The organism is Bacillus cereus group sp. BfR-BA-01523 (assembly GCF_022662615.1).
Taxonomy (GTDB): Bacteria; Bacillota; Bacilli; order Bacillales; family Bacillaceae_G; genus Bacillus_A; species Bacillus_A mycoides.
In genome coordinates this window covers 288,358-346,028 of the sequence record NZ_JAKUDX010000002.1, presented here as the reverse complement: position 1 = coordinate 346,028, position 57,671 = coordinate 288,358, and the positions used below count along the sequence as shown (strand labels likewise).

Below are 57,671 nucleotides of genomic sequence, written 5' to 3'. Positions count from 1 at the left end.
CTACTAAGCTAATAACAACCGGTCCTGGACCGAATAAAACTTCTTTAATTGTACTATGGAATAATACACCAAGAATTCCGGCAGGGATCATCCCGATAATAATATGTAATAAATTTAACGATGGCCCATCTGTTACTTTCCCTATTCCAACCAATGACCATAAACGTTTCCAAAATATAACAACAACTGCTAAAATCGATCCCAACTGAATAACAACTTCGAAAACTTTCGCTCTATCGTCTTCAAATCCAATTAAGTGTCCTGTTAAAATCATATGTCCTGTTGATGATACTGGTAGAAACTCTGTTAAACCTTCAACAGCACCCATGATTAATCCAATTAACCAATCAGCCACAATTAGTGCCTCCTTAATAACGCATATGTAATTTTTTCACACCTTATCATAATACCTTATCCCTTTTCAAAGTGCATCCTTTTTTTATTGATTTCATTTGTTGTATACGCTTATTTCTTTTCTATTTTTTGATTAAATTGTATGATAATAAGAGTTTGTTTTTTACGTTGAAAGGGGATTTTATGAAAGAAACTAATTCATTCTCACAAAAGTTAAAGCAATTTTTATTACTCTTTTTCCCGATTTTTGTAACGCAAATGTCATTATTTGCGATGAGCTTTTTTGATACGACAATGTCAGGACATGCGAGTCCTATTGATTTAGCGGGTGTTGCTATCGGAACAAGTATATGGCTTCCCGTTAGTACCGGCTTAACAGGAATTTTAATGGCTACTACTCCTATTGTTGCACAGCTCGTTGGATCAAAGAAAAAGGAGGACGTTCCCCACATTGTCATACAAGCAGTATATTTAGCAATTTGTGCTAGTTTCGTTGTTATCCTTATCGGATTCTTCGCTGTTTCACCTATTTTAAATGGCATGCAATTAGAAGAACCCGTGGAACGTATTGCAGCACAATTTTTAATTATTATCGCGATTGGAATTATCCCTTTATTTACTTACACCGTTTTACGTGGATTTATTGATGCATTAGGGAAAACTCGAACAACGATGATTATTACATTACTATCATTACCAATTAATGTAGTATTAAATTACTTATTAATTTTTGGTCACTTTGGCTTTCCAAAACTCGGTGGTGTTGGTGCGGCAATCGCTTCTGCAGCAACCTATTGGTGTATTTTAATTATTACGGTTATTATTATTCGTACGAAAGAGCCTTTCGCTTCTTTCAATATCTTTAAACAGTTATACCGCCCTTCCTTTACAATCTGGAAGGAATTCCTGAAACTTGGCGTCCCTATCGGATTTGCTATCTTTTTTGAGACGAGTATTTTCGCTGCGGTAACACTTATGATGAGTAATTTTAGTACGACAACAATAGCAGCACATCAAGCAGCTATGAACTTTGCTTCCTTGTTATATATGACTCCTTTAAGTTTAGCAATGGCAATGACGATAGCCGTTGGATTTGAAGTTGGAGCAAAACGATACAATAATGCGAAACAATATGGATTTATCGGAATTGGGTTAGCCCTTGCTTTCGCTCTTTTATATTCAATCCTTCTTTATTTCTTTGATGATGAAATTGCTTCTATTTATACGACAAATGCAAATGTCCATCATTTAGCTAAAGAATTTCTTATATTCGCGATTTTATTTCAAATTTCAGATGCGATTGCAACTCCAGTACAAGGAGCACTTCGTGGTTATAAAGACGTAAATGTTGCCTTAATTATGACATTAATAGCTTATTGGGTAATAGGTCTACCTCTTGGCTACATGTTAGCAACTTATACTGACTGGGCAGCAAAAGGTTATTGGATCGGTCTTATTATCGGTCTAGCATTTGGAGCAATCTTCCTGCTTATCCGTCTCTTTCAAGTACAAAGAAAATATACAACACAAAGCAGCCGCTAATGATATAGCGGCTGTTTTCTTCATGCATATTTTTTCTTGTAACGTGTAACATAATGAAAAAGAAAGGTGGATACATATGGACGAAAAACAAAAGAAACAATCATTCGATGAAGAATTCGCCCCTGAAATTTCACCTGGATATCGGCAAGATGTACATAAGCCAACTAAATATAAAAATACTTCTTTTTTAATGGGCATTACCATTTTCGCAGCTGTATTACTCGTGCTCATCATTTTCGTCTATTTTTAAGGAAGGGTGGTCTATTATATGAAGAAACAAGATTCAAATCGTTCAAAAAGAACTGTGAAAACGGAAAAAGGATATGCAGGAGATTCTGTTCATACACTGAAACAAGTTGAGCAAGGAAATTTATACATTGCTCAAAAAGAACTTGGTCAACAAAATGAAAATCTTTAAAGTCCCTCTGCTTCTAGAGGGTTTTTTATTGTACATATTGTTTTTGTTCTAACACCATGAATAAATTATTAACCTTTACAATTTTCATGTCATAATTTAATTTCATTTCACTTCTCTTGCCATTTTCAATACCAGTAACGTACGCTACAGCATGATAGCGAAAACTCTCATCTGTCTCTTCACGTATCTCTTCGTTTGTAAATTTATACTCTAAATCCCGAAAACGGTTTGGGTAATAATTTTCTATTAACTGTTCATACCCTCTATTTACAAATATTTCTTCACCTTTTCGTTTCACATCTTCTTTATTATTAAACTCAAACACTGCTAGTTGCGCTGTCACAAAGTGTTCTCCTATCATTTTCATTTCTTTATCAGTTAAAGTTTCTATACTTTTGTTCTTTAATTCCTTATTTAACTCGTAGCGATCTATCGGTTTAAAGGTGGCAAAAACCTCCTCTTTATATGGCCAAAACAATCCAAAAGCGATACATAGAGAAATGATTAATATTCTTTTCTTCGTAATGCACCCCACGCTCCTCCATTAATGATAGTTATATTTTAACATATAGAAAGAAAATTCTGATATCATAAAGTAGAATAACCTACCTTTAACTTAGAAACGAGGAACAATTATGGACTCTTACAAACAATATATAAAAGAAGCTCTACCAGACCTTTCTATACATTCATATATACAAAATGAAGAAGGGTGGGATAATATAACGGTTATTATAAATGACGAACTACTATTTCGTTTCCCACGAAAACTTGAATATGCAAACCGAATTCCGTTAGAAAAAGAACTGTGCACAATTCTTTCTCATTTATTACAAGAAATCGAGATTCCTAAGTATCATTTATTGTATAAGAATAATTGTAATACCGTTCCATTTTACAGCTATTATCCTCTCATTCATGGTGAACCGTTAACAACCGAAATAGTTACCAAGCTAGAGAAAAAAGAATTGAAAGCAATCATTACACAATTAGCCACTTTCCTTGCGGCTTTACATAGTATTCCTTTAAAACGTACTGAAACGCTAGGGTTCCCTATCAAAAAAACACTTACCTACTGGAAAGAACTACAAACAAAATTAAATCAATATCTTACTAACAGTCTTACTTCATTACAGAAATCAGCCTTAAATCGTTTATTCGAAAATTTCTTTGCCAATATAGCTAAATCTACCTTTCAAAATACAATCATTCATGCTGACTTTACACATCATCACATTTTATTTAATACGCAGAACAAAACCATTTCAGGTGTTATCGATTTTGGAGATGCTCAAATTGGCGATCCCGCTTTTGATTTTGCTGGGCTATATTATGATTTCGGTCGTGAGTTTACTACATCTGTATATGAACAATACAGTGCACTTATTTCTCAACGCGATCCATTACTCATTCACCGCATCACTACCTTTTATCAATACAGCCCTTTACTACATAACCTTATTTATAACATTGAAACAAACAACGAAATAATATTAAAGAAGAATGAAGAACAGCTTAAAGCAATACTACAGGGACGAGATTAAATTCGCTCCCTATACTCTCTCTCCTCATACATCATTAACTTTTTATCCATTTCAACAATAACTTTATACAATTGAAATGCCTGTAAAATTTGCAGTTGAATTCCAAAAGGAGCATTCTGTTCTTTTAACCATTGAAATACTGCCATTTCATCTTTCATTGATTATTCCTCCCTTTATTAATCTGCTACAAATATACGGTAAATGATGAAAAGCTTTTCATGTCAATAACAAAAAAGGATGCAAAATTGCATCCTTTAATGTACTATATTTTTCTTCTGCTTCGCTTCTTTCTTTACTTCTTCCCTTTGGCATTCACTACGAAACGCACAACTCATACACTCAGAACGAAAATGACGCTCTGTATAGTGCTCAGGTTGCTGCAACATTTCTTTCATTCTAAATAAATCATCCATTCCAGTTATAATATCTTCCTGCTTTGGAATGTACTCATACTTAGTTCCTTCTATTAAATTAATAACTTCAATTTTCCCTGGAAGAATACCGAAAGCTTTATAACTGAATACTGTCATTAGCTTCTGACAAAGAGCAAGCATTTCCTCATCCGCATCGACAACATACTTTTTAATTACAAACGATTCAGCACTCCACTCACCAACTTCAAATGTCAATGACATGTGGACACCTAACTCTTCCATATATGTTTGAAACTTCTCATATAAAAATAACGGCGGTGCCTGACTATCATCCCTTTCAACAAACTGTAATAAGTGATCAGTTAGCTTCGCTAAAACAATATAGTACTCCGCCTTTGAAGCAAACATATTAATCCTTACTTTTTTCCAATACTTTTCTATTAATATTAAAAGTACAATTTTCGTTTGTTGGCCCGCAGGTAGCGTATAATATTCATTAATAATTTGATTCACAATCATTTGCGCTATTTGTTGCCATTCAAATGAAGAAGGTTCTCTTCTTTTTATATGACGGAAATAAAATTTATGCGGACAACGCATAAAATCATACAAATGGTAATCTGTCATCGTTTTGATTGAGATTTTCTCATGCAATTGCTCTTCATCTCCCTTCTGCCATTAAGAAAGGTGTTTTACGAATTCAGCTCCAAACTGTAAACATTTTTCTACATCTTCATCTTCTGGCGTTAATTCTACTTTCAATCCTTCTAACACAACTGCTGCCCCGCGCTCCTGCAGCTTTTCTATTAAAATATCAACCGCTACCCCGTATTTCGGATAAGCCGAATCACAAGAACCGAATGCAGCTGCTTTTTTACCAGTTAAGTTAATAGAATCCATTGCATCATAAAAATCTAAAAAATCATCAGGAAGATCACCATCTCCCCAAGTATAAGCACCTAAAATAATCCCGTCATATTGCTCTAATATAGAAGCTTCTGGTGTATCCATAATATCAATTACTTCAATCTCATTTTCTGTTTCACGAATCGCACCCGCAATATGGTCAGCCATTTCCTCTGTATTTCCACTCATACTTGCAAAAATCATTACTAACTTACTCAACTGAACCTCTCCTTTTACCTTGTATCTCTTTTTCTGTTTGAAGTGTACTCTTCTCATCTACATATTCAGAACGAATTACATTTCGTTGCCATTCAATATGCTTATCAACATCTTTATTTTTTAATCCCCTTCGTAAAAGGTGAAATGTTTTTCTCATTAAGGTTCCTCATCTGTTTCATTGATAATAATTATCAATTTCAATTATACCATTAGATTAATTGAAATTGATTATCAAAGTCAATAACTATTTTTTTAAAAATAGTTAAAATGTACAAGCTTGTCCGTTAGCTATTCATATACTATAAATGAGCATAGTTCTTTCTCAGCCCTCTCTGACGGAAGAAATAAAAGCAACTGCAATAGAGTGCAGTTGCCTTTTTTTATGTTTTATCAGTTTCTAGTAGTCTTATAGTTGTCTCTAAAAATAGTTCCACTCCATTAATTAAAGCCGATTCATCCACATCAAATTTCGGATGATGATGTGGATAACACGTATCAATATTTTTATTCCCTGTTCCTAATTTAATGAAACAACCAGGTGCTTTTCTTAAATACGCTGAAAAATCTTCTCCTCCCATAGAAGGTTCAAGATGCACAATACGCTGATTTCCGAACAATTTTATCGCACTTTTTTCTACTATTTTCGTAATGTACTCATTATTAACAACTGGATCATATCCGTAACGATACGTATATGTATAATCCCCTCCATGCGCTTCAGTAATTCCTTTCACAATTTGCTCAATTTTCTCTTTTGCTTCCTCTCTTAATGTTTGATTAAAAGATCGAACAGTTCCCATTAAAGATGCTTTGTTTGGGATGATATTATCGGCCATCCCCCCATGAAATTGTGTAACTGACACTACTCTGTGCATAAAAGCACTTGTATTTCTTGATACGATATGTTGTAAATTTGTAATAATTTGTGCTCCGATAGCAATAGGATCTATCGTTTCTTCTGGTCGTGCCGCATGACCACCCTTTCCTAAAATTTCAATTGTAAATACGTCTGGTGCTGCCATCATAGGGCCATATACAATTCCTACCTTCCCACTTTCTAATCCAGACATAACATGCAAACCTATTACATAATCGACGCCGTCCATAACACCGGCCTCCACCATTTCTTGTCCGCCACCGGGATACACTTCCTCTGCGTGTTGAAAGAACAGACGGATTTCGCCTGCAAAATCTTCCTTCATATTTGATAGCGCTTCTGCTGTACTTAACAAAATAGCTGCATGAGCATCATGCCCACATGCATGCATCATCCCTTTATTCACAGACGCATAAGATTTCCTTGTCTCCTCTTGAATTGGTAAAGCATCTATATCCGCTCGAATCGCAACTACTTTCCCTTGTTCCGTTCCTCTTTTAATTGCTAGTACACTGTACTTCGTTGGTCTCGTTACTTCAAAAGAAGAAAATGAGCATAATGTATCATATATAAATTGCGAAGTTTCTTTTTCATGAAACGATAATTCCGGATACTTATGGAAATGCCGTCTCCATTTCATAATATTTTCTTCTGAAATAAGACTCTTCCACACTCTATTCATGATAATTTCCTCCTTTTAAAAGGCTCTATACCTTGAAAATGTACTAAGTACCCAGTGATTATTAACCCACTCCAATTCAGGAATAACAAAACAAATATTATATTTTCCCGCCTTCTCACAATCCACTTCCTATTTACATGTCAAACCCATTACAAATTCATGCTGAATGTAATATAATTGCTAAGTTAGGGATTTTCTTTTTTAGTATTTAGTGCTAATATCAGAAAAGAGCCTTTTGACTTATTTTTACCTAAAATGTGGGATTTTGTTTTTTTCACAATAATGTAGGACATGATACCTACAAAGAGCTATTATTTCATTAAGCGAGGGAAAGACATGGAAAGATTAAAAGAGATATGGTCTCAACCACTCACACAATGGGTTGCAAAGACGGTTTATTACCTTGCAATTTTATTTGCATTGCTTTGGTTGTATGGATTCCATGATACAAACACAAGTACATTTATTTACAACGAATTTTAGGGTGGGAACGTTATGAAGTTATTAGAACAAATTGAAAAGTGGGCTGTAGAAACGCCTGATCAAACCGCTTTTGTTTGGCGAGATGCGAAAATTACGTACAAACAATTAAAGGAAGATTCTGATGCGTTAGCACATTGGATTTCTTCTGAGTATCCAGATGATCGTTCACCAATTATGGTTTATGGCCATATGCAACCTGAAATGATTATTAACTTTTTAGGTTGTGTAAAAGCTGGACATGCTTACATTCCTGTAGATTTATCTATTCCAGCTGATCGTGTACAACGTATTGCTGAAAGTTCTGGTGCGAAATTACTGTTATCAGGGGCAGAAGTAACGGTAACGGACTTACCAGTTCGCATTACAAGTGAAGATAACTTAAAAGATATTTTCTTTACTCATAAAGGGAATACTCCAAATCCTGAACATGCGGTAAAAGGTGATGAGAACTTCTACATTATTTACACATCAGGAAGTACAGGTAATCCGAAAGGGGTTCAGATTACTTATAACTGTCTTGTTAGCTTTACAAAATGGGCTGTAGAAGATTTCAACTTACAAACAGGGCAAGTATTCTTAAACCAAGCACCTTTCTCATTCGATTTATCTGTAATGGATATTTACCCATCATTAGTAACAGGTGGTACACTTTGGGCAATCGATAAAGATATGATTGCACGTCCAAAAGACTTGTTTGCTTCTTTAGAGCAATCGGATATACAAGTATGGACTTCGACACCATCTTTCGCAGAAATGTGTTTAATGGAAGCCTCTTTCTCTGAAAGTATGCTACCAAACATGAAAACATTCTTATTCTGTGGTGAAGTGTTACCAAATGAAGTAGCTAGAAAATTAATTGAGCGTTTCCCGAAAGCAGCAATTATGAATACGTACGGTCCAACAGAAGCTACTGTTGCTGTAACAGGCATTCACGTTACAGAAGAAGTGCTTGATCAATACAAATCACTTCCAGTTGGCTACTGTAAATCAGACTGTCGCCTTCTTATTATGAAAGAAGATGGTACAATTGCACCTGACGGTGAAAAAGGTGAAATCGTAATTGTCGGTCCAAGCGTAAGCGTTGGCTATTTAGGAAGCCCTGAATTAACAGAAAAAGTATTTACCATGATTGATGGTGAGCGCGCCTATAAAACAGGTGATGCTGGCTATGTAGAAAATGGTCTTCTATTCTATAATGGTCGTCTTGATTTCCAAATTAAGCTTCATGGTTATCGAATGGAATTAGAAGAAATCGAACATCATCTTCGCGCGTGTTCTTACGTAGAAGGTGCAGTTGTTGTTCCAATTAAAAAAGGTGAAAAATATGATTACTTATTAGCGGTTGTTGTTCCTGGAGAGCATTCGTTTGAAAAAGAATTCAAATTAACATCTGCAATCAAAAAAGAACTCAATGAGCGATTACCAAATTACATGATTCCACGTAAATTCATGTATCAATCTTCTATTCCAATGACACCAAATGGAAAGGTAGATCGCAAAAAATTATTGAGTGAGGTTACAGCATGACCGCATATGGATCATTTTATTTTTTCGCTATAGTAGGCATTTTATTAATACCTACTATCATAGCTGGATTAAAAGGTAAAATGTTGCGTAAATATAATGCCGCTTTAACATTAGTAATGCTCGTTATTATCTTCTCTGATAAACCGAAGCAAGCAATCATGTTAGCCGCATTTATTATTTGGCAATATGCCCTTATTAAAGGCTATTTAATTTTAAGAAAACAAAATAATAGTACATTCACGTTTTGTATAGCTGTTATTTTATCGATTTTACCGCTTATTTTGGCAAAAATCGCACCGTTTGTACCTGAATTGCATTTTATTGTTTTCGCAGGTATGTCTTACGTAACATTTAGAGCTGTACAGATGGTCTTTGAAGTTCGTGATAATTTAATTAAAGAACTTTCCTTCTTTAATTTCTGGGAATTCGTTTTATTCTTCCCTGCGATTTCAAGTGGACCTATCGATCGTTACCGTAGATTCCAAAAAGATATTCAAAAGCCGCCTAGTGCTGAGGAATATCAAAAGTTACTATATACAGGGATTAACCGTATTTTCCAAGGTTTTCTGTATAAATTTATAATCGCGCACTTGATAACAACATATCTTGTAAAGGCAGTATTCGCCAATCAAGATACACTTTTATCTAATGTGATTTTTATGTACGCTACTAGCATGCAGTTATTCTTTGACTTTGCAGGTTATAGTGCGTTCGTAATTGGTATCAGTTACATGATGGGAATTAAAACTCCAGAAAACTTTAATAAGCCATTCCTTAGTCGTAACATTAAAGACTTCTGGAACCGCTGGCACATGAGTTTATCATTCTGGTTCCGTGATTTTATTTACATGCGTTTCGTCTTTTTTGCAACGAAGAAAAAGTTAATTAAGAACCGTTACACAATTTCGTATATCGGTGCATTTTTAAACTTTTTCATTATGGGAATTTGGCACATCCAAGGAAGCGCTGTTGCGCAGTATGTTATTTATGGTCTATATCATGCCGCACTGTTTATTTTATTCGATATTTTCGAACGAAAAAACAAGAAGCATAAGTTTTGGCCAAACAATAAATTTACACACGTCCTTGCGATTGTAATTACGTTCCACGTTGTATGTTTCGGTTTCCTGATCTTCTCTGGACACCTTAACAGATACTTTTAATGCACCCTTCTTATACTATTAAGAAGTTGCACATATAATATATTTCGGATATAAAGGAGATTTTAAAAATGGCAGAATTCAAAGAGCAAGTATTAGATATTTTAGAAGAAGTATGTGAAAACGATATTGTGAAAGAAAACTTAGATGTTCAATTATTTGAAGAAGGTATTCTTGATTCTTTCGCTGTAGTATCTTTATTAGTAGAATTCCAAGAGCGTTTAGAGATTGAAGTTTCTATTTCTGATTTTGACCGCGATGAGTGGGCTACACCAAATATGGTTATTAAAAAGTTGGAAGAAATCCGATGAACAAAGTAAAATTTGGTCCGATGCTTTTAGCATTGGCCCTTTTTGCTGTATTCTTACTTATTCCAACGCGCTTCCTACTTCCACTTTTAAGTGATGAGAAAGTAGAACAAGCTGCGACTTCTTTAAAAGAAGAAAAGATTCAAAGTATGATTTTACAGCAAAAGATGTTAGCAGACCCGAAATATCTTCCGATGTACGGTTCATCGGAATTCGCACGTATGGATGCTTTCCATCCATCGAATTATTTCAAAGTAAAGCCTGAAGGATTCACACCATTCCTACTTGGGCGCGGTGGAACACAAGACCTTGTACATGTATTAAACTTCGCATCTACAATGGATCAATTGAAAGATAAGAAAATGATATTCGTTCTTTCTCCGCAATGGTTTGTACCACAAGGTATTGATGAGACACACTTTGCACCTAACTTTTCAAAACAACAAGGTTACCACTTCATTTTCAACGATGATTTAAAACCTGAAATGAAAAAACAAATTGCAAAACGCTTATTAAACTTTGAGATTGTTAAAAAAGAAACTTTATTAAAAATTTCGCTTGAAGGTATCGCCTACGATGATACAAAGTATAAAGTAAAAGCACTTGCTGCTAAACCTTTCGCTTATATTTATCGTAACATTCTAGATCGTAAAGATTTATTTACAGTTATGTTTAATATTAAGCCGCATAAAGAACAGCTTGATCCATCATTGAAACAAATGAACTGGGAAGAAGCTCGTAAGCATGCTGATCAAACAGGTGCAGTAGAATCAAGCTCTAACGAATATGGTATCGAAGATGATTACTTCAATAGCAAAATTAAGAAGAAATTAAAACAACGTGAAGGTTACTTAAAAAATGATGCTTATGACCAATCACCAGAATATGAAGATTTACAAATTGTACTTGATTTATTAAAACAATCTGGCGCAAAACCGCTCTTCATTTCTGTTCCTGTAAAAGGTCCTTGGTATGATTACGCTGGCTTCCCGAAAGAAAAACGCGAATTATACTACAATAAAGTTCGTGAGCAAATTAAGCAAGCTGGCTATCCAATTGCTGATTTCTCAAATCATGAATATGATAAGTACTTCTTAAAAGATCATATGCACTTAGGTTGGAAAGGCTGGGTTTACATCGACGAAGCTATCCAACAATTTTATAAAGCAAACTAACGAAAAGACCGCTTGAATTATTCAAGTGGTCTTTTTTTATATACATCTTGTAATTGTTCAATTACGTTCTCTACTTCTTTCATGACACGTTTCACTACGTGCTGAGCTGATTCCGTTCGTGCTAATGATGATGCTTGTCCCGCCCAAAGCGACATATACTCTTCCTTATTTTGCTTCGCTGCTTCTTGACGTATTTTTGAAGTTAATACGTTTTGCACTGGATACATCGGTAAATTTTCTTCTCTTCCTTCATGTTTCTCTATAAATTCATTACGAATACCCCGTGCATATTTCCCGGAAAACGCACGGGTTACCGTTGTACTCGTATCTGTACTATGTAAAATCGCCTCTTTATACACGTCATGCGTAATACTTTCTTCACTCGTTAAAAAGGCTGATCCCATTTGAACAGCCTCTGCCCCTAACGCAAATGCCGCAACAAGCCCTTGCCCATTCATTACACCACCTGCTGCAACAATCGGGATATGAGGTACTTCCGCTACTAATTGCGGGATTAATGCAAATGTACCAATCATCGCATCTTGTTCTTTCCCAATAAACGTTCCTCTATGCCCTCCTGCCTCGCTACCTTGCCCGACAATAATATCTACCCCTAACTTAGCAAGTGCTTTCGCTTCCGCTACATGGGTAGCTGTTCCGATAACTTTTATCCCTTCCTTTTTCAAATCATCTATTTCTTCTTTTTCTAACGTTTGAAATGCAAAACTAACGACTGGTACCTTTTCCTCTAATAATACTTGTAATTGTTCTTTATAGCTTTTTGGAAGTTTTAAAGTCTTTTCTTCCTCTATACCTAATTCTCTATTCACTCCACTAAGCAATACTTTCGCCTCGTTTACCCTCTCTTCTTCTATCTGTATCTCTTTCGTTAAAAGTAAATTAACACCGAAAGGCTTATTTGTTAGTTCCCTTATTTTATAAATCGCTTCACGGATTTGTTCTGGGCTCATATACCCTGCTCCAAGCGTACCTAATCCTCCGCTATTACTCACAGCTGCAACAAGTTCTGACGTTGTAATCGCTCCTGCCATACCTGCTTGAATGATCGGATACTTAATTTGTAATATATCTATTACTCGACTTGTAAACATCATTTTCCCTCCTACTTTCCCTATACCTTCTTTATATGACATGCTTTCCCCTTCTTTTACAAGGATTGAACTTTCGCTCAAGCGAATATATTGAAAGAGAAGGAGGCTGAGAACAATGATTTATCCAAATGCTTTGCAAAAAGGTGATACAGTAATGGTTATTGCACCGTCTGGCCCACCAACACTTGAGAATATATTAAAAGGTGTGAAAGTATTACAAGAGATGGGATTATCCGTAATAATTGGAAAGAGTGTTTATGAAAAATATGGATATTTAGCTGGAAGTGATCAAGTTCGTCTTGATGATATACATGAAGCATTTACAAATACTGAGGTCAAAGCAGTCTTTTGTGCACGAGGTGGTTACGGCAGCGCTCGTCTCCTCCCTTACATTCAATATGAAATCATTCAACGGAATCCAAAGATTTTTTGGGGATATAGCGATATTACGGCTTTACATACTGCCTTTTCACGTTATGCGGAGCTGGTTACTTTTCATGGTCCAATGATTGAAGAATTAGGAAAAGGTATAGATTCTCTCTCCTTATCTTCTTTCAATCAACTATTCCATCCGTATTCATCTATCTTATATGCATCAGAATGTATCGTACCTACCTCTCCATGTACAGTCACAGGCACATTAGTTGGAGGGAATTTAACTGTGTTAACAAGTATAATTGGCTCGCCCTATGAGATAAATACGTCAAATAAACTTTTATTGCTTGAAGATATTGGTGAAGAACCGTACCGCATTGACCGGATGTTAAATCAACTACTTTTATCTGGACAGTTTAATGAATGCAGCGGCGTTATTTTTACAAGTTGTCACGACTGCAACCCTTCTAAGCCATCTCAATCATTGCAAACAATATTATATGAATATTTCACGCCATATAATATACCTGTGTTATTCGGTTTATCGATTGGACATATAAGTCCAAATATCGGTATTCCCCTCGGAGCTACAGCAACAATAAATACAACTAACAAAACTGTTTCTATTTCTTCTGGTATAGCCACTCCATGTTCAAATTAAAAAGGAAAAGCTGCTAAGCTTTTCCTTTTACTTATAATAATTAAAGATTCGTCCTGATGCTATCTCTGCAATTTCTTCTGGAATAAATGTTTTACTCATATCTGTTCCAACATTTAATACAGCTGTCGCATCTTTCTCGATGCTACCCAATAATTCTTTTCCACGTATCGTAATAAGGGGTGTACCTTCTGGCAACACATCTTTTACAAATTTCAATTGTGTAAAGAACGGAACGATCCATCTACCCTCTCCTTGGAAATGACGCAAACGAAGTGTTCCTTCCGTTGCCCCGTCTTCTGCTTCAAGTGAACCAGCAACATAAAACTCCGTTGTTAAGAGCAATTCATAAAATTCCTTTTGCTTTTGTTTATCATCTCCTGCTAAAACGAGTACTTCTTCTATTTTCTTTACTGGAATTTGCTCCATATGATGCCACCCCTATTTTCAAAATGATTATACTTAGATTATACGAAATATTCTTATTTTTTTCTACATAATTCCACAATTATTTTCTTAAAATAATTTTAAAACACCTTCAGTCGTAACGATTTTGGCAAATTCATCATGTAAGTTTACAAGTGTCATATTGTGAATGTCCTCTGCACTATACTCTGTCCCGTCCAGACCTTTACGATTGAATGTAGCCGTCGCATCGCTCACTAAATACGTTGTAAGCCCTAAATTACCTGCCATCCGTGTTGTAGTCTCCACACAATGATTTGTTGTTAATCCTACAATCACTACCGTATTACAATTTTGTTCTCTTAATTGTTCTTCCAAATTTGTCCCAATGAACGCGCTATTAACGGATTTCTGGATAATTATTTCATCTGGCATCGGTTGCACTTCTTCTTTAAAGTTTACCGTTTCCGCATGTTGATAAAACATCGATTGAACATTTTCTTTATTTACATGTTGAATATGAAAAACTGGTAGTTTTCTTTTTCTCCATTCTTCTAACAAACTTTTCATATTTTCTTCCGCCAAAAGGTTATTCCTCACGCCCCAGTATGGTAAGTTGAATGCTTCCTGTACATCAATGATTATAAGTGCTGCTTGATTAAGCATAATATCCTCCTAATTAATTGGGCTGTAATTGAAACAGAAAACCAAGTTGCTGCGAAGCAGTAATAAAACAAATATAGGCACAAAGCTCTACAATTTCTTTTTCAGTCCAATATTGTTTTAATATATGAAACATATTATCATCTATCGCCTTTTGGTCATGAACAAATGCATGCGCAAAAGTAACGGCTACGCTAATTTCTTCTATTTTTTGTATATCATCCGGCTTTCCCTTTGCCATACAGTACGGACATTCATTCCCAAACGCTAATGTTCTTCTTACTTGCTCCTTTAACTCTACGGAAAGGGCCCCTGTACTATACAGTGTATTCTCTAACGTACTCCACGAATTTAATATATCTGGATTATGACCTAATAATTTTTGAAAATTTGTATCTCCTACATTTGATAATGTAATTCTCTCCATCATTTCCCCTCCTATTTCCTTCTTTTTTATTGTAAAATAAATAAAGTTCACTTTACATTTCATATGAATCTTAATTTTAAATTTTGCTTTACAAAAATTATCATTTTACTGGAGGTATATTTACAAATGCAATTAGACCGTGTTGATCGAAAAATTTTAAATGAATTATATAATGATAGCCGCCTTTCGATGCGTGAATTAGCAAAACGAGTAAACTTATCGGCTCCGTCTACTACAGAACGTGTACGTAAACTTGAAAGTGAGGGGATTATTCAAAAATACACAATCGATATCAATTATAAAAAAGCAGGACTTGTTTTAGATTGTATTTTAGAAATCACTTTAAAAAATGGTGATACAACACGTATGCAACAGTTTATTCAGTCTTATCCATCTGCAAGTTTTTGTTACCGAGTAACAGGAAGCTTATGCTACATTGTAAAAATCTCTGTTCCTTCACTCGTTGAACTTGAAGAATTTATCAATGATGTTTCTTCATATGCAACGACAGTTTCTCATATCGTATTATCAGAAGTAGCTCTTACTCCGGACATTGAACATATATTCCCAGAAGATTAATTCATCTTTATTCACAAAAAGAGTAAAAACCCCTTACATTAAGAATAAAAATGATATATCATGTATTAAAATACATAAAGTTCGAGAAAGGGGCTTTACATTGAAAATCTGGTTTTATGAAAAAACGGCACAATTAGATGACTTGCTTGGTATTTGGGACAATGTTCCGACCATCCCTCGAATTGGTGAAAAAGTTGAACTTCTAAAAACCGTTCGGATCGTTACAGATATTAAATATGTAAAGAACGGTAATAATTTTCGTGTAGAGATTATTACAAATTAAAAAGTAGCTCTTTAGGAGCTACTTTTTAATTATCTATTATGCGCTTTCTTTATAACAATTTTATCTTCTTCTACAGAAACTGTTACATAATCATTTTCTTCTAACCGAAGCTTATTTACAGCTTCATCAGGTAGTTCTACAGCCATCAATCTATCTGTTACTATCACTTGGCTATATATTTCATTTTCTTCTGATGTATTCACTACTTTTTCTTCATTTATGAAACGAATCGGTGGCACACCAACTTCTTTTACTGTACGCCATTGGTTCCAAGTAAAAGGAATGAACCATAATAAACCGATAATCACAAGACCAATGCCGATCCATAAATTACTTTGTGCTTGTAATTCCGTAATCGAGATTGCGTCACTTCCATCTCCACCTACAAATTGCATACTCGTTGCAATCAAATTATTTAGAGCATGCACAGCAATATTCGTCCATATATTCTTTGTCTTTATGTATAGAAGGCACATAATAACACCGAACATGAAAGCACCGATAACATCAAAATGGCCTAGTCCAAAAATAAGAGAGGATACAATAACCGCTCGTTTAATCCCCCATTTGTACGCCATTCGCTGCAAGAAAAAACCTCTAAAAATAACCTCTTCCATTATTGGGGCTAATACACATGCTGAAATGAAAGTAAATATCGTCATGTATATGTTACTCGTATTAATTACATTTCCATCTTCTAACATGGTAACTAAGAAATTAGGTAAAGTATGTGCTAAAATATAAAATTGAATTTGGGATATACCGACTGCAAAAATCATTCCCATGATCGTTGCTAATACAATTAACCCCCAATGTAAACGTCCAGGCTTATCAAAAAAGCTTTTAAAAACAACATTATTTTTACTTGTTTTTAAATATAGCCACAATAGTGGAAATGCAAAAAATATTGATATTTGTGACAGTAACTCTATCGTATTGTCAGAAGCACCTGATAACCTTAATGGAATCATCGTCAGGAACATCCCTATAATCATCCATCCAAAAAAACTACGTAGCCTTATACGTGAAAATGCATGTTGCATATGGAACACCTCCAGAGATGATATAAAGTGAAACTTTATTCAGTATTTTATGGGTAGCCCTTCTCCACAAATGGCCGGATAACTAAATTATAATATGAATATAGTTGAAAACCTTCCTATTTTTCTCACTTTATTCCGAATAATATACGTATTAAATTATATAATAACGATCCTATTTGATATACCATATCAATGTTCTTCAACTTAGTTACAATTATGTTCCTAAGTAAATATGTATCTGCCACACTTAAAAGCTACATAAATCAAAAAAGCTGGTTAATAAAAATCCCCGTTAACACGGGGATTTTTTCGATTATAATACGTCACGTTTTTGGAATAATACACTTGATGCTACAAGTAATACAGCAAAGTATGCAACTACAAGTAATAATGAAGTTGTAAACGTAAATTCTGTAAATGGTGGTTCTACTCCGCCACTTACTAATTTATTGCCGTCGTACACACTTAAATTTAAATGCGAGAATACAACAAACTTTGCAACACCTTTAGCAAACATCATAAGCACCATTGTAATTGCACTTTGTAAGAAGAATAAGAACAACGAAATAATTAATGGTAATACAGAATTTCTAAATACATTAGCTAAGCAAAATGAAAGAGTTGCAAAGAAGAACGGTGAAAGTACTTGATATAAAATGGACTTCATTACGATTCCTAACGTTACTCCTGTTTTACTACCATCCATTACAATCCCGCCAATAATCATTGAGATTAACGTGCTAGCAAATATGATAAATAATATAGTAAGTAACACTGTAATATATTTAGAGAACAAAACTGTAATTCGTTTTCTCGGACGGATTAATAACTGCTTAATTGTACCTTTTTGGAACTCATCAGTAATTGTACGAGACGCAATCGTAATTCCAAAAATTGTTGCAAATAAGGTAATTAAACCAATCTCTGAACTTACAAAATCTAAATATGATCCTTTAAACTCATTTCCTCCTCCCCATTTCAGCATCGCTAAAACTCCCAAAATCTCCAATGCTGCAATTACACCTATTAAAATGTACATACCTTTTTTCGCATGTAACTTTAAAAATTCATTTTGAATTAATTTAAACATTACGCTTTCACTCCCCCTGTAATCGCTAAGAACTCATCCTCTAACGTTTTATTTTGAACAGTAACACCGTATACGAGTACATCAGCATTCACTAACTGTTTTACAATTTGCGGAATCTCTTCTTTCATTACAGATGCCACAGCTACATTTCCTTGTACTTTACCTTTAATAATTTCGTTCGCTTTTTGAACTTGATCTACTTCAAATGCAACTACAACTGTTTCATCATGCTTCGCTTGTTCATGTAAGTTATACTCTTGTACAAACTCACCTTGCTTTATAATAACTACACGATCACACATTAATTCAATTTCACTTAATAAATGACTTGATACAATGACTGCAATATTTTCTTCTTTCGCTAATCGTTGTAAATAATCACGAATTTGGCGAATACCAGCTGGATCTAATCCATTTGTCGGTTCATCTAAAATTAAGATTTTCGGCTGATGAAGTAACGCCTGCGCAATTCCTAAACGCTGTTTCATACCAAGTGAGTATGTTTTCACCTTTTTATGAATCGCATGCTCTAATTCAACAAGCTTTACAATTTCAGCGATGCGCTCTTTACTAATTGGGGTAATCGCCATGTTCGCAAAATGCTTTAAATTTTGCATTCCAGTCATATAATCATATAGCTCGGGATTTTCTACAATCGCTCCAATTTGCTCTAGCGCCTTTTCACGCTCTGTGCGAATACTATGACCACAAATTGTAATATCGCCTTCTGTCATAGAAATAAGACCTGTCATCATACGAATTGTCGTCGTCTTACCGCTACCGTTCGGTCCAAGGAATCCGTATACCTCTCCTTCACGAACCTCAAATGATAAGCCCCGAATAATTTCTGTTCTACCGATTTTTTTTCGGACATTTTCTAATTTCACTACTACATTTCCCAATGATGATTCCTCCTTTAAACTTCTAGTTTTTTGTCGATGATGCGACCTGTAACTACTAATAATATAATTGTTAATAAACAGTTAAAACATAGATTTAAAACTGTAATATCTGTACCAGAATAAAATGATGTATTTAAAAAGCCGTTTTGATCTATAAATCCAATATTATTTATGGCAAACACATACTTTTCTATTTGCTGAAAGATATACGTTATTCCCCCATTAAATGCGATAAAAACAACGAATAAGATTACGCAAACAATCTTACTCATCGATGATTTCACATTGAATAGCTTCGTAATTACTATAATTAAATAAATAGAAACTAGCATATTAACAAAATCTAGTCCCCATAAGAAAATAGATAACATATGATGTAATATTCCATAATCATATAAACTGTGGATTGCTTGCTGAACACCTAAATCTGTTTTTCCATTATAAATATTTAAAGAAAAATAGTATAGAAAAATGATTCCTATTCCTAGCAAAATCATAAAGAGTAGTACACAAAATAAAACATTTGCACATATATACTTTTGTGCTGAAATAGAAGTACAACGTAGCATAGAGTTTTTTAGCATTTTTCGAAAAGACGATATACCTGTTAGAAGAATTGCGAATCCATTTATACCTAGTACGATAAAAAATATAATAATGATTATATCTTGCCTACCTGAAATTCTAGCTCCTGAAACTCCTTTCATATTAAATAAAAGAATTAATGAAACTGTAATAAATCCGAAGTAAATAATGGCTATTTTTCTCTTATTACAATTATACAGATAAAGAAAAAGCTGATTCATTTCTCATAGGCCTCCTTAAACAGCTCATGTACTGCTTTCCCCTTTTGAAATCGTAGTTCTTCCACATTTTCATGCAATATTATTTCTCCATCTTTCAAAAAGATTACTTCATCAAATATATTTTCGATTTCTCTTATTAAATGAGTTGATATAAGCAGCGTACAATCTTCACGATAAAATTTAAGGATTAGCTCAAGTACATGCTCCCTAGAAACGAGATCAATCCCGCCAAGCGGTTCATCCAGTACGTATAACTTCGCTTTTCGAGAAAATGTTAAAATAATTTGCAGCTTCTCAATCATCCCTTTTGACAATGCTTTAATTTTTTCTTCTAACGGTATTTTGAATTCTACAATCGTATCTACTGCTTTTTGAATATCGAAGTCTTTATAAAAATCTCTATAGAAAAATAAAGCATCTTTTACAGTCATCCAATCATCAAATACTGGCTTATCGGACATAAATGAAACGATTTTTTTCGTCTCTAATCCTACCTTTTTACCATCTATTGTAATACTACCTTCAGAAGGGTGCTGCAAGCCTACAATCATTTTCAATAACGTCGTTTTCCCGCTCCCGTTATCTCCAACAAGCCCAACGATTTTCCCTTCTGTAATCTCTATGTTTAATTCCCGGATTACTGCTTTCAATCCGTATCGCTTCCATAGATTTTCTATTTTTAATAGCTCTGTCATTCGTTCTCCTCCCTTTTCTTATTTAATGAAGAACTAAGAATTGAAAGAATTTCTTCTTCTGAAAAACCTAAATTGTCCATTCCATTTATAAAAGAATGAAGCAATTCTTTCGCCATATCTTTTCGCAGCTCCATAATTTTCTCCCCTTCATTCGTTACATATCGCCCCATTCCTCTACGTGTTACAACAACTCCATCCCGTTCTAGTTCTTGAAATGTGCGTTGAATCGTATTTGGATTTACTTGTAATTCACTCGCTAATTCACGTACGGAGGGAATTTTATCGCCAGGCAATAAATGACCCGTTACAATTTCTTTCTTTGTGTATTCCATTACCTGAATGTAAATTGGTGTATTTGGAGAAAACTCGATTTTCATTTCTCCACTCCTGTCTTAGTGTGTTAGTTAAATAGTACACTAAGACAAATTATATGTAAATACTCAACAACAAAAAATGTAATAAAAAGGCAGTGTAACTTTTCGTTACACTGCCTTCCTGTAATAAAATACAGGTAAATCTATTCTAATTATAGTTTCAATCGTTTGAATTCACATATAACCTTATGCGAAATTTATTTTACTTTTACTTGAGCTAGCACAGATTTAAACGTATTAATAACTGTATCTACTTCTTCATAACTAATTGTAAGGGATGGTTCAATACGAATTGTTTTTGAGTTAATTAATGTTCCCGCAACAAGAATACCTTGATCAAACATCGCCTTTGACACTTCATAACCAATCTCGTCTTTATGGAATTCAATCCCAATCATTAAACCTTGACCACGAATTTCAAAGATTTTATCTTCGTGTCCTTCTGCTGCTTGTTTCAATCCATTTAAGAAATACTCCCCAACTTCCATAGCTCGTTCCGGTAATTTCTCTTCCAATAATACATGGATTGTTGCAATTGCAGCAGCACATGCAAGTGGATTTCCTCCAAATGTTGTTGTGTGCATAAATGGATTTTCAAACCAACTTTTGAATACTGTTTCTTTCGCAACAATAGCTCCCGCTGGCATTACACCTCCACCAAACGCCTTCGCAAGACAAATAATATCCGGCACGACATCATATAATTCTGCAGCAAACATTTTTCCTGTACGTCCCATTCCAGTTTGTACTTCATCAAAGATAAGGAGTGATCCAAACTCATCACAAAGCTCTCGTACTTGTTTCAAATAATTTTCTGGAGGTAAAATAATACCGCCCTCTCCTTGAATTGGTTCTAAAATAACTGCTGCAACATCTTCTCCCACTAATGCACATGTCTCAAATGTTTTTCTCATCATATCAATATCGCCAAACGGAACATGACGGAAACCCGGAATTAATGGTAAAAATGGCTTACGGAACATTCCTTTTGCCGTCCCAGATAAAGCACCAAGGCTCTTACCATGGAAAGCACGCGTTGTAGCAATGAAAGTTGTTCGTTCACTATACATTTTTGCTAGTTTTAATGCTGCCTCTACGCTTTCTGTTCCACTATTTGTGAAGAAGGCATATTTCAAATCACCAGGTGTAATATCCGCTAAAATCTTTGCAAGCATTGCTCGAAGTGGATCTAGTAAATCCTGACTGTGCAATGCTTGACGCTTTAATTGATCCGTTACAGCTTTTACCACTTTCGGATTACGGTGACCAACATTATAAATTCCAAATCCACCTAAACAGTCAATATACTTTTTACCATTAATATCCATGAAGCAAGATCCTTCATCTGACCATTCTACTGCTGCAAATTGTCCATCTTTTGTTACTGTTTTTCTATAAGCAAGAAAACCAGGGTTTACATGCTCTCTAAATCCATCTACTGTTTCTTTTTGAATCCAGTTTGCCTCTTCTTCAGTAACCTTTTCTTTTTCAATTAACTGTAGTACTTTCGTAATATACTCATTTACATTTGATTCTTTCTCATTCAATTTATTTTTCACGTTCGTTTCCATCTAATTCACCTCTACATTTTTTTTATTTGCAAACCAACCAATAGGTTCTACTTCTAGATTTATATTAATCTGCTTAATCTCTTGAAATTCTTCTAAACCAAACGTTCCTAGACTACGACCTATACCACTTTGCTTATATCCGCCCCAAGGTGCCTCATTGTATGTTGGATGATAACTATTAATCCACGTAATTCCTGCGCGAAGTTTGCGAATCACACGCATTGCTTTTGCACCATCGACTGTAAATACTCCTCCAGCCAAACCATAGTCTGTACCGTTTGCCAACTCAATTGCTTCCTGTTCGTCTTTAAACTTTTGAATTACTACAACAGGACCGAAGATTTCTTCCTGGACAATGCGCATATCAGGTTTTACATTGACAAAGACTGTTGGTTCAATAAAGAAACCATCACCTTTTCCATCCTCCATTATTCGTCTACCTCCGCAAGCAACGTTTGCACCTTCGTCTTTCCCAATTTCAATATAGCGTAATACTTTTTCCATATGTTCTTGACTTACAAGTGGCCCCATTTCTGATTCTGGATTATCACCAGGTCCAACGTTAATTTGCTGTGCTCGCTCTACAAAACTATTAACAAATTTATCATAAATATTTTCTTCGACAAGGATTCTTGATCCCGCTGAACATACTTGTCCGCTACCTGCATAAATACCGAATAGAGCATAATCAATAGCGGTCTCAAAATCTGCATCTGCAAAAATAATATTTGGAGATTTCCCTCCAAGTTCTAACGAAATCTTTTTCATATTATCTGCCGCTGTTCTCATAATGTGCTTACCTGTTTTTGTTCCACCTGTAAAGGAAATCATGTCCACTTTATTACTCGCTGCAATTTCATTTCCTACTATTGGACCGGCCCCCATTACCATATTGGCAACACCTTTTGGTAGCCCTACTTTTTCAAGGATTTCGAATAGCTTTGTTGCAGTGATTGGTGTCACTTCAGAAGGTTTAAACACAATTGTATTTCCAGCTGCTAAAGCAGGTGCAATTTTCCATACACTCATCAATAGCGGATAATTCCATGGAACAATTAATCCACAAACACCGACTGGCTCTCTTACAACCATCGCTTGCATCGGATCGGCTACATGATATGTTTGACCATCTGGCTTTGTAATCAATCCGGCATAATAGCGAAAACAAGCCGCTGCATCTCCAATATCTCCTTCTGCCTCACGGTACGTTTTTCCATTATCCATTGTTTCAAGGTATACTAATTCTTCCATATTTTTATCAATTTCATCTGCTATTTTAAATAAATATGATGCCCTTTCAGCAGTCGATGTCTCTGACCAAATTCCGCTATCAAAAGCCGTTCTTGCCACTTCTATCGCGTATTTTGCATCCTCAATCGTCCCCTCAGGTGCATATGCTATACCCTTGCCATTCGCAGGGTTAATAATCGTTCTTTTTTCTTGATCACTAGAGTCTCTCCATTCACCGTTTACATACATTTTTAAATCTAGCACTATATTGAATCCTCCTTTATCGATCGTTTATATATTTATAAGCAATTTCCATGCCAATATTTAAAATTCAAAAGAATCATACATAAAGTGAAACTTTAATTAGCCCTCACCAATCGAGCGTTTACGGACAGCAGGGCTTCCACCTAACTTCTTTGCTCCACCTGAATTTTGAGGTGGGAGTTTTACTGCCCACAAATATCGGGATAAACTGACTATTTTCTTAAAAACAACAAACATTTTATGCATTTCCGCATACACTATTCCATTTTGCATAAAGTGACACTTTAATCATTTCCGCTACCGCCTTCACCACTCGGGACTTGAATCCCAGAGAATATGTACATGCTGAGCGCACACAAAAAGGAGAAGTCTATGTGACCTTCTCCTTTTTTAGGAATATGAGATGATATCAGCCGCTATCTCTTTTTCACTAACAATCTTTTGATATTTACGACTCACTGAAGATTGGCTGATTCCAAGAGCTTTTGCAGCCTTAGTCGTTGTTTTATACTGCTTCATTGCAAGCAAAATCAATTGTTCTTCTACAGAATGTAGTGCTTCTTGTAATGGTAATACTCTTGTAATAACTGGTTTTGATTTATTAAAGTCATAACCGGGTGTTAAAAACTTACTAACAAACTCCGCTTCAATTACTGGATCGTCTGCTGATACTACTAAACGTTCAATCATATTTTGTAATTCACGGACATTTCCTGGCCATGAATAGAACTCTAGTAAATTAAGTGCATCTGGAGTTAAATGATAATTTTTATTATATTTTTCATTTAACTGTTGTAAGAAATGAAAGGCAAGTACCGGAACATCTTCCATTCGCTCTCGTAAAGAAGGAACTCGCAGTGGAATTACATTGAGGCGATAAAATAAATCTTCACGGAATGTTCCAGATTCGACCATCTTTTCAAGGCTCTTATTTGTAGCAGCAATAATTTGTACATTTATTTTCATAGGTGTTGTACTTCCAATAGGAATTACTTCTTGTTCCTGCAGGACTCTAAGCAATTTTACTTGCAAATGTAAAGGCATTTCTCCAATTTCATCTAAAAATAAAATACCTTGATCAGCTCGCTTAAAATATCCTTCTTTTCCATTTTTATCGGCTCCTGTAAAAGCACCTTTCGTATAACCAAATAGTTCACTTTCTAGCAAAGTTTCTGGAATTGCACCACAATTTAATTTTAAAAATGGCTTTGAAGATCGGTTTCCAAGTTGATGAATTGCCTGAGCAATTACTTCTTTTCCGACGCCAGATTCTCCAGAAATAAGAACATTGGAAGAAAAATCTGCTATTTTTTTAGCTTGGTTAATAATTTGCTCCATTTTCGGACTACAGTAAATAAGCTTCTTAAGAAAACGATCTTTATTTTTAAAGTCATCTAACTCCTTCTTATATTGCTCTGATATCTTCTTTATTTCATGTAATTCCGTCTTCAATCTCGTTGCTTCGGTAATATCCCTGGAGGCAATAATAATACGATGAAGCTCTCCGTTTTCATTAAATACAGGGTTTCCAACTGCTAATATTTTTCTTCCGCTTTTTGTTTCTTGTACAACTGATACCTTTTTTTGTTTTTCCAACACTAATCGCGTAACCGATGGACTAAATAACCCTTTCTTTTCTAGGTCTAAAAGATTTTTTCCTAACAAGTCCTTCAAATTACTCCCCCAAAAATCATTGATAACAGTTTCACTATAACGAATTAATTCCCCTTTATGATTAACAACTAATATTTCATCATAAATGCTAGACAAAATTGCATGTAAATCTTTATTTAAATCCTTTATATATTCAATTTCCATCGCCATGTCCTCGACCATCGGCAAATCTTGCACAATAATAACCATTCCTTCAATACTTTGATCAAAGTTTGGAATCGGACTATAGTCAACTAATACACCCATCTCATTTGTGATTTGTAATTGATTCAAGATCGTTTTTCCCTTTGTAAATACGTTATTAATGTGTTCTCCATTAAAAATCAGTTCTGCTGGTACATTCATAACTTTTTCAGGAGTCGATTTAATCATCTTCAAACCAGATTCATTACAATTTACAATTTTCTTTTCTCGATCTACTACAAAAATCCCCATTGGAATAGACGTTAAAATAATTTTCAATATATCAACACTCTGATTTTCTTGTTTAAATAGTTCTGCAAAAACATCCTCTCTTCTTATATATCCTGTTAGCTCATCCACTTCATTTTTTACTATGGCAATCGGCGCTCCAATAATTTGAAAAAGAGCTGTTAAAGAAATATCTTTACTAAGATGACATATTGTATCTAGTGAAACAGCATTTGAAAGTAATAGCTTAGAAGTTAATTCCTTACTATTTGATAGCAGATCCTTCACATGAACGTATGCAAATAATCTCTCTCCTCTTTTTAAAAATAGAAACGATTCTTTTATATTTTTAACATCTATATTCCATTCCTTTTCAGATTGATCGATAGGTAGAGAAACTATGGGTCTAATTTTTGTATGAGCGATGGAAAACATTCTGCTATTCCTCCTTTGAACTATTTAATTTGTATTGTATCATTAAATACAGATTTTTTTAATTAATCTGAAAATAAAACATTTCTTTCTTTATTTAATAAAAAAAGGAAGATGAGTGCCTCCATCTTCCTCATAGTTCTATCATTAATCACTACCACTAACGAAAAGATCTTCTTGAATATAAGCTAATACCATACCTGGAATTACTTTATCTCCCGCTTCTACTTCTAAAGATTGAACTTCTCCACTACATCCCATCTTAATTACTTCCAGTTTACCATTCATATCTTTAATAGCGAATAATGGCTCCCATTCATAAATTCGAGAATCCTTATCGATAGACACTTTTTCAATTATTCCATAACACGGACTCGTAATAATATCATAATACATAATCAATCATCCCTTTCTTTTATTCTATTAATATTGTTCTTCTAACCTTTGTGACTGAAAACACCCCGCTTTTATATTTTTACTAATTGTACAAAGCAATAATTGTGCCAAATGAAAATACTATATTGATCATCATTTATCAGCCATACTCCCTAGACTTGCCTCTCTTCCTTATGAACCGTTGAATGAATTATGCAATACTGCATGGTTGCCCAATCTTCAAAGAAAAAAACATCGGATCCATTCCCGATGTCTTTTTCTTTTTTATCCCGCTATTTGTGGGCAGTAAAACTCCCACCTCAAAATTCGGCTGGAGCAAAGAAGTTAGGTGGGAGCCGCGCTGCCCGTAAACGCCCGATTGGTGAGGGCTAATAATCGGAGGGGGATGAACACCCCCCACTGATTATAGTTTCACTTTATATTTCTTGTGCTTCTTCAAAATGCATTTGCGGAGGAGCTGAACGGAACATATTTGTAACATATAGAAGGTACCCAATTCCAATAGCAGCCCAGCAAAGTCCCAAAATAAGTGAATGGATATTGAGATTAAACCATAGTACGGCTACAGTAGCAGCACCCAAAATAGGCATAACTAAGTAATTTAAGAAATCTTTTATCGTCTTATATCTTTTTTGCTTGATTATATAGTAAGAAATTACAGACAAATTAACAAATGTAAATGCAATAAGCGCTCCAAAGTTAATAAGAGATGCTGCTGTTTCTAAATCAATGAATATAGCGAAGAGCGAAATAATTCCTACAAAAATAATATTATATACTGGGGTTCTCCAGCGAGGATGGATGTATCCGAATATTTTCTTCGGAATTACATTATCTCGCCCCATTACGTATAATAACCTGGATACACTTGTATGAGAAGCTAAACCGGACGCAAGTGTCCCCATAAGGGTTCCTACTAAAAAGAAAGCTTGAAATAATTTCCCGCCAACATATAGCGCAATTTCTGGGGATGCTGATTCTTGATTTTTAAATACAGATGTATCTGGAAACATAGATTGTGTAAAATACGTTGTAGTAATGAATAAAACTCCGCCGATTAAAGCAGTAAGAAAAATAGCTCGAGGAATTGTTTTTTTGGCGTTTGGTGTCTCTTCTGAAAATGTAGTTACTGCATCAAAACCTAAAAATGAGAAACAAAGAATTGTTGCACCTGAAACTAACGGTGATATTTGTATATCTGATTGAAAAAACGGCTGAATGGAAAAAACTTCTCCTGTTCCCTCTCCCGCTAATAAGCCTTTTATAACTAGAAAAACAAATACGGCCATTACTAACACTTGAAATATTACTAAGAACGTATTGAAATTAGCAGTAACATTTACGCTAATCATATTTATTAATGTAACCAGGAGAACAAAGCCAATGACCCATACCCAACTAGGAACACTTGGGAAAAATGCTGACATATAAATTCTCGTTAATAGTGCGTTCACCATTGGTAGAAACAAATAATCCAATAACGCGGACCATCCAACAAGAAACCCAAGCCTTGCACTAATTGTCTTCTGTGTATACGTATAAGCAGATCCTGCGGTAGGAAAAGCCTTTACCATTTTGCCGTAGCTTGCAGCGGTAAACAACATCCCCGCTAATGCAATAAGATAAGCTCCTGGAACATGACCACCCGTTTTTTCAGAAACGATTCCAAATGTATCAAACCCAACCATCGGTGTCATATACCCGACCCCTAGCATAACAATTGACCAAAGCCCTAATGAACGTTTTAAACCAACTACTTTCCCCACCTATCATTCCTCCTACGTTCTCTATCTAATTTCCATTTAAAAATCGACAATCAAAAGGAAGCGTTTTCAAATAACTATATATCACACCGAGTATTACCTCCCTTTTTGTTACTTTTTAAATATTCATGCAATTTTCAAGCCAAAATTTCTAGCATTTGAAAATTCAATACTAGAAAGAACGTATAGGTGGAGTTGGTCCTCATTTCTTCTCATTTTTTATTCATTTTGACATAAGTTATTCAATCTCTCATACGACTAAATATGAAAAATACAACTTTAATCCTTGTTTTTTCATTCCCACTTCCTCAAAAATTGGGCTTTTACAAGATTAAAATATTTCCATGAAATAATAACATTATGTAAACTATTCATAGCAAAAAAGCTGTCTTTTCTATAAAGACAGCTTTTTCTATAACACTATATTAAAAATTGAATACGAAGTCATCGTCTGCTAACTTTTCAACATTCGTTGCTTTTACGTAACCATTTCCTTTTACAGAGAAGAAGTCATGGTTTTTCGTATCTGTACGTAAACCATTTAAAACGATTGGGTTAATTTCTTCTTCCTCAAACTTCGGCTCAAGTCCTAAGTTCATAAGTCCTTTATTCGCATTGTAACGAACGAAACGATTTACATCCTCTACAAGACCGATAGAAGTGTAAATTTCTTCTGTATATGCCAATTCAATTTCATACAGTTCCATTAATAACTCTTGCGTTTCCGTTTGTACTTCTTGTTGCTCTTCTGCAGAAAGTTCTGTGAAGATTTGTTGTGCTAAAATACCAACGAATACGCCGTGAATTGACTCGTCACGAATTATTAAGTTAATAATCTCACCACTTGCCGTCAATTTACCTTGACCCGCTAAGTAAAGTGGATAGAAGAATCCACTATAGAATAAGTAACTTTCTAAGAACACACTTGCTACCATTGCCATGTATAACTCTTTTTTCGTTACTTCAGGCTTTAATAAGCGACGATAGTAACTAGTAACAATACCAGCTTTTTTCTCAAGTAATGGATGGTTATCTACCCATTCAAAAATATCATCAATTTCTTCTTCAGTAGCTAACGTTGTGAAAATATGGCTGTAACTCTTCGCATGTACTTCTTCCATAGCCCCCATGAAAGCTAATACACTTTTCGCTTGTAAATTTTCAAGATGAACAAGTACAAGAGGCATCCCTTCGCCACCTTGTTTCGTATCTAAAAGTGTTAAACCACCTAATACACGCTTATAAGCAATTTGCTCTTCTTTTGATAATTGTGCCCAAGTATTTTTGTCAGAAGACACTGCGATTTCTTCTTCTGTCCAAAACTGAGCGATGTTTTGCTTCCAAAACATTAAACTAAAATCATCTTCTTTTTTGTTCCAGTTTACCGCACGCATTAAATCGCCCCTTCTCTAAATAAACATAAAAAATTGATAACTAAGCATGAGCAGGGTTTAGAAAAACCCTGCTCATAATGTCTCACTTTTTATATTAAACGGTACAAGCCACGCACTCTTCCACGCTTAATTTACGTGTTCTCGTATAATAAAGACTCTTCAAGCCTTTTTTATGTGCATAAATGTAGTAACGTGCTAACTCACGTGTTGAAATATCACTATTAACATAAAGAATTGTACTAATTCCTTGGTCAATATGTTCTTGAACTTCTGCGATTAAATCAATTAATTTAAACTGATTCATATCATAAGAAGATTTATAGTACCAGAACGTATCTTTTGATAAATACGGCATTGGATAATATGTTGTCGCATTCGCATACGTTCTTGATTCAATTTGACTTACGATTGGCATTACGCTTGAAGTTGCATTTTGAACGTAACTGATCGATTGTGTCGGAGCGATTGCAAGACGATATGAGTTGTATAAACCATTCTTCTGTACTTGCTCTTTTAAACTTGTCCAATCTTCTTTTGTTGGAATATGAATTCCTTCAAATAATTGCTGAATTTTTTCAGTTACTGGGCTGTAATCTGTCGTTTCATACTTTTCAAAGTATGTGCCGTTTGCATAATCAGACTTATCGAAGTCTTTAAATGTTTCGCCTTTTTCTTTAGCGATCTCCATACTTTTCTCAATCGAGTAGTAATTTAACATCATAAAGAATGTACGAGCGAATTCTTTCGCTTCAGCACTTTCATAAGCGATTTTATTTTTTGCTAAATATCCATGTAAGTTCATTGCTCCAAGTCCAACTGAATGAAGCTCATCATTTGCTTTTTTCACAGTTGGGGCATTCGGAATGATCGTCATATCAGAAACAGCTGTTAAAGCTTCCATTCCCGCATGAACTGCTTCACGAATTTCTTTATTTTCCATTACGTTTACGATATTTAACGATCCTAAGTTACAGTTAATATCACGGCGGATAATGTCTTCTGTACCGTAATCATTTATTTCAGAAGTTTCTTGTAGCTGGAAGATTTCTGTACATAAGTTCGACATCTTCACAGTTCCAATATCCTTCAGTGGATGCTGGTTATTTGCATTTGATTTAAACATTAAGTATGGGTAACCAGACTCAAGCTGAATCATAGCAATTTTAATCAGCATATCACGCGCACTAATATCTAATGGCTTTTTCTTCACTTTCGGATTGCTCATTAATTCATCGTACATTTCGTCGATATCTATATCATCTAAATGTTTTCCGTACTCTTTAAATACTGTATAAGGCGCGAAAACATGGAAAGGTTCGTTTTTCTCAGCAAGCTCAAAGAACTTACTTGGAACGATAATTCCGATTGATAGAGACTGAATACGGCTCTTCTCATCGGCATTTATTTTTTTGGTATCAAGGAATTCAATAATATCCCAATGGAAAATGTTTAAGTATACTGCACCTGCACCTTTTCGTTGCATATTGTTACTCCATATCGTCAAAACGTATGGGGGATAGTCATTTCTGCTATCCTCTCTATATCGCTATAGAGTTCAGACCATATCTTCTTCTCGCCAAATTCTTCATTTAACCATTTATCATATGTTTGATGCACATGAATATGGCATAAACTATAATAAATGTATACACCCTTTGAATTTGGTTGTTTTGAGAAGCCAGGTTCGAGCTACTTAGTCACCTACATAGCCACTTGGTCGTTGAACCTTCTCCTTATCTAATAAATTTAGGAGCTCGGCTGCTGATTTCCTGCAATCTTGGATTTTCAGGGTTCGCTACGTAATTTCTTCGTAGTATCCTACCTTGATATACTCAGGCGTTCCAGCAATTGACCTGGTTTTATAGTTGAGCCATAAAGTTAACCCAACTGATTCGCATACGAAAACGAATCTTCAAGTAATTTCATAACAGGTACTACACCACTTGCGGCGTTATCAATACCTTTAATTTGCTCACCACGTGCACGTAGCTTAGATAAGTTTAAAGCTACTCCACCACCGATTTTCGATAATTGCATTGCAGTATTAATGTTAAAGCCGATTGAATTTAAGCTATCATCCATTTCTAACAAGAAACAAGACACCATTTCTCCTCTTCTGCTTCGTCCCGCATTTAAAAAGGTTGGTGTCGCTGGTTGGTAGTTTTGTTTTACAATCATGCTTGCGAAGTGTTTTGCCTTCGCAACATCACCGCGTCCTAAGTATAATGACACAATTGCTACACGATCTTCATAGCTTTCTAAGTATTGTTTTTGATCATTCGTTTTTAACGCATAATCTTTATAGAACTTAGATGCTGCCATATAAGATTGGAACTCGAAGTTTTCACCATAAGCGATGTTATAAACTCCTTCTACTTCCTCCAAGCTATACTCGTCCAGAACGTTGTAATAGTAATCATGTTCTTTCATATACTCCATTCGCTCTGCCACGCTATTAAAATGAACGGTATTCTCTCTAGCTTCTTCCATAAAGACTTCTAATGCCTCTTTATCTTTATGAAGCTGATAAAAACCGTCCTGCATTTGCGTGATTTCATTATTCAGTTCAATGTGTCGCAATCTCCCGCACCCTTTCTTTAAAATATTCTACATCATTATTTGTTCCAGATAACTCAAATTTTGATACAATAGGCACTTCATATTTAGTAGAGATTTTGTCAGCACTTGCACCAAACATGTCTCCCCAATTACGATTGCCACTTGCAGATACGCCTTTTAATTTTTCATTATTGCGTTCTAAAAAGTCTAAAACACGTTCCGGTACATTTCCAAAACCTGTTGTATACGTAATAAGAATAAAGTCTTCATCTAATACTAGAGCTTCATCAATTTGAACGGCCGGCATATTTAATTTGTGAATGAAACGCTTCACGTTTCCTGTCATAGAATCATATGCAACTAACATTTCCGACCCTCCCTCTCCAATCTATATTCTCTGTATGTCGTTTCTTGATTTCTCTATATATTGTATTACGTTTCAAAATAAGACACAAGATATATGTATAAATTCTTTCTTTTTTTAAATTTTACTTTTCGACATGACCGTCGATTTTTTTCAATACAAAGACTATGAAACAACATTCTAAAACTCATGTCAATAAAGTGCTTTTCAAAAAAGTTGTCAACGAATTTAACCTTATTTTTAAAAAAGTTACCAATATTTTTTGTCATAAAACAGTAAATGCTGGAGTAATATATTTCTCCAGCATCACGCAAAAAAGAACAGATATTAAACGATAATCTGTTCTAACAAACGATTACATTTATCAATTTTACTTTATTAAATATTATACATATTCTTTCGTTCCTCGTTACATACTAAAAGATAACTATTATAGAAAAAGATTATTATTATGGAACTTCAATTTATTTATGAAAAAAATTATTCAGGGTGCTCAATACGCAAAATATCTCTTACAAATATATGATGTGGATTCTCATCTTTATCGAGCATTGTACATACAGGTGCTTCTTCATCAAAGTATACGATCATTCCTTCTACGTACTGATATGTATGTTGAACTTGTACCGTTACTTTAATTTCTACTGCTTGTTCATACGCACTTTTTATTTTCTGAAGCATTTTTGCTGAACATTTTCGTTTCTCTGGATACATAACCATTCCCATAAACCTATTCCCAGCTCTATCTTTCCACATATAATCCCAATGTGGCAATATGCCTTGTTTAAAATCCCCCATAATTCTCCTCTCCTTTATCTTCTATTTATGAACGTGGTGTTTCTGAATATGTATAAATTACCTGTCCACCGCGCTGTGCGTTCCCGATAATATGTTTAAAATCTTCTCGATTCACAACAACTTCTCTGAACGTATAAAATACATCTTTCGTCGCAACATACTCCTTTATGTCATCATTTTTCAGCTGATCCAAAATTGTATTTGCTAATTGTTTATCCATGTATTTCACCTCTCTGCAATATTTTATTCTATCGCATCTTCTATAGGTCGACAACGGTAAAATTATCCCGTTACTATTATGTAATTCACTTTCATTATTTTTATATCTATATCACTTTATTATATTCGCACTAAATATCATATACTAACATAGCTACTTCTCTATATCAAACTTTTTGATGCCCTGTATAACAAATTTCCAAATCACTGTTTGATATTTTATTTTATGCTACAATATACATTTAGAACTAGGAGGGATACTATGATTCGGAAAGCAAAAAAGACAGATGCGGTAGAAGTAGCACCTTTATTGTATAACGCTCTGCACGAAATTGCTGAAAAAATCACAGGTAGCACAGTTGAAGCAAAAGTAATACTAGGACTTGAAACATGGTTCGTAAAAGAAAATAATCGATTGAGCTATGAAAACTGTTTAGTGGCTGAACAAGGTGGAAAGGTAGTTGGGGTTATTGTCGTTTATCACGGTAGTGACGCTGAACAACTTGATGCACCAATCATACACTACTTAAGAGAACTACATGAAGACGAATCCATTACGTTAGAAAAAGAAGCTGAACTTGATGAGTATTATATTGACACGTTGTCAGTTTCAAGTATGTACAGTGGACGTGGTATTGGCTCTAAATTAATCGATGCAGCTGAACTTCATGCAACTGAAAAAGGGCATGAAAAAATCGCCTTACTTGTTAATTTAGAAAACAAACGCGCTTTTTCACTATATGAAAAACTTGGTTACAAAGAAGATAAAACCGTTATGCTCGTCGGTGAACCGTATGCCCATCTAATAAAACCATTACGGTCATTGGTTTCTATATCTTAAAAGGACAATTCTTTTTTACTTGTTATGTAGAGAAAGAGGCTGCCAAAGGGACAGCCTCTTTTAAATTAATTTTGTATTTAATACATTTCCATCCATCGCCTCATGAAATGTATACGTTGTACATCCCCATGGCTTCCTATGAAAAATAGGCGAACCAGACCATCCCATTGCCCTCAGTTCAGTCCCAATCATTGCATTAAAATAACTATGACCTACAAGGGCAATATGTCCATGTACGAGCGCATAGCGGTGCAACATATTAGCGGCTTGCCTTGCTCTTTCTCGTACTTCCTTATAAGACTCAACCTCTTTACTATAACCAACTATCCATCGTGTACGTCCAATAAACATCCATACATTCGGTTTACATTTCAACCATTTTGGAGCATAAAAACTCGTTGGAACTTCAGCTTCCCTAAAAAGAGGATTTTGCACAAAAGATAGGGAATCCAATAACTCAGCCGCTGACTGTACAGCGCGCCTTTGATCACTCGTTACAACCAGTTTCGCTGATTCAATCGCCTCAATTGTTTCAATTGGTATAGGAGTTTCTTTTACTGTAGTCCCTAAATCATATTGCTTCATCCATTCACGAAATGAAATAATTGTCATTGGCTCTATAGTACTGTCCAAACGACCATGACGAATAAAAGAAATTCGCATTCTTTCCACTCCCCATTCATCACTTACGAACTATATTACGTACTATTTCTTCTTGCCATCATACCATGCATAAAAAGAAAGTTATATATCCCCACCACTATCATGTGTTATCGAAGTGTGCACACCATCCAGTCCATCAAAATATGTAGTTGTTTCATGATGACGCACTTTCTTTAACTGTATATATGAAAATAAAAATAATAAAATCGCTATAAAGCTCCCCACAATTTCAAACATCATTTTCCAGCCCCTAATTTCTCCCACTTTAGTAGCTCATTGTATCTTTTATTATACTCCCGTATAAAGATGTATGCATTTTCATCATTCTTCTCCTAAACAATATTTTTTACATATTTTCTTACAAAAAGTGAATATTTTTCGAATTTTTACTTTGGAAACATTTACAAAGTAGTAAATATAGTTCAAAATAAGAAGAAATAAAAAAGCCCAAATTATTCTTTTTTTGGGAAAACTGGAACAAGGAGAGTTGCTTATGCAGATCGCAGAAACTGGAGATATCATTGAATTTAAAGGTGGAATGCAAGGCCGTGTTCAAAAGGTAAATCAAAACTCCGTTATTGTTGATATAACAATTATGGAGAATTTTAGAGAACTAGATATGGAACCTCTTACAGTTGTAAGCCATAAAAACTATACTGTCATTAATCAACATGCATAATATAATAGAAAGAAAGGATCTGTATATCATACAGATCCTTTCTTTCTATATTAACGATTATCGATCTTTTCTGGATATAAATCGTGATTCATCATGCGGTAGTCTGCCATTTTCTCATACTTAGTTCCTGGGCGGCCGTAGTTACAGTAAGGATCGATTGAAATACCACCACGTGGTGTAAATTTCCCCCATACCTCAATATAGCGTGGATCCATTAATTTAATTAAATCATTCATAATAACGTTCATGCAATCTTCGTGGAAGTCACCATGATTTCGGAAGCTAAATAAATATAGCTTTAAAGATTTACTCTCTACCATTCTTTGTTCTGGAATGTAGCTAATATAAATTGTTGCAAAATCTGGTTGTCCTGTTTTCGGACATAAACTTGTAAATTCAGGACAATTGAATTTTACAAAGTAATCACGGTTTGGATGGTTATTATCAAATACCTCTAAAATTTCCGGGCTATATTCAAATAAATATTTTGTATTTTGATTTCCTAATAATGTTACATCTTTTAAATCTTCATCTAATCTTCCTGCCATTTTAAACATCCCTTCTCATTATACCCCTCGTTTATTTCCCCATACTAACGCATGAAGCTGAGGCAGTACTTTCGCATCATTCATTTCTTTACAATTCACAGCTTTTTCAATAAGCCACTCATATTTTTCTAATAGTTTTTTTATAAGCACCGCATCATCCACTGTTTTCGTATCATCATTCCCTACTTGTAAGAAAAATGGTACATTCGGATAACGCTCGTGCATCTTAACTGCATATTCAAAATCTTGATCATCGAATACTACTACTTTTAAACTAAAATCTTTCCCTGCTAGTTTATGAATAACAGAATCTAACATCTGAAAATCTGTTTTCATAGTTGAACTTGGTGGTTTTGGAGAAATCGTTACCTCATCAATTTGAAGCAACCAATCTTTCCATTTACTCCCTTGCGTTTCTACCGCTGTTCGCATTCCATTCTCCTTTAATATAGAAAGAAGAAATTGCATATTTTTCAGCAAAACAGGATTTCCACCCGAAATCGTAACATGAGAAAAATTTTCTCCACCAATTTCTACAAGCGCATTCCAAATGTCTTCCGGTGTCATTTGTTTAATTTGATCTTTGGCCGATCCATCCCATGTAAAAGCAGAATCACACCAATCACAGCTATAATCACAGCCCGCTGTACGGATAAACATTGTCTTTTGTCCTACAACCATCCCTTCTCCTTGAATGGTTGGACCAAATATTTCTAAGACGGGGATTTTACTCATCGAGCATCCACTCCCGTCTTACTTCCGCATAACTAGTCGGCGTCTCAAAAAGACGAACAAATTCAACACGAGCTCCCTTATATTCGTTCGCACGATTATCTTTCGTTAATGCTTCTGCCATCTTTTCATAAATCCAAACGACCATATTTTCAGCAGTCGTATTCATTTCTGGCAATGTTTCGTTTAAATAACGATGATCTAAATAAATTTCTATTTCATTTTTCCAAATCTCTTTTATATCTCCAAAGTCAATTGCAAGGCCTATTTCATTTACATATCCGCTAATTCCAAATACGACTTTATATGTGTGTCCATGTAAATTTTTACATTTCCCTTCATAGCAGTGTAAATGGTGCGCTGCGTCAAATGTAAATTCCTTGCTGACCATTACTCTTTTATTATGATATTTGAGTTGTTCACGCTGAATATCCTTGTCCATTTTTTGCAAATTTTCTACGATGCGAAATCCAAAAAAGTTATCCATTAGTTGCTCGCTCCTTCGCGTTCTTGTAGATACGTATCTAATCCCGCTTTACGAAGTTGACATGCTGGACATTCACCGCAACCATCACCAATGATTCCGTTATAACATGTTAATGTTTTTTCTCTAACAAACTCAAATGCTCCAAGTTCATCAGATAATTTCCATGTCTCTGCTTTATCAATCCACATAAGTGGTGTATGAATAACAAACGGATAATCCATAGATAAATTTAATGTAACGTTTAATGATTTCACAAACACGTCACGACAATCTGGATAACCACTGAAATCAGTTTCACATACACCCGTTACAATATGACGTGCTCCAACTTGTTTTGCTAATACAGCCGCAAATGATAAAAATAGTAAATTTCGTCCATCTACAAATGTTGATGGCAATTCACCTTCTTCATGTGTAATCTCCATATCCGTTCTCGTTAACGCATTTGGAGCAAGTTGATTTAATAGGCTCATATCTAGTATCGTATGTTTAATTCCTAGCTCTTTCGCAATTTCCACTGCACAATCAATTTCTAATTTATGACGTTGATTGTAGTTAAATGTTACAGCTTCCACTTCTTCAAACTGCTGTATCGCCCAAAATAAACATGTTGTACTATCTTGTCCACCACTAAAAACAACAACTGCTTTTTCTTTTTTCATTTCACTCATTCTCCTTCTCTACTACGAATAAGAAGAAAGAACGTTCTTGAACTGTCACAATAAAAAAACAAAACAATACCTAATGATATTGTTGTTTCCATAGTTTTTTATAGAGGGAGTTCGCGAACCTCTCCCATGCAGTGCACGGAATTTCTTCTTTCATTGACAAAGATTATTGTAACATATTGTATACTACCAGAAAAAATTTCTGATTTTTTCCGCTATTTCGCATTTCATTTATTTCATTTTATAGTATGATTAATTTAATGTTAGAAGAGAGGAGGCATCCCACTGGAACTCTTTATTATTTACCTCTTTTTAAATATATTATCTATTCTCGTTACAATGCTCGTATATCATTTATTTTGGAATCAGAAAGGGAAACGATCTCCTAAATTAAATTCAGCCATATTTATTGTATTGTGTTGCCTCGCTACCATACTATGTATCACTTTCGCAGCAAAAACAAATAATGGTTTTCAGTTCGACATGCGACATATCGTATTAATTGTCGGCACGTTAACGGGAGGGCCTATTGCTGGTGGTTCTATTTTAGCTGTATTAAACATTTATCGCTTTTTATTGGGAGGAATAGGTGCGTTTCCATCCTTTATCGCTTCTATTCTCCTATTTATTGTTCTACTATTAACATACAAATTTTTTAATCGAAGTTCTAATCATATAAAAATAACACTTGCTATTTTTTACAGTCTTACTTATGGATTTGGTTGGATACCATTTTTCCTTGCAAGTGTTACAAATGAGGCAGATTATATACCACATATCATTGTGTACGAACTATGTACGATGATTGGTACGATCCTTATTTTATATTTACTACACATATTACAAATGCAAGTTCGTCTCCAAAATGAACTTATGAACGCTGAGAAATTTCATTTAATCGGCGAAATGGCAGCTTCTATCTCTCATGAAATTCGTAATCCTTTAACTGCAACGAAAGGTTTTTTACAACTTTTACAGTCAGATGCATGTTCTGAGAAAGAACGAAAATTATATATCGACATAGCCATTAATGGTATCGAACAAGCAAATCACGTTCTTACAGACTACTTAACTTTTGCAAAACCGAGTATTGAAAAAGAACAAAAATTACAAGTAGAGGAAGAATTACTTCATGCGTTGTCTTTGATCACACCTCTCGCCAATTTAGCAAATGTTCGTATAAATTATATAAAACAAAGTACATCTTTCTTTATCGCTGGCGAAAAGCAAAAACTGAACCAATGTTTATTAAATATTTTTAAAAATTGTATTGAGGCTATGCCTACAGGTGGCGACCTTATTCTTACATTAGTTCCAGCCCATAAACATATACAATTATATATAAAAGATACAGGAGTTGGTATGGATCAAGAACAAATAAAACGCCTTGGATCACCTTTCTACTCAACGAAAGAAAAAGGGACCGGACTCGGAATGATGGTCGTCTTCAGCGTCATTCAAGCAATGGATGGAAAGATTGATATTATAAGCGAAAAAGGGACAGGTACAACCTTCTTATTAACTTTCCCACTCATACAAAAAACGTGATGAACTTCATCACGTTTTTTCTGTTCCTTCAACTAATTCTGCAAAAGCTTTCACTTTCCCATGTGGCTTTTGATTTTCTTTCCGAGCTTTCCAGGCGCGCTCTTCTTCTCTCTTTTTCTTTGACATGCTTTTCAACTCCTTCTTTTCTTTTCTCCATGTAGTATTCCAAAATGAGAAAGAAAACTATGCATGAGTAAAAAAGAAAAGAAGCGGTTCCCCACTTCTTTCATTTTAACGCTGTAAAATTGCATGTTTCGCTTCTTTTAGCTGTGTAAGATGTCTTTGTTCGTGTAAATCTAGAAATTGAACCCATTGATATAAATTCAAATCATTAAAAATAGGATGTTTTAATCCATTTTCAAATAATTCTTTTTCATCTATTACACTATGAAGGGCATGTAATAATTCTTGTCGTGAATGTTCTAGTAATTGAATTCCTTGCAGTTTTTTCATTAATGTTTCTGTTGGTTTCATTTGTTGAGGAGCTTCCCTTTTATGTGTGCGATCAAGCGTAAGTTGGAGGTCTTTAAATGGAGCAAGTTTTCTTTCTTTTTTTTGCAAAGCATATACAAGGGCAGATGTGACAGACTGTTCAACTAAATGCAAATGATGCAAAATTTGAATAATACTCCATTTATCACGGCGTGGCTTTACATTCACCTCCGTATCATTTAACATTTCAATTTCTGATAACAGCGTGCTTCGTGTAGACTGTAATGAGTGGACTAAAGTTTCTAAACTAACATCCATATTAGATTGAAGCATAGTGCTTTCCCCCCTTTTGTTGGTGAAAAGGGGCGCTCCCCATTAGAAACACCCCTAAAATAATTCTGAATTTTCTTTTATTATCTCATCATTTTTCTATTATGTCGATGTTAAACATAGGAAAAAAGTGCATGTTTTTTACAATTTTGTGTCGTCAACAGCACGTAACCACGCTTCAATTTCTGTAATTACACTTTTTACACACCCTTCAGCGAATGGTGATGTTAAATTTGCAACTTCTACTAATTCTAAGAATGATTTACTTCCACCTTGTTGACAAAGATTCACATAATCTTCCCAAGCCTCTTGTCTATTATCTCTTGCACGTTTCCAAAATTGCAGTGCACAAATTTGAGCTAACGTGTAGTCAATATAATAGAAAGGTGAGCTATAAATATGACCTTGACGTTGCCAGAAACCACCACGCTCTAAATAATCATTATCTTCATAATCACGATGTGGTAAATACTTCTTCTCTATGTTACGCCATGCTGACTTACGTTCTGCTGGCGATGCTTCTGGATTTTCATATACATAATGTTGATATTCATCTACAGATACACCGTACGGTAAAAATAGAAGTGCTGAACTTAAGTGTGAGAAATAATATTTATCCGCATCTTCTTCAAAGAATAACTTCATCCATGGCCATGTAAAGAATTCCATACTCATTGAATGTATTTCACATGCTTCATATGTTGGCCAATTATATTCTGGAATTTCATACTTACGACTTTCATATACTTGGAAAGCATGACCAGCTTCATGTGTTAATACATCAATGTCCCCAGACGTTCCATTAAAGTTTGAGAAGATGAATGGCGCTTTATAATTCTCGATATATGTACAATATCCACCACCAGCTTTTCCTTTTTTCGCAACTAAATCTAATAAATCATTATCGAGCATGAAATTAAAAAACTCATCTGTTTCAGCTGATAATTCTTTATACATCGTTTTCCCGTGATTAATAATCCAATCGGCATCGCCTTTTGGAGTTGGATTACCTGTAGCAAACTCAAAGTTTTCATCATAATAAGCGAGCTTTTCTACACCAATGCGTGCTTTTTGTCTATTTCTTAACTCGGTTGCAACTGGAACGATATAATCTAATACTTGCTGACGATAGTTCGCTACCATTTCAGCATTATAATCTGTACGATACATTCTTGCATATCCTAATTCAACAAAGTTTTTAAAACCAAGTGTTTTTGCGATTTTCGTTCTCACTTTAACAAGCTCATCATAAATACGATCTAACTCTTCCTCGTTCTCAGCTAAAAATCCGTAGTATGCTTCACTTGCTGCTTTGCGTTCACTTCTTTCTTTTCCTTGCATAAACGGAATAAGTTGCGATAACGTTCTTTCTTCTCCTGCAAAGTCAATCTTTGCAGATGCTAATAACTGTGTATATTGCGAAGACAATTTATTCTCTAATTGTAAATCTTTCACTACTTCATCTGAATATGTTTTTAAATCACATTCAGCTAGAGCAAATAATTGCTTTCCATAATACGCTTCTAATTCTTCGCGGAATGGAGAATGAATTAACGCATTATAATACTTTGTACCATACCCTTGTACAACTGGAGAGAATTCATCAAAGAAATCCTGCTCATCCTTATAAAAGGCATCTGTCGTATCAACAGAATGACGAATGTAACAAAGGTTCCCCATTGTACCAAAGTCATTACGAATTTCGTTAATTGAATTGATAACTTGTTTTTGTTCTTCTACAGTTTTTGCGTTATCAAACTTCTCTAAAGCAACAGTAAATTTCCCTTGTAATTCTTCAATATTTGGCCGTTTATATTCATAGTCTTTAAATGACATGAACGAGCCCCCTCTCCATTATATGCATCATTATTATAATTCAATTCTTACTTACAAATCTCCTCTTATTCTTCAGCAAAATGCGGTAGATGATGTCATAAATACATGCACACAAAAAAGCCTTGGATTTCTTTATCCAAAGCTCCTTTGGAACATATCATCATTTTTCATACTTTCCAATTTTTTTCAATAGCTCGAGTAATTCATCCTTCTCATCCTTCGTTAACATTTCAAAAGACTGATATATAACTTGCTCATGACCTGGAAAAATAGAAGCAATAAAGCTCTCTCCAGACTCCGTTAATTGTGCATAAATAACACGCCTATCATTTGGACATGGAATTCGTTTTACAAGCCCTTTTTTCTCTAGCTTATCTACAACGTATGTAATGCTGCCACTAGCTATTAAAATACGCTCACCGATTTGCTGAAGTGGTTGGCCTCCTTTATGATATAGTAATTCTAATACAGCAAACTCAGTTGGATTTAATCCGTTACTTTGTATGGATTTATTTGTAGTATCCATAACAGAACGATGTACACGGGATAATGCAATAAATACTTTTAAAGATTGAGAAATGTCTTCTCGCTCATTATTTGATGTCATACCATTTCAACCCTTCACTTAAATTCTCCGCAACAAAAAGAAAAGCAACGTAGCACTTCATTACAACTTCCGAATGAATATTCACTCATTCCTTTTCCTTTCCCTAATGTAATGCAAATGATTCTTGAATAAAAACATGACAATTTTAACATAGTTTATATATAATGATAATAAAAAAAGAAGGAGTACCAAATTTGAAAGTCAAATTACAAAGCATAGTTTTTTACATACTGCTTGTTATACTGCCAACGATAGGGATTGGTGCCACATTTTTTTCATATCACACTTATCAAATGAAACAGGCAAACAAACTATCTGCTCACACTGTTCTCTTTTTATATAGAGACTATTTAGACCATCACCTTGGTGAAGCTATATCTGCCTTAGAAATGCTCGCAAAAGTCGTAGGGACCGAAACTGGAAACATCAATGGGATTAAACAGATTGTACATGATACCGATGGAAATGATGAACGTTTTTCCGGTCTATATTACGCTACGACAGATGGGATGATTACACTCGCATCCCAAGGCGATTCGCCGCCTATTGACGTTTCTGACCGCCAATACATCCAAGATGCGTTGCAATCTAAGAAAACAACTGTATCATCAGTTATTACAGATCGCGTTCTTGGACATCAAGCTATTATGATTGCGTCTCCAATATTTAATAGACAAAAGGAACTCTCAGGCTTATTATTAGCAAGTTTACGCTTTGACTACATTTCAGCCTCTTTAAATGCTATTAAACCACAATATCATTTCGAAGTGACTGATAAACATGATGTAGTTTTTCTAACCGATGATAATAACGAAACAAGCGATGGGCATTCTAACATGCTTACTACCCCACTCCAAAGATTAAATTGGAAAGTCTCTGTTTCTCCGTTACCTATTCATCAACAAACTTTATACCAGTTAGTTTCAATAGAGTGTATAGCTACTTTATTTTTAATGTCTATTTTATTTTTACTTGCTCAATACATGTTATTAAAACGTCAAACAAAACTAGAAAGACAACAAAATGAACTACAAAAAATTGAATTGGTTGGAACTTTTGCAGCTAGTACAGCTCATGAAATCCGTAACCCTCTTACTGGAATTAAAGGACTCGTTGCTCTGTTAAAAGAGAAATATAAAGATGAACAGGATCAGTTCTACTTTTCCGTAATCGAGCAAGAAATAGAGCGGATTAATGAAATTGTAAGCGAATTTCTTATTCTTGGAAAACCAACTGCCATCATTGAACAAACATATGATGTAAGAACGATTCTTAATGAGGTAGCATTAATTATCCAATCTGAATCGAATCTACATAACATTGTATTTCATTTACATTTGCCAGACCATCCTGTTCATATACGTTGCTCAAAAGACCATATGAAACAAGTGGTTTTAAACATTACAAAAAATGCAATTGAAGCCATGGCTTCTGGTGATACATTAACCATTGTAGTAACAAACAACGAAAAACACGCACACTTGCAAATTATTGATACTGGAAAAGGGATTCCTAAACATATTCAAAAACACCTCTTTCATCCGTTCTTTACTAATAAAGATACTGGAACAGGTCTTGGGCTTGTTATATGTAAACGAATTGTAGAGATGTACAATGGGCATATATTTATTGATAGTAAAGAAAACAAAGGAACGACAGTTCATATAGAGATTCCATTACACATAGTATAATTATCCTTATCCTAAAAGGGTAATTATACTTATTTCATAAAACCAGCTACAAACATTCTCCAAAAATTGTTTGATTTCCCTTCATACTCAATTTGAAAAATAGGAACCTTTATAATTGAAAACCATTTCGGTGTTTGTTTTTCTTTGTAACGCTGATACTGTACGATAAGCTTGTCCAATTCTTGACTAACTTGAATTGTCTCCATACTATTTAACCCACTTGTTAATCCTAAATGAATCATTTCTTCACGTTTCATATGAATATCATGCGAAAGCTTTTCTAATGTGTACTTCCTTTTTACAGTAAACATCCATATCCCCCTTATTTTTCTTCCATACTCTCAACGCCTCATCTACTTTAGCCCTTTAAACACTTAATTCTATTTAAAATTGAAGAATCAGAAAATTTAACATTTTTCCCCTGTAATTTACAAATCTTTACCCTCACTTTGAGAATTATTACAAATTATTCTATCTTTGTAAATACATTCGCAATAATAGACATTTTTTTCATCTTCTTTTTTGTAAATACTCAGTAAACAGTGGATTCTCTATTTTCAATTTACTTTTCTTCGACATTTTTTGTTTAATTTATGTAAAAACGCAAAACATAATGATGATTGATAAAGTGAACTTTACTCAGTGGGGGTTTTGTCCATCCCCCACTAATTATTAGCCTTCACCAATCGGGCGTTTACGGGCAGTGGATTTTCCACCTAACTTCTTTACTCCAGCCAAATTTTAAGGTGGGAGTCTTACTGTCCGCAAATAGCGGGATAAAATAGAAAGGAAATATTTATATGCGCAAATATACTATTACAGTTCTCATCTTCACCCTGTTCATACCATTCTTCCTCTTTCCTATTCAAGCAAACGCTCATACGAATAAAGTTGCTATTGTCATCGATGATTTCGGCAATAATATGAAAGGCACAGATAAGATGTTATCACTTCCTATTCCACTCACTGTTGCTGTTATGCCATTTCTTCCTTCTACTAAACAAGATGCAATAGCTGCCCATAAAAAAGGGCATGAAGTTATTATACATATGCCAATGGAACCAATTAGAGGAAAAAAAGAGTGGCTTGGACCAAAAGCGATTACAACAGATTTAAGCGATGAAGAAATAAACAACCGACTCGAACAAGCAATTCAAGAAATACCTCATGCAATAGGAATGAACAATCATATGGGATCAAAAGTAACCGCTGATGAAAGGATTGTACGTCTTATACTTTCTGCCTGTAAAAAGCACGGTTTATTTTATTTAGATAGTAAAACAAACCCTAATAGTGTTGTCCCAAAAATCGGTAAAGAATTAGGCGTTCCTATTATTGAAAACCAATTATTTTTTGATGATGTATATACGGTAAGTCACATTTCAAAACAAGCACAATTACTCATAAAAAAAATCCAAGACAAACCCATTATGGTAGCTATCGGACACGTTGGGGCTCCAGGTGAAATTACATCACGTATTATCGAAACTTCTATTCCTAAAATTCGTGAGCATGCAGACTTTATTTTTTTATCTGATTTAGCATTATCTCCACCTTCTGTTTCAAAATAAAATTCATTTCTCGTACTAAAAAAGATACCTATCTACACATAGCAGATAGGTACCTTTCCTTTTCAACTTAAATATAATCTACATGACTCACCCTAAATCCCTTTTTCTCTATCTTTTCAATTAATTGCTTTAATTTTTTTTCATTTAACTCATCCGATATATTTACGATAACACGGCGAATATATTGATCACCGTTATCAAGCGTAAACAGTCCACCGATATTATATGCTTTTAATAATGTCCCAAGCTCTTTAATTGTTCCCTTACAATCTTGTGTTGCAATTGTTAATATATAACCACCCGTCCGCATACCGAACGAATCCTCAATAACATCAAATACATTAGAGTGTGTTAAAATGCCGACAAATTCATTATACTCATTTAAAACCGCTAAAAACGGGAGACGACGAATAACGTAAAAAGCTCTAAAAAAAGAATCCTTTTCAAAAATAAACGAATTTGGATTTTCCAGTACATCTTCTGTACTTACATCCTCTAATCTGCTATTACACTTCTTTTCTAAAAGATCTACTTTATAAATAATCCCCGTGAATTCCTTCTCATTTTCTGCTAATACAGGAATTGCGCGAAATCCCGTTTCATTCATAATTTGTAACGCCTTTTCACCAGAATCATTCGTTTTGCAAAATGTCACCTGCTGTTTTGGCAGAAAATGATATTTAACTCGCAAAATATGTTCCTCCTTACATGTCAACATGTAATCTATATATAATAAGGAGACCTATATTTTATGAGTGAAATTTCTTTTTAAAACGCTTTCATTTTTAAGAGATGGTAATCTCTGTGAATACATCTTTATATAACAGAACTTTTTGCCCCTTTTATCATTAAAAGCTTTACGTGATAGTTCATTAAATACTCTATACCTTCCAACCATTTTTTCGCTTCTTCTGGAGTTTTCCCCCACACGATCATTCCGTAATTATGAACAAGGACTACTCCTCCACCTTCAATAAAATTCGGAACATTATTTTCTAATAAATTAGCGAATTTCTTTTCATCTTCTACAATTGGAATTGTCATTTCTGTAATACCGTCTTTTCCAAAAACACGTTCCACACTACGTTTTTCGAATGTTACTTCTCCTTCTTTCCCATATAGCTCTGACATTAAATGACTATCTACAGTCTGTACTTGTAAAATGCATTCTGCACTACTTTTTTTATAAATATCCGCATGCATAAATGACTCTATAGCTGGTTTTTCTTCGTTTTCAAATACTGGCTCACACATGCAATTTACGACAATAAAATCTTCTTCAGAAAATACCCCTTTATCTCTTCCCTCTACATTCACTAAAAATGTTAATGGCTCTTTTGACGTACACATCGATAAACTAATTTTCGTACCATAAAACCAATCGCGAAGTGCCAATTCTGCTTTCACATCTTTTAATTCGTTCCATTTTTTCAGAAAAAATAACATTTCGTCACCCCCGGCGTAATATTAATATAATATTCAAATCCTTTCTATATAAAAGGAATGTTTTTTGATTATTCTAAAAATTTAATTGAATTATCACACGAGAATGCCTTTTTGTCAATATGGTTTCAGCACCTATCGGAAAAATAGGCCTATTACATGTAAACACTCCTGTCTATTTAGCACTTGATTTTGTACATATAAAAAATACGTTATTCTTCTTATTAAAGAATAACGTATTTTTCTCATTTGTTATTTAATTATTGCGTTATATAAAAATTGTGCGTATTGTTCACGTGTTACGAAATCATCACCTAAAAAATTACCTTTGCCGTCACCTTTTGATACTTTATTATCCACTAAAGCTTTCACATATCCTTCCGCCCAATGACCAGATGGCACATCTTTAAAGCTCTCTACACTATTTTCATTTTCCTTTAACTGGAATACTCTTTGTAATACCACTGCCATTTCATAACGAGTTAATACTCCATCTGGACGGAACTTATCATTACCGTATCCTGTCATAATTCCAGCTTGTACCACTGCATCAATAGCCTTTTCATACATATTTCCTTTCGTATCTGTAAACATCATTTTTTGTTCTAAATCAGTGTCTAATTTTAAATACCTTTGTATTAGAAGTGCTACTTGCCCGCGAGTAATGTTGTCACCAAATCCAAATTGCCCATTTCCATAGCCTATAAATAACTTTTCTTTCGCTAAATAGTTAATTGCTTCTTCTGACCAATGACCCTTTGGCACATCTTTAAATTCAATTACTTCTTCCGCTACTTTTTCATTTACAACATTTTGAATAACAGACCCTGTGAAGAAGATTCCTGTATCCGCAAATGGATCTTTCACTCCAAATTCATATACTTTCTCACCTGGTGTACTCCACTTCACTACACCATTACTATACGTACCACCATCACTCTTCAGACGGATTTTTGTAGATACCTCACCGTCTTTTTCGTATATAGGTACTTTTACTTCTTTATTTACTTCTGTATCCTCTAAAAAGACTTTTTGGTTTTGAACATTAATGTAAGCTGTCTTACTTAGTTCTATTACTGGTCTAACATCGCGGATTTCATTTGCAACAAAACTTAAATATACTAACTTATTCAACTTACTAACTGGCGATAAGTCTGAAATATAATTTGCTTCTAAATCAAGTTTTTGTAAGTTTACTAGATTTGATAATGGAGTAATCTCCTTTAACTCATTATTAGGTAAATCTAATTCTGTAAGCTGAGTCATTTTAGCAAGTGGTGTCACATCTTCAATTTGATTTTTACCGATAAATAATTTATTTAATTGATTCATTTGATCAATACCCGATAAATCTTTAACCTTATTACGCGTTAATACTAAGTCCTTTAAAGGTAATGAATATAACGGTTTAATATCTTCAATTTGATTACCTGCTAAAGTTAAGTATGTTACATTTTTCAATGCGCTTAATGGAGCAACATCCGTAATTTTATTATTTGCTAAATTCAAGTAATCTAGTTGTTCCATTTTCGCTAATGCTGTTACATCTTCTATTTGGTTGCCTGATAGATATAAACTTTTTACATTTTTCATTTCAATTAGTGGTGCAACGTTTGTAATTTTATTATTACTCAAATCAAGAGATTCTAAATTTTCCATCTTAACAAGTGGTGTTACATCTGAAAATTCATTACCACGCAAAGCTAAATGATTTAATTGCTTTAAATTCGCAAAGAACGACGGATCTGTTATCTTCGCATTCGCAACTGTTAAAGATTTTAAATTTGGCATATATTTTAATGCACTATAATCCAGAATCTCATTCGTGTTTAAAAACAAGTCCTTTACTTGTAATAACTCTTCTTTCGTAATTAGTGTATTTAAATCTTTTCTATTAAATACTTTTTTATTAACAAGTTCTCTTAATTTGTTATCTGTTATCATATTTTGATTATCAACTGGATTATCTGTTTCCGTATTGCCTGAATTAGAGTTATCATCTGGTTTCTCTGTTTCTTTTTCACCTACAGTTGGATCTTTAATTTCAAATTGAACTTGATATTTGTGATCATATCCAATAGCCGGAATAAATATATGCATTTGCATATTGTGCTTCTGCTCAAATTCGCCAATTTCAAATTGGACTACTTTCGTTCCATTTTTTCTTTTATCTTCTGACAGAACTTTCACATCATGAAATACACCAGGTTGATTTCTATCTTCTATTCTAAGATATTGAAAATAATCGCTATCTTGTATTGTTACAGTAACGATTTTTTTCCCATCTTCAATTGCTACTTTAGGATTTTTTATGTACTGAGAAACCATAGATGGCTCATCTTTTTGATCCTTATATATTTTAATCTCAGTATCATACGTGCGATCACTGGCTGCTGCTACCGACTGGTTTGCTTCAATTTTTATTGCTGCTAACGCTGGAGTAGAATACGCAGCAAATGGAATAGCTAATGTTGTTGCTACTACTAGAGCTTTAATATAACTTTTTTTCAAAATAATATCCCCTTATCTTATATATATTCCAATTGATAATTACTATCAATTGCTAACATAATAAATGATAATGAATCTCATTATCATTGTCAATAAGAATATTACATTAAGTTTATATTTCCATAGATAAAAAATAAAAAACCCTTTACTCAAAGGGCTTTTTTGCCTATCGTATGAAGGATTTCACTTTTTTCTTTTTCATTAATAACACCAATTTTTTGCAAAATGTTTGCATACAATACAAGTTTATTATATATCCGTTCCGACATACTTTCCCTTCTTTCCTTCGACCAACTTTTTTTGTATTGGTAAATTATATGAACGAGATGAGAAAATGTGTCCACTTTTTGCATAAATACAAAGCTTTTATTTTTTTACTTGCTGATAGTAAAACTCCCACCTAAAAATTAGGTGGGAGTTTAAACGTATTCAATTCATTTAGCAAACTGTCCATTGAATATTATGCTTTTTGACTTCTTCTTCAAAACTATAGGGCATTTTCTTATCACAAATAATATGTTGAATACGAGAAAATCCTGCTATTCGGTAGTTCCCTTTTACGCCTACCTTTGTATGATCGCATAAAATATACGTTTTCTCAGCTAATTTCATCATCGCTTCTGACAGTTTCGCCTTTTCTAATTCAAAGCTAGAAGCCCCAAAACCTTGCAACAACCCATCAATCGAAACGAATGCTTTATGAAAATGAAATTGATGAATTACTTGCTGTGAAATAGACCCCGACACACGTGAATGTTTTGGAGATACTTTCCCGCCTATAAATAAAACTTCACCGTGAAACATCTTTTTATTTATAGAAGAAATTAATTGTGTTGCTACTGGAAATGAACTTGTTACAATCGTTAAATTTTTACGATGAACAAGATATGGCACCATTTGAAGTGGTGTACTTCCATCATCAATCGCAATAACATCTCCATCTTCCACAAACGTTGCTGCTTTATACCCAATTCTTTTCTTCTCTTCTATATGCAGCATCTCTCGTTCTAACATCGGTGCCTCTATCCCAGCTCCCGGAAGTTGAACGGCTCCACCGTACACTTTCTTCAATTTTTTTTCACGATCTAATTCTTCTAAATACCGACGAATCGTCTCTGTTGATACTGCGAACTCTCTCGCTAATTCTGAAACTTTTACTTTTCCTTTAAACTCTACCTTCTCAAGAATTGTCCTCTTTCTCTCTTCACCTACTACAGACATAGCCTCACCCCATTTATATCTACCTCATAAACTGTCTTACTTATACAAAGTTATAATTTTCTTTTTCAATGAAAATCTCTTCATGAATATAAATACCGCGCTTTTCTAGTTCGTCAAAAATAATTTGTGGATTTTCGAAAGCTTCTTCAGGAGTAATAACACCGACTTTATTAACTACTCCTTTTGCAATTAACTCTGTAGCGATTCCAAATGGGATACCAACATTTCTTGTATAGGCCCTTAATTTCTCCCAACCTACTACAGAACCGTCAGATAGCGGATGCGTATGGTATAACACATGCCTTTGTTTTTGATTATTTTTCATACCTACTACTTCTACATGAAGTGCATAACCATAAAGCTCTGTTGCTTGTCCTTCTTTCGATTTTAATAGATACTTCGAAATACAATCCATAATACCAATTTCTTTACCGTTTATTTCAATTTGATCATTACGCAATATACCATAATCATATAAAGCACGAACGAGCTGCATATTTTGCTCTGGCCAAGTTCCTCTTGTTTCAATAAGTTGTACACCTTTATCTTCCAGTGCCTTCGCTAACGTAATCGTTTCTGAATGCGGGATTATATACTGCATTGTTTTTCCGTAAGGTGCTGGTAATTCAATTTCTCTCGGGCGCGCAAACGGAGATACTTGCTTAAATTCACCTTCCTCATACACTGTACGCGTCGGCAAATGTGGATCATATTCATATGTCGTTGTCTCTGTAATTGATGCAGAAAAAGCAATTGGACGATACGAGCCATGACTTACTCGAACTGACTCTACAGTATCTAACTGATTTGCTGCATACATGGCCATCATTTGCGTTACACCTGGTGTCATACCAAACCCAGGTAAACATGTTGTTCCATGTTGAACAAATTTAGAGTGGGATTCATTTTCTTCACCAAATCCATTTAAGTTCACACCGTGACAACCGGCATCTGCGATACAGCGAGTAGACAATCCATTTAACTTTATCGTCGTACCATCCATTACAATGTTATAGCCCTTCATTTTTGCGACCGTATCCTCATGATTTGTCACATCGACTTTCACAAAATCAACACGAGGATCATTTAACCACTCTACTACTTTTCGGCCTTCCTCTTCATTAAAATCGGCTACCGTAATCGTCTCAAAAGATGAAAATTGAACTAAATCTAAAATTGCTTCACGACAAATTTTACCTGCTCCACCTAAGCAAAATACTTTCACCCTATAACAACCCCTTTAGCAATACTATCAACTAAGCGATTAATATCGTCTTCATGTACATCACCGATATTTCCAATGCGGAACGTATCTACTTTCGAAATTTTACCTGGATAAATAACAAATCCATATCGCTTTAATTCGTTATATAGCTGCAAAAATTCAAACCCTGCTTCTGGATAAATGAAAGATGTAATAATAGGAGATTGATATTTTTCATCTACTAATGGCTTAAAGCCCATTTCTTTCATTTTGTGCACTAGTAGTTTTTGATTGCTATAATATCGATTGTAACGGGCTCTTACCCCGCCTTCTTCTTCTAATTCAAGCAATGCCTGATAAAAAGCATGTACAACATGTGTAGGTGAAGTAAAGCGCCATTTCCCATTTTGCTCTTCCATCGTTTCCCACTGATCATATAAATCTAATGATAAAGAACGAGCTTGCCCTTTACATTTCAATAGTTCATCACGATTTGCGATGACAAAACCGAATCCGGGAACACCTTGAATACATTTATTCGCACTACTAATTAGAAAGTCAATTTGCAACTCAGCGATATCTATTTCAATACCACCGAAACTACTCATTGCGTCAACCAGTGTAACTTTTCCGTATTGTTTTCCCAATTTACATACGTCTACAATTGGATTAATAATACCTGTAGTTGTTTCACAATGAACAACTACAATATGCGTAATCTCTTTATCTTGTTGTAATAACTGTTCTACTTCTGCAATATTAGTAGGCTCCCACTCTTCTGTTTGACTGACCACCACATCTATATGTAACATCTCTGCCATTTGTACAATCCGCTTACCATACGCACCATTTGTACAAACTAGCAGCTTTCCGTTTCTAGGAATAACAGAACCAATTACTGCTTCAACCGAAAACGTACCGCTTCCTTGCATTAAAACTGTTGTGTACTTTTCTTCTTCCTTTGTCGCTAACGATACAAGCCTATTTCTTACATCTTGCACCATCGTGTTATATTCAACATCCCACGTACACCAATCGTATAACATAACTTCTTTTACAGTTTTTGTTGTCGTTAATGGTCCTGGTGTTAATAATAAATAGTGATTTTCATTCATGATCGTGTGCCCCCCTTTATGAAATAATAAGTTCTTGTTTCTCGATATGTTCAATTACGTTTTCGAGCTCCTGCATCGTTTCAATTGTAAAATGAGCCCCATTTTCAATGAAACGATTACGAACTACTTCTATTTTTTCACGAAGCTCTAACGGATCCATATTCTCAACTTCCTCTTCCGTTAAACCGAGCTCACTACTACCGAGGATTACACCAACTGTCCACATTCCAGCATTTCTGCCCTCTTTCATATCTGACACGGTGTCTCCAATTTTTATCATATGATTCATTGGGTATACACAGAGTTCCATCGCATTTTTATAGCACATCCACGGATATGGACGACCTGCTGGAACATCATTTGGCGTCACAAGAAAATCAGGTTTATACCCTTGTATTTCTGCTTCTTTTGCAACAATGTCCATCATTTCTCTCGTATAACCAGTTGTTGATCCAATTTTAATACCTCTTTCACGTAGTGAAGAAACCACTTCTTTTACCCCATCCATTGGCGTGGCATAGTACGGTAAAATAGCAAAGAGAATTTCTTCAAACTCTTCATACATCTCATGAATATCTTCTTCTGTTGGTAATTGTCCGAATACACGCTTCCACTCATTCGAAATACGGGGCATTTCCGTTAATACCCTAACATGATCAATCTTCAATAACCCCATTGGTTTACGAGCTTCTTCTGCTGTAATTTCAACACCGCGTTTATGAAAAATCTTCATGAATACTTCTAATGGTGCAAAACATCCGTAATCAACTGTCGTACCTGCCCAATCAAAAATAACTGCTTCAATTTTCATTCTATCCATCACCCTTCTTACTTATCTTTTTTGCCATTGTGACGTTCGGTTACGAAGTGCTTTCGTTCCCCATTCATATACAACCCTCACTACAATATTTGTAACAACAATAAGTACACTCATTGCAGCTGCTGGTGCTACATTTCCTGCATCGTCCATATTTACAATTGATACAGCAGCTAGTTTAAAATCAGCCGCATATAAGAACACTACTGCCGATACAGTCACCATTGAATTTACGAAATAGTACATAACCATTTCTAAAATAGCTGGTAAACACATCGGTACTGTTACTCGAAAGAAAGTTTTATAAAACGGTACGCTCATCGACTGTGAAACAAGTTCAAACTCTCGGTCTAGTTTCTTTAAAGCAGTCGTTGCGGTAACAAACGTTACAGAGTAAAAATGAATGATATTTACTAATACTAAAACAGCAATTGTGCCATATAAGGAATGAAACGGATTTGTTACTGAAAGTCCTAGAATTTGAATTGTTGGTTGACTAAAGAAAAAGACATATCCTAATCCAAGTACTAATCCAGGAATCGCTAACGGTACAATAGAGAAAAAGTATCCTACTTTTCTGAAAAACTGTAGCTGTTCTATTTTTTCAATCGCATAAGCGAACACAAATGTTAAAATCGCCCCGATAACTGCCGTAATAGCTGAGACAATTACACTATTTTTAAATGCTTCAATTCCGTCTCCTGTCAAACTTGAAAAATTAAAATGCTCAAGTGTAAAACTCATATTATATGGCCATACTTTCACACTTGCAGCAATACCAACTGCCACAAATAAAAGAATGATCATAAACGTGACTACGCTACAATATACGAATGAAATAACATCTCTTTTCTTATTATTTATTATTCTGTAAGGTACTGCTTTTGAAGATAAGAGATTCGCCTGTTTTCTTTGCGTAATACGATCAACTGCAAATGCGAAAATAGCTGGGATCAATAAAATCATTCCGACAGTTGCGCCCATGGACATATTTTGCTGTCCAATTACTTGCTTATATACGTCAGTAGCAAGTACGTTATATTGTCCTCCAACAATTTTAGGTGCCCCAAAATCAGTGAAACTAAGTGTAAATACAACGAACATCGCACTAATTAATCCGTATTTCACACTAGGTAAAGTAACCGTAAAAAACTGTTTCACTTTACTTGCACCCAACATATTAGAAGCTTCATATAAACGATAATCAGAACCTTGGAGAGCAATTAATAAAATAAGGAATGCTTGCGGAAATGTATACATAACTTCAGCCATTACAATTCCTACTGGTCCGTATAACGGTATTTGTATTCCTTCAAATAAACCAAACATTCCTTTTGTTATTAACCCTTGATTACCAAATAAATATGTAAGCGCAATACCGTGCATCATCGTTGGTGCGAATAATGGTAATAATGCTATGTATTGAAATACGCGCTTTCCAAAAACATTTGTACGAGCGATCGCATATGCGTAAGCGAAAGCGAGTGTAACCGAAATAATTGTTGTAGCGCCCGAAATCCATATCGTATTTTGTAGTGATTGAACTAGCGTTGGTGTTGTGAAATATTTACTGAAATTCGCAACACCAACAAAAGCTCCATCTTTATCATAAAAGGCTTGTGTAAACAGTTGTAATAAAGGCAATACAAGCATGATAAAAAACGCGAGAAGCATACCAATAATTAATAGTCTTTGTATCCACTCTTCTTTACCGATACGTCTCTTAATCTTTTTTTTTGTACTTTCTGCCTTAAAGTTTTCTAACATCTCCATCTATACAATGACCTTCTTTCCATATGACAACATATGATTTTCTGAGAAAGAGATTTGAATTGGCTTTCCTTTTCTAATAGCAGTTTCCTCTACTTCTGATGCCAATATATCCACTACAATTTTCTCATTATAAAGGTGTGTTTTCTCTTCTATGACCCGCACTTCCGTCCGGTATACAGAACCGCGAAATTCCATGCTTTCTACAACTGTTTTAATACCATTATTTTGTACAACTGTTACATGTTCAGGACGAATCGCATGTTCTTCGTTATTTTTCGAAAAGAAATTAATAGAACCAATAAAATCTGCCACAAACGGATTGGCTGGTCTTTGATAAATCTCCTCTGGTGTTCCAATCTGCATAATTTCCGCATGATTCATTACAACAATTTTATCAGCCATCGTTAATGCCTCTTCTTGATCATGCGTTACCATAATAGTTGTTACTCCCACTTTTTCTTGCAAATCACGCATTTCTCTGCGCAACTTTTCACGCACTTTTGCATCTAAAGCAGATAACGGCTCATCAAGTAACAAAATATCGGGAGACAGAGCGAGCGCACGTGCAAGTGCTACTCGCTGCTGTTGTCCACCAGACATTTGAGCAGGATATTTATCTTTTACATTCAGCAAATCAACAAGTTCTAACGCCGATAGCGCTTTTTCTTTTACTTCTGCTTTTCCATATTTTTTTGTTTTTAAGCCGTATTCAATGTTTTCAAGTGCAGTTAAATTCGGAAATAATGCATACGATTGAAAAACCATTCCGAAGTTCCTCTTTCCAGGTGGTAATGCTGTAATATCTTTTCCATTCACAGCAATACTACCTGTTGTTGCCTCTTCTAGCCCCGCTAAAATTCGGAGCAATGTCGTTTTCCCACAACCACTTGGGCCTAAT

Annotated in this window: 63 protein-coding genes, 2 pseudogenes and 1 riboswitch (2 of these 66 only partly in view); of the genes and pseudogenes, 17 read left to right on the top strand and 48 right to left on the bottom strand. The window is 34.6% G+C overall.

Annotated elements, in window-relative coordinates:
• Window positions 1-355 carry the 5' end (the start) of a bacitracin resistance undecaprenyl-diphosphatase gene (gene uppP / locus MR066_RS06180; RefSeq protein WP_002011643.1) on the bottom strand. Its footprint begins 437 nt before the window's first position, so only the first 355 of its 792 coding nucleotides appear in the window; its start codon is at window positions 353-355; its stop codon lies beyond the left edge, outside the window.
• Between the two features lie 182 nt (window positions 356-537).
• Here uppP and MR066_RS06175 point away from each other — a divergent pair, with 182 nt between their 5' ends.
• From MR066_RS06175 to MR066_RS06165, 3 genes are all read left to right on the top strand, one after another.
• Window positions 538-1,896, top strand: a complete 1,359-nt coding sequence (locus tag MR066_RS06175) for an MATE family efflux transporter (protein ID WP_002126252.1) — start codon at window positions 538-540, stop codon at window positions 1,894-1,896.
• A 76-nt stretch (window positions 1,897-1,972) separates the two neighbouring features.
• Window positions 1,973-2,146 carry a 2-isopropylmalate synthase gene (locus MR066_RS06170; RefSeq protein WP_242246233.1) on the top strand — a complete coding sequence of 58 codons (174 nt, stop codon included), beginning with the start codon at window positions 1,973-1,975 and terminating at the stop codon, window positions 2,144-2,146.
• An 18-nt stretch (window positions 2,147-2,164) separates the two neighbouring features.
• Window positions 2,165-2,314, top strand: a complete 150-nt coding sequence (locus MR066_RS06165; RefSeq protein WP_000743737.1) for a hypothetical protein — start codon at window positions 2,165-2,167, stop codon at window positions 2,312-2,314.
• 25 nt (window positions 2,315-2,339) lie between these two features.
• Here the strand turns inward: MR066_RS06165 and MR066_RS06160 are convergent, their stop codons facing one another.
• Window positions 2,340-2,849 (bottom strand): biotin transporter BioY, encoded by a 510-nt coding sequence (locus MR066_RS06160; RefSeq protein ID WP_242246232.1) that lies wholly within the window; start codon window positions 2,847-2,849, stop codon window positions 2,340-2,342.
• A gap of 100 nt (window positions 2,850-2,949) precedes the next feature.
• Between MR066_RS06160 and MR066_RS06155 the strand changes: the two genes are divergently transcribed.
• Entirely contained in the window at window positions 2,950-3,858 is a 909-nt protein-coding gene (locus tag MR066_RS06155) for an aminoglycoside phosphotransferase family protein (protein ID WP_242246231.1), read from the top strand.
• Here MR066_RS06155 and MR066_RS06150 read toward each other — a convergent pair.
• The 5 genes from MR066_RS06150 to MR066_RS06130 all read right to left on the bottom strand — a co-directional run bounded on the left by MR066_RS06150 (window position 3,855) and on the right by MR066_RS06130 (window position 6,916).
• Complete coding sequence (locus tag MR066_RS06150; protein ID WP_002086757.1) at window positions 3,855-4,016, bottom strand: hypothetical protein; 162 nt, start codon at window positions 4,014-4,016, stop codon at window positions 3,855-3,857. The genes MR066_RS06155 and MR066_RS06150 overlap by 4 nt on opposite strands.
• A gap of 96 nt (window positions 4,017-4,112) precedes the next feature.
• Window positions 4,113-4,886, bottom strand: coding sequence for a hypothetical protein (locus MR066_RS06145; protein WP_002140953.1), 774 nt, complete (start codon window positions 4,884-4,886; stop codon window positions 4,113-4,115).
• A gap of 24 nt (window positions 4,887-4,910) precedes the next feature.
• Window positions 4,911-5,357: a flavodoxin gene (locus MR066_RS06140; RefSeq protein WP_002086759.1), complete on the bottom strand. Its 447-nt coding sequence runs from the start codon at window positions 5,355-5,357 to the stop codon at window positions 4,911-4,913.
• The gene (locus tag MR066_RS06135) at window positions 5,350-5,514 is read right to left on the bottom strand and encodes a hypothetical protein (RefSeq protein ID WP_002011628.1); all 165 of its coding nucleotides are present in this window, start codon (window positions 5,512-5,514) and stop codon (window positions 5,350-5,352) included. The genes MR066_RS06140 and MR066_RS06135 overlap by 8 nt, the downstream gene beginning before the upstream one ends.
• 223 nt (window positions 5,515-5,737) lie before the next feature.
• Window positions 5,738-6,916 (bottom strand): amidohydrolase, encoded by a 1,179-nt coding sequence (locus MR066_RS06130; RefSeq protein ID WP_242246230.1) that lies wholly within the window; start codon window positions 6,914-6,916, stop codon window positions 5,738-5,740.
• Between the two features lie 336 nt (window positions 6,917-7,252).
• On the opposite strand from MR066_RS06130, the gene MR066_RS06125 reads away from it, so the two are divergent.
• From MR066_RS06125 to dltD, 5 genes are all read left to right on the top strand, one after another.
• Window positions 7,253-7,399, top strand: coding sequence for a teichoic acid D-Ala incorporation-associated protein DltX (locus MR066_RS06125; RefSeq protein WP_002011626.1), 147 nt, complete (start codon window positions 7,253-7,255; stop codon window positions 7,397-7,399).
• Window positions 7,400-7,411: 12 nt separating this feature from the next.
• Window positions 7,412-8,926 carry a D-alanine--poly(phosphoribitol) ligase subunit DltA gene (gene dltA, locus MR066_RS06120; protein ID WP_002086765.1) on the top strand — a complete coding sequence of 505 codons (1,515 nt, stop codon included), beginning with the start codon at window positions 7,412-7,414 and terminating at the stop codon, window positions 8,924-8,926.
• Window positions 8,923-10,089, top strand: a complete 1,167-nt coding sequence (dltB, locus tag MR066_RS06115; RefSeq protein WP_201066545.1) for a D-alanyl-lipoteichoic acid biosynthesis protein DltB — start codon at window positions 8,923-8,925, stop codon at window positions 10,087-10,089. Before dltA ends, dltB begins: the two co-directional genes overlap by 4 nt.
• Window positions 10,090-10,157: 68 nt before the next feature.
• Window positions 10,158-10,397: a D-alanine--poly(phosphoribitol) ligase subunit DltC gene (dltC, locus tag MR066_RS06110; protein WP_002011622.1), complete on the top strand. Its 240-nt coding sequence runs from the start codon at window positions 10,158-10,160 to the stop codon at window positions 10,395-10,397.
• The gene (dltD, locus tag MR066_RS06105; RefSeq protein ID WP_201066543.1) at window positions 10,394-11,569 is read left to right on the top strand and encodes a D-alanyl-lipoteichoic acid biosynthesis protein DltD; all 1,176 of its coding nucleotides are present in this window, start codon (window positions 10,394-10,396) and stop codon (window positions 11,567-11,569) included. Before dltC ends, dltD begins: the two co-directional genes overlap by 4 nt.
• Before the next feature lie 17 nt (window positions 11,570-11,586).
• On the opposite strand, the gene MR066_RS06100 is transcribed toward dltD, so the two are convergent.
• On the bottom strand, window positions 11,587-12,723 hold the full coding sequence (locus MR066_RS06100; protein ID WP_242246229.1) for an NAD(P)H-dependent flavin oxidoreductase: 1,137 nt from the start codon (window positions 12,721-12,723) through the stop codon (window positions 11,587-11,589).
• 73 nt (window positions 12,724-12,796) lie between these two features.
• Between MR066_RS06100 and MR066_RS06095 the strand changes: the two genes are divergently transcribed.
• Window positions 12,797-13,717, top strand: a complete 921-nt coding sequence (locus MR066_RS06095) for a S66 peptidase family protein (protein WP_242246228.1) — start codon at window positions 12,797-12,799, stop codon at window positions 13,715-13,717.
• 27 nt (window positions 13,718-13,744) lie between these two features.
• Here MR066_RS06095 and MR066_RS06090 read toward each other — a convergent pair whose 3' ends face one another.
• The 3 genes from MR066_RS06090 to MR066_RS06080 all read right to left on the bottom strand — a co-directional run bounded on the left by MR066_RS06090 (window position 13,745) and on the right by MR066_RS06080 (window position 15,212).
• On the bottom strand, window positions 13,745-14,143 hold the full coding sequence (locus tag MR066_RS06090) for an SseB family protein (protein WP_002011614.1): 399 nt from the start codon (window positions 14,141-14,143) through the stop codon (window positions 13,745-13,747).
• Window positions 14,144-14,230: 87 nt separating this feature from the next.
• Window positions 14,231-14,785, bottom strand: coding sequence for a cysteine hydrolase family protein (locus MR066_RS06085; protein ID WP_002126225.1), 555 nt, complete (start codon window positions 14,783-14,785; stop codon window positions 14,231-14,233).
• 13 nt (window positions 14,786-14,798) lie between these two features.
• Window positions 14,799-15,212 (bottom strand): carboxymuconolactone decarboxylase family protein, encoded by a 414-nt coding sequence (locus tag MR066_RS06080; protein ID WP_201066539.1) that lies wholly within the window; start codon window positions 15,210-15,212, stop codon window positions 14,799-14,801.
• A gap of 123 nt (window positions 15,213-15,335) precedes the next feature.
• Here MR066_RS06080 and MR066_RS06075 point away from each other — a divergent pair, with 123 nt between their 5' ends.
• A complete protein-coding gene (locus MR066_RS06075) occupies window positions 15,336-15,788 on the top strand; it encodes an Lrp/AsnC family transcriptional regulator (protein WP_002011610.1) in 453 nt (150 codons plus the stop codon).
• A 100-nt stretch (window positions 15,789-15,888) separates the two neighbouring features.
• Window positions 15,889-16,071: a DUF3913 family protein gene (locus MR066_RS06070; protein WP_000707108.1), complete on the top strand. Its 183-nt coding sequence runs from the start codon at window positions 15,889-15,891 to the stop codon at window positions 16,069-16,071.
• Window positions 16,072-16,100: 29 nt separating this feature from the next.
• Here the strand turns inward: MR066_RS06070 and MR066_RS06065 are convergent, their stop codons facing one another.
• From MR066_RS06065 to MR066_RS05985, 17 genes and pseudogenes are all read right to left on the bottom strand, one after another.
• Window positions 16,101-17,114, bottom strand: coding sequence for a CPBP family intramembrane glutamic endopeptidase (locus MR066_RS06065; RefSeq protein WP_242246227.1), 1,014 nt, complete (start codon window positions 17,112-17,114; stop codon window positions 16,101-16,103).
• A 313-nt stretch (window positions 17,115-17,427) separates the two neighbouring features.
• On the bottom strand, window positions 17,428-18,204 hold the full coding sequence (locus MR066_RS06060; protein WP_242246226.1) for an ABC transporter permease: 777 nt from the start codon (window positions 18,202-18,204) through the stop codon (window positions 17,428-17,430).
• Complete coding sequence (locus MR066_RS06055) at window positions 18,204-19,106, bottom strand: ABC transporter ATP-binding protein (RefSeq protein ID WP_002030591.1); 903 nt, start codon at window positions 19,104-19,106, stop codon at window positions 18,204-18,206. The genes MR066_RS06060 and MR066_RS06055 overlap by 1 nt, the downstream gene beginning before the upstream one ends.
• Window positions 19,107-19,120: 14 nt before the next feature.
• Window positions 19,121-19,912, bottom strand: coding sequence for a hypothetical protein (locus MR066_RS06050; RefSeq protein WP_002140946.1), 792 nt, complete (start codon window positions 19,910-19,912; stop codon window positions 19,121-19,123).
• Window positions 19,909-20,607 carry an ABC transporter ATP-binding protein gene (locus MR066_RS06045; protein WP_242246225.1) on the bottom strand — a complete coding sequence of 233 codons (699 nt, stop codon included), beginning with the start codon at window positions 20,605-20,607 and terminating at the stop codon, window positions 19,909-19,911. Before MR066_RS06045 ends, MR066_RS06050 begins: the two co-directional genes overlap by 4 nt.
• Complete coding sequence (locus tag MR066_RS06040; RefSeq protein ID WP_002064403.1) at window positions 20,604-20,984, bottom strand: GntR family transcriptional regulator; 381 nt, start codon at window positions 20,982-20,984, stop codon at window positions 20,604-20,606. The genes MR066_RS06045 and MR066_RS06040 overlap by 4 nt, the downstream gene beginning before the upstream one ends.
• Window positions 20,985-21,178: 194 nt before the next feature.
• The gene (locus MR066_RS06035) at window positions 21,179-22,552 is read right to left on the bottom strand and encodes a putrescine aminotransferase (RefSeq protein ID WP_002140944.1); all 1,374 of its coding nucleotides are present in this window, start codon (window positions 22,550-22,552) and stop codon (window positions 21,179-21,181) included.
• Window positions 22,553-24,046 (bottom strand): aldehyde dehydrogenase family protein, encoded by a 1,494-nt coding sequence (locus MR066_RS06030; protein ID WP_012260595.1) that lies wholly within the window; start codon window positions 24,044-24,046, stop codon window positions 22,553-22,555. It lies immediately after the preceding gene.
• A gap of 390 nt (window positions 24,047-24,436) precedes the next feature.
• On the bottom strand, window positions 24,437-26,566 hold the full coding sequence (locus MR066_RS06025) for a sigma 54-interacting transcriptional regulator (protein ID WP_002030578.1): 2,130 nt from the start codon (window positions 26,564-26,566) through the stop codon (window positions 24,437-24,439).
• A 144-nt stretch (window positions 26,567-26,710) separates the two neighbouring features.
• Window positions 26,711-26,959, bottom strand: coding sequence for a biotin/lipoyl attachment domain-containing protein (locus tag MR066_RS06020; protein ID WP_002011502.1), 249 nt, complete (start codon window positions 26,957-26,959; stop codon window positions 26,711-26,713).
• Window positions 26,960-27,375: 416 nt separating this feature from the next.
• Entirely contained in the window at window positions 27,376-28,725 is a 1,350-nt protein-coding gene (locus MR066_RS06015; protein ID WP_242246224.1) for an APC family permease, read from the bottom strand.
• A 422-nt stretch (window positions 28,726-29,147) separates the two neighbouring features.
• A complete protein-coding gene (nrdF, locus tag MR066_RS06010) occupies window positions 29,148-30,116 on the bottom strand; it encodes a class 1b ribonucleoside-diphosphate reductase subunit beta (RefSeq protein ID WP_002011508.1) in 969 nt (322 codons plus the stop codon).
• Between the two features lie 94 nt (window positions 30,117-30,210).
• Window positions 30,211-31,596 (bottom strand): annotated as a pseudogene (locus tag MR066_RS06005) (ribonucleoside-diphosphate reductase subunit alpha); the annotation flags it as partial.
• 401 nt (window positions 31,597-31,997) lie between these two features.
• Window positions 31,998-32,696 (bottom strand): annotated as a pseudogene (locus tag MR066_RS06000) (ribonucleotide reductase N-terminal alpha domain-containing protein); the annotation flags it as partial.
• Window positions 32,683-33,042, bottom strand: coding sequence for a class Ib ribonucleoside-diphosphate reductase assembly flavoprotein NrdI (nrdI, locus tag MR066_RS05995; protein ID WP_000959445.1), 360 nt, complete (start codon window positions 33,040-33,042; stop codon window positions 32,683-32,685). The gene nrdI and the pseudogene MR066_RS06000, both read right to left, overlap by 14 nt.
• Before the next feature lie 477 nt (window positions 33,043-33,519).
• Complete coding sequence (locus MR066_RS05990; RefSeq protein WP_061675924.1) at window positions 33,520-33,837, bottom strand: hypothetical protein; 318 nt, start codon at window positions 33,835-33,837, stop codon at window positions 33,520-33,522.
• A 25-nt stretch (window positions 33,838-33,862) separates the two neighbouring features.
• Window positions 33,863-34,057, bottom strand: coding sequence for a hypothetical protein (locus MR066_RS05985; protein ID WP_061675923.1), 195 nt, complete (start codon window positions 34,055-34,057; stop codon window positions 33,863-33,865).
• Window positions 34,058-34,318: 261 nt separating this feature from the next.
• On the opposite strand from MR066_RS05985, the gene MR066_RS05980 reads away from it, so the two are divergent.
• Window positions 34,319-34,897 carry a GNAT family N-acetyltransferase gene (locus tag MR066_RS05980; protein ID WP_002011516.1) on the top strand — a complete coding sequence of 193 codons (579 nt, stop codon included), beginning with the start codon at window positions 34,319-34,321 and terminating at the stop codon, window positions 34,895-34,897.
• A gap of 60 nt (window positions 34,898-34,957) precedes the next feature.
• Here MR066_RS05980 and MR066_RS05975 read toward each other — a convergent pair whose 3' ends face one another.
• Both MR066_RS05975 and MR066_RS05970 read right to left on the bottom strand, forming a co-directional pair.
• Window positions 34,958-35,560 carry a histidine phosphatase family protein gene (locus MR066_RS05975; RefSeq protein WP_002188882.1) on the bottom strand — a complete coding sequence of 201 codons (603 nt, stop codon included), beginning with the start codon at window positions 35,558-35,560 and terminating at the stop codon, window positions 34,958-34,960.
• An 81-nt stretch (window positions 35,561-35,641) separates the two neighbouring features.
• The gene (locus MR066_RS05970; protein WP_002086806.1) at window positions 35,642-35,800 is read right to left on the bottom strand and encodes a hypothetical protein; all 159 of its coding nucleotides are present in this window, start codon (window positions 35,798-35,800) and stop codon (window positions 35,642-35,644) included.
• Window positions 35,801-36,053: 253 nt separating this feature from the next.
• Here MR066_RS05970 and MR066_RS05965 point away from each other — a divergent pair, with 253 nt between their 5' ends.
• On the top strand, window positions 36,054-36,239 hold the full coding sequence (locus tag MR066_RS05965; RefSeq protein WP_002064385.1) for a YkvS family protein: 186 nt from the start codon (window positions 36,054-36,056) through the stop codon (window positions 36,237-36,239).
• 50 nt (window positions 36,240-36,289) lie between these two features.
• Here MR066_RS05965 and queF read toward each other — a convergent pair whose 3' ends face one another.
• The 4 genes from queF to queC are packed head-to-tail and all read right to left on the bottom strand — an operon-like array spanning window position 36,290 to window position 38,668.
• Window positions 36,290-36,787: a preQ(1) synthase gene (gene queF / locus MR066_RS05960; protein WP_002086808.1), complete on the bottom strand. Its 498-nt coding sequence runs from the start codon at window positions 36,785-36,787 to the stop codon at window positions 36,290-36,292.
• A gap of 18 nt (window positions 36,788-36,805) precedes the next feature.
• A complete protein-coding gene (queE, locus tag MR066_RS05955) occupies window positions 36,806-37,522 on the bottom strand; it encodes a 7-carboxy-7-deazaguanine synthase QueE (protein WP_242246223.1) in 717 nt (238 codons plus the stop codon).
• Window positions 37,515-38,006, bottom strand: coding sequence for a 6-carboxytetrahydropterin synthase QueD (queD, locus tag MR066_RS05950; RefSeq protein WP_002011526.1), 492 nt, complete (start codon window positions 38,004-38,006; stop codon window positions 37,515-37,517). Before queD ends, queE begins: the two co-directional genes overlap by 8 nt.
• Window positions 38,006-38,668, bottom strand: coding sequence for a 7-cyano-7-deazaguanine synthase QueC (gene queC / locus MR066_RS05945; RefSeq protein WP_002168840.1), 663 nt, complete (start codon window positions 38,666-38,668; stop codon window positions 38,006-38,008). The genes queD and queC overlap by 1 nt, the downstream gene beginning before the upstream one ends.
• 93 nt (window positions 38,669-38,761) lie before the next feature.
• Window positions 38,762-38,805: riboswitch (PreQ1 riboswitch) on the bottom strand.
• Window positions 38,806-39,013: 208 nt separating this feature from the next.
• Between queC and MR066_RS05940 the strand changes: the two genes are divergently transcribed.
• Entirely contained in the window at window positions 39,014-40,222 is a 1,209-nt protein-coding gene (locus MR066_RS05940) for an ATP-binding protein (protein ID WP_061688814.1), read from the top strand.
• Between the two features lie 9 nt (window positions 40,223-40,231).
• Here MR066_RS05940 and MR066_RS05935 read toward each other — a convergent pair whose 3' ends face one another.
• From MR066_RS05935 to MR066_RS05920, 4 genes are all read right to left on the bottom strand, one after another.
• A complete protein-coding gene (locus MR066_RS05935; RefSeq protein WP_000038354.1) occupies window positions 40,232-40,348 on the bottom strand; it encodes a DUF6254 family protein in 117 nt (38 codons plus the stop codon).
• Between the two features lie 105 nt (window positions 40,349-40,453).
• The gene (locus MR066_RS05930; protein ID WP_002030551.1) at window positions 40,454-40,987 is read right to left on the bottom strand and encodes a DinB family protein; all 534 of its coding nucleotides are present in this window, start codon (window positions 40,985-40,987) and stop codon (window positions 40,454-40,456) included.
• 138 nt (window positions 40,988-41,125) lie between these two features.
• A complete protein-coding gene (locus tag MR066_RS05925; RefSeq protein ID WP_242246222.1) occupies window positions 41,126-42,820 on the bottom strand; it encodes a M3 family oligoendopeptidase in 1,695 nt (564 codons plus the stop codon).
• Window positions 42,821-42,980: 160 nt separating this feature from the next.
• A complete protein-coding gene (locus MR066_RS05920; RefSeq protein ID WP_002011538.1) occupies window positions 42,981-43,427 on the bottom strand; it encodes a MarR family winged helix-turn-helix transcriptional regulator in 447 nt (148 codons plus the stop codon).
• 194 nt (window positions 43,428-43,621) lie between these two features.
• On the opposite strand from MR066_RS05920, the gene MR066_RS05915 reads away from it, so the two are divergent.
• The gene (locus MR066_RS05915; RefSeq protein ID WP_002140933.1) at window positions 43,622-45,118 is read left to right on the top strand and encodes a DUF3149 domain-containing protein; all 1,497 of its coding nucleotides are present in this window, start codon (window positions 43,622-43,624) and stop codon (window positions 45,116-45,118) included.
• Window positions 45,119-45,147: 29 nt separating this feature from the next.
• Here the strand turns inward: MR066_RS05915 and MR066_RS05910 are convergent, their stop codons facing one another.
• Window positions 45,148-45,429 (bottom strand): aspartyl-phosphate phosphatase Spo0E family protein, encoded by a 282-nt coding sequence (locus MR066_RS05910; protein ID WP_002030543.1) that lies wholly within the window; start codon window positions 45,427-45,429, stop codon window positions 45,148-45,150.
• A gap of 489 nt (window positions 45,430-45,918) precedes the next feature.
• Here MR066_RS05910 and MR066_RS05905 point away from each other — a divergent pair, with 489 nt between their 5' ends.
• A complete protein-coding gene (locus MR066_RS05905) occupies window positions 45,919-46,689 on the top strand; it encodes a divergent polysaccharide deacetylase family protein (RefSeq protein WP_002011545.1) in 771 nt (256 codons plus the stop codon).
• A 67-nt stretch (window positions 46,690-46,756) separates the two neighbouring features.
• On the opposite strand, the gene cbpA is transcribed toward MR066_RS05905, so the two are convergent.
• The 9 genes from cbpA to MR066_RS05860 all read right to left on the bottom strand — a co-directional run.
• A complete protein-coding gene (gene cbpA / locus MR066_RS05900; protein ID WP_002140932.1) occupies window positions 46,757-47,380 on the bottom strand; it encodes a cyclic di-AMP binding protein CbpA in 624 nt (207 codons plus the stop codon).
• 125 nt (window positions 47,381-47,505) lie between these two features.
• Window positions 47,506-48,135, bottom strand: a complete 630-nt coding sequence (locus MR066_RS05895) for a class II aldolase/adducin family protein (protein ID WP_002011549.1) — start codon at window positions 48,133-48,135, stop codon at window positions 47,506-47,508.
• A gap of 249 nt (window positions 48,136-48,384) precedes the next feature.
• On the bottom strand, window positions 48,385-50,643 hold the full coding sequence (locus MR066_RS05890; protein WP_242246221.1) for an NEAT domain-containing leucine-rich repeat protein: 2,259 nt from the start codon (window positions 50,641-50,643) through the stop codon (window positions 48,385-48,387).
• Between the two features lie 438 nt (window positions 50,644-51,081).
• Window positions 51,082-51,864: a DeoR/GlpR family DNA-binding transcription regulator gene (locus MR066_RS05885; protein WP_201066520.1), complete on the bottom strand. Its 783-nt coding sequence runs from the start codon at window positions 51,862-51,864 to the stop codon at window positions 51,082-51,084.
• A 40-nt stretch (window positions 51,865-51,904) separates the two neighbouring features.
• Entirely contained in the window at window positions 51,905-53,089 is a 1,185-nt protein-coding gene (locus MR066_RS05880; protein WP_242246220.1) for a saccharopine dehydrogenase family protein, read from the bottom strand.
• Window positions 53,086-54,183, bottom strand: a complete 1,098-nt coding sequence (gene phnW, locus MR066_RS05875; protein ID WP_241138957.1) for a 2-aminoethylphosphonate--pyruvate transaminase — start codon at window positions 54,181-54,183, stop codon at window positions 53,086-53,088. The genes MR066_RS05880 and phnW overlap by 4 nt, the downstream gene beginning before the upstream one ends.
• Before the next feature lie 16 nt (window positions 54,184-54,199).
• Window positions 54,200-54,994, bottom strand: a complete 795-nt coding sequence (gene phnX, locus MR066_RS05870; protein ID WP_242246219.1) for a phosphonoacetaldehyde hydrolase — start codon at window positions 54,992-54,994, stop codon at window positions 54,200-54,202.
• Window positions 54,995-55,015: 21 nt separating this feature from the next.
• The gene (locus MR066_RS05865; RefSeq protein ID WP_002188873.1) at window positions 55,016-56,773 is read right to left on the bottom strand and encodes a putative 2-aminoethylphosphonate ABC transporter permease subunit; all 1,758 of its coding nucleotides are present in this window, start codon (window positions 56,771-56,773) and stop codon (window positions 55,016-55,018) included.
• Window positions 56,774-57,671: the 3' portion of a putative 2-aminoethylphosphonate ABC transporter ATP-binding protein gene (locus tag MR066_RS05860; RefSeq protein WP_002086828.1), read on the bottom strand. It continues 104 nt past the right edge of the window; the window shows 898 of its 1,002 coding nt (coding positions 105-1,002); the start codon falls outside the window, past its right edge; its stop codon occupies window positions 56,774-56,776.

What these genes read in the sequence shown, in the direction of transcription:
- MR066_RS05940 (WP_061688814.1), top strand. Translation starts at nt 39,014, where the DNA reads ATGCTCGTATATCATTTATTTTGGAATCAGAAAGGGAAACGATCTCCT.
- MR066_RS06025 (WP_002030578.1), bottom strand. Translation starts at nt 26,566, where the DNA reads ATGTTTTCCATCGCTCATACAAAAATTAGACCCATAGTTTCTCTACCT.
- MR066_RS05990 (WP_061675924.1), bottom strand. Translation starts at nt 33,837, where the DNA reads ATGGGGGATTTTAAACAAGGCATATTGCCACATTGGGATTATATGTGG.
- MR066_RS06130 (WP_242246230.1), bottom strand. Translation starts at nt 6,916, where the DNA reads ATGAATAGAGTGTGGAAGAGTCTTATTTCAGAAGAAAATATTATGAAA.
- MR066_RS06040 (WP_002064403.1), bottom strand. Translation starts at nt 20,984, where the DNA reads ATGAAAATCGAGTTTTCTCCAAATACACCAATTTACATTCAGGTAATG.
- MR066_RS05925 (WP_242246222.1), bottom strand. Translation starts at nt 42,820, where the DNA reads ATGTCATTTAAAGACTATGAATATAAACGGCCAAATATTGAAGAATTA.
- MR066_RS06085 (WP_002126225.1), bottom strand. Translation starts at nt 14,785, where the DNA reads ATGCTTAATCAAGCAGCACTTATAATCATTGATGTACAGGAAGCATTC.
- queD (WP_002011526.1), bottom strand. Translation starts at nt 38,006, where the DNA reads ATGGATAACTTTTTTGGATTTCGCATCGTAGAAAATTTGCAAAAAATG.
- MR066_RS06035 (WP_002140944.1), bottom strand. Translation starts at nt 22,552, where the DNA reads ATGGAAACGAACGTGAAAAATAAATTGAATGAGAAAGAATCAAATGTA.
- queE (WP_242246223.1), bottom strand. Translation starts at nt 37,522, where the DNA reads ATGAGTAAAATCCCCGTCTTAGAAATATTTGGTCCAACCATTCAAGGA.
- MR066_RS05930 (WP_002030551.1), bottom strand. Translation starts at nt 40,987, where the DNA reads ATGCTTCAATCTAATATGGATGTTAGTTTAGAAACTTTAGTCCACTCA.
- MR066_RS06155 (WP_242246231.1), top strand. Translation starts at nt 2,950, where the DNA reads ATGGACTCTTACAAACAATATATAAAAGAAGCTCTACCAGACCTTTCT.
- MR066_RS06125 (WP_002011626.1), top strand. Translation starts at nt 7,253, where the DNA reads ATGGAAAGATTAAAAGAGATATGGTCTCAACCACTCACACAATGGGTT.
- MR066_RS05920 (WP_002011538.1), bottom strand. Translation starts at nt 43,427, where the DNA reads ATGACATCAAATAATGAGCGAGAAGACATTTCTCAATCTTTAAAAGTA.
- dltB (WP_201066545.1), top strand. Translation starts at nt 8,923, where the DNA reads ATGACCGCATATGGATCATTTTATTTTTTCGCTATAGTAGGCATTTTA.
- MR066_RS06020 (WP_002011502.1), bottom strand. Translation starts at nt 26,959, where the DNA reads ATGTATTATGATATTATTACGAGTCCGTGTTATGGAATAATTGAAAAA.
- MR066_RS06170 (WP_242246233.1), top strand. Translation starts at nt 1,973, where the DNA reads ATGGACGAAAAACAAAAGAAACAATCATTCGATGAAGAATTCGCCCCT.
- MR066_RS06175 (WP_002126252.1), top strand. Translation starts at nt 538, where the DNA reads ATGAAAGAAACTAATTCATTCTCACAAAAGTTAAAGCAATTTTTATTA.
- dltA (WP_002086765.1), top strand. Translation starts at nt 7,412, where the DNA reads ATGAAGTTATTAGAACAAATTGAAAAGTGGGCTGTAGAAACGCCTGAT.
- queC (WP_002168840.1), bottom strand. Translation starts at nt 38,668, where the DNA reads ATGAAAAAAGAAAAAGCAGTTGTTGTTTTTAGTGGTGGACAAGATAGT.
- dltC (WP_002011622.1), top strand. Translation starts at nt 10,158, where the DNA reads ATGGCAGAATTCAAAGAGCAAGTATTAGATATTTTAGAAGAAGTATGT.
- MR066_RS06090 (WP_002011614.1), bottom strand. Translation starts at nt 14,143, where the DNA reads ATGGAGCAAATTCCAGTAAAGAAAATAGAAGAAGTACTCGTTTTAGCA.
- MR066_RS06060 (WP_242246226.1), bottom strand. Translation starts at nt 18,204, where the DNA reads ATGTTTAAATTAATTCAAAATGAATTTTTAAAGTTACATGCGAAAAAA.
- MR066_RS06165 (WP_000743737.1), top strand. Translation starts at nt 2,165, where the DNA reads ATGAAGAAACAAGATTCAAATCGTTCAAAAAGAACTGTGAAAACGGAA.
- MR066_RS06045 (WP_242246225.1), bottom strand. Translation starts at nt 20,607, where the DNA reads ATGACAGAGCTATTAAAAATAGAAAATCTATGGAAGCGATACGGATTG.
- MR066_RS06075 (WP_002011610.1), top strand. Translation starts at nt 15,336, where the DNA reads ATGCAATTAGACCGTGTTGATCGAAAAATTTTAAATGAATTATATAAT.
- MR066_RS06050 (WP_002140946.1), bottom strand. Translation starts at nt 19,912, where the DNA reads ATGAATCAGCTTTTTCTTTATCTGTATAATTGTAATAAGAGAAAAATA.
- MR066_RS06100 (WP_242246229.1), bottom strand. Translation starts at nt 12,723, where the DNA reads ATGTCATATAAAGAAGGTATAGGGAAAGTAGGAGGGAAAATGATGTTT.
- MR066_RS05970 (WP_002086806.1), bottom strand. Translation starts at nt 35,800, where the DNA reads ATGATGTTTGAAATTGTGGGGAGCTTTATAGCGATTTTATTATTTTTA.
- MR066_RS05975 (WP_002188882.1), bottom strand. Translation starts at nt 35,560, where the DNA reads ATGCGAATTTCTTTTATTCGTCATGGTCGTTTGGACAGTACTATAGAG.
- MR066_RS05985 (WP_061675923.1), bottom strand. Translation starts at nt 34,057, where the DNA reads ATGGATAAACAATTAGCAAATACAATTTTGGATCAGCTGAAAAATGAT.
- phnX (WP_242246219.1), bottom strand. Translation starts at nt 54,994, where the DNA reads ATGAAAATTGAAGCAGTTATTTTTGATTGGGCAGGTACGACAGTTGAT.
- MR066_RS05980 (WP_002011516.1), top strand. Translation starts at nt 34,319, where the DNA reads ATGATTCGGAAAGCAAAAAAGACAGATGCGGTAGAAGTAGCACCTTTA.
- MR066_RS05895 (WP_002011549.1), bottom strand. Translation starts at nt 48,135, where the DNA reads ATGTTATTTTTTCTGAAAAAATGGAACGAATTAAAAGATGTGAAAGCA.
- nrdF (WP_002011508.1), bottom strand. Translation starts at nt 30,116, where the DNA reads ATGCGTGCGGTAAACTGGAACAAAAAAGAAGATGATTTTAGTTTAATG.
- dltD (WP_201066543.1), top strand. Translation starts at nt 10,394, where the DNA reads ATGAACAAAGTAAAATTTGGTCCGATGCTTTTAGCATTGGCCCTTTTT.
- MR066_RS05885 (WP_201066520.1), bottom strand. Translation starts at nt 51,864, where the DNA reads ATGTCTGTAGTAGGTGAAGAGAGAAAGAGGACAATTCTTGAGAAGGTA.
- MR066_RS06135 (WP_002011628.1), bottom strand. Translation starts at nt 5,514, where the DNA reads ATGAGAAAAACATTTCACCTTTTACGAAGGGGATTAAAAAATAAAGAT.
- queF (WP_002086808.1), bottom strand. Translation starts at nt 36,787, where the DNA reads ATGGCAGGAAGATTAGATGAAGATTTAAAAGATGTAACATTATTAGGA.
- phnW (WP_241138957.1), bottom strand. Translation starts at nt 54,183, where the DNA reads ATGAATGAAAATCACTATTTATTATTAACACCAGGACCATTAACGACA.
- MR066_RS06150 (WP_002086757.1), bottom strand. Translation starts at nt 4,016, where the DNA reads ATGAAAGATGAAATGGCAGTATTTCAATGGTTAAAAGAACAGAATGCT.
- MR066_RS05935 (WP_000038354.1), bottom strand. Translation starts at nt 40,348, where the DNA reads ATGTCAAAGAAAAAGAGAGAAGAAGAGCGCGCCTGGAAAGCTCGGAAA.
- MR066_RS05865 (WP_002188873.1), bottom strand. Translation starts at nt 56,773, where the DNA reads ATGGAGATGTTAGAAAACTTTAAGGCAGAAAGTACAAAAAAAAAGATT.
- MR066_RS06065 (WP_242246227.1), bottom strand. Translation starts at nt 17,114, where the DNA reads ATGCAACATGCATTTTCACGTATAAGGCTACGTAGTTTTTTTGGATGG.
- MR066_RS05910 (WP_002030543.1), bottom strand. Translation starts at nt 45,429, where the DNA reads ATGTTTACTGTAAAAAGGAAGTACACATTAGAAAAGCTTTCGCATGAT.
- MR066_RS06080 (WP_201066539.1), bottom strand. Translation starts at nt 15,212, where the DNA reads ATGATGGAGAGAATTACATTATCAAATGTAGGAGATACAAATTTTCAA.
- MR066_RS06095 (WP_242246228.1), top strand. Translation starts at nt 12,797, where the DNA reads ATGATTTATCCAAATGCTTTGCAAAAAGGTGATACAGTAATGGTTATT.
- MR066_RS05965 (WP_002064385.1), top strand. Translation starts at nt 36,054, where the DNA reads ATGCAGATCGCAGAAACTGGAGATATCATTGAATTTAAAGGTGGAATG.
- nrdI (WP_000959445.1), bottom strand. Translation starts at nt 33,042, where the DNA reads ATGTTAGTTGCATATGATTCTATGACAGGAAACGTGAAGCGTTTCATT.
- MR066_RS05905 (WP_002011545.1), top strand. Translation starts at nt 45,919, where the DNA reads ATGCGCAAATATACTATTACAGTTCTCATCTTCACCCTGTTCATACCA.